The sequence below is a fragment of the Micromonospora sp. CNZ303 genome, from assembly GCF_004345505.1.
Genome location: NZ_SLVT01000012.1, coordinates 171,638 through 219,699, shown reverse-complemented (window position 1 = coordinate 219,699; position 48,062 = coordinate 171,638). Strand labels below are relative to the sequence as shown.

Here is a 48,062-nt window from a genome sequence, read left to right as displayed (position 1 = left end):
GTGGGGGTGTGGCCCGCCGTGCCCGGCTCCGGGCGGTCAGGCTTGATCCCTGCGCCGGGCACGGCGGGCCACACCCCGTCGGTGCCCACTCTCGCTACCGTCCGCCGGACTCCTACCGGGGATCTTGGCAAGCTCTCGCGTCCGCCCGTCGGGCTCCCGGAGATCTTGGCAAGAAACGGCCCCTCCAGGGGCCCTCTGGTACCAAGATCTCCACCGGTGCCTCGGTGCCTCGGTGTCCGGGGCGATTCCGGTGACCCCAGTGACCGAAGTGACTCCAGTGACCCGAGCACCCGGCTCACGGGCTCACCCGCTCACCTGGGCTCAGTCGCGGGCTCACCCGCTCACCTGGCTCAGTCGGGCTCACTCGGCTCACCTGGCTCACCTGGCTCAGTCGGGCTCACTCGGCTCACTCGGCTCACTCGGATGAGCAGCCTGAGCAGGTGAGCCGGGAGTCGGTGAACCCGTGGGCCCGGATGTGACCGGTGTCCGGTTTCGTGGTGCTGTCCGGGGCGGCTTGAGCCCGATGAGTCGTCAGCGGGTCGCGTGACGTGCCGGGTGGGCGGTTTGGGGGTGTGACCGGGGGCATCGTGGGGGCGGAATCGTGGCCGGGGCGGGGTCGTTACACCCTGCGTACGACCGAGCAAGACCACGCCCGCCGAGGTCACGCCGCCCCGACGGATGGCGGGGTCCGGGGCCCGGAATGATGGCGGGCCGGCGGTGGTTACACATGGTCCGGCCGACGCGAGGGCACCCCCCCCCGCCCCGCACAAACAGCCCGGCCCCCTTCGGCCCACCACGGGTTCGGACATCCGGCCGGCACGGCCGAGCTGATCTTCCCTCTGATCTTTCCTCCGGCTTGATCGTCGGAGATTCTCTCCAGTTTTCTGCTGGAGATCCCCCGTGAGTTCGTATGAGCGCCGGACGGTGCTTGCACCCGCGTGAAGCCGATCCCCCCTTTCGGTGTGGGTGCCGACCCCCGAATGGAGCGTTTCTGATGAACACGATCATCCGTAAGAGCGTTCTCGGTATCGCTGGTCTCGCCTTTGCCGGTGGCGTGTTCGCCGGTCCCGCGACCGCGCACGCGGCCCCGTCGGTGGAGTCGACCCCGGTCGCGGTGACGGTGCAGGCTGACAAGCCGGCCGTGGACAAGGGCAAGCTGGTCCCGCACGGTGTGCAGGGCACCCAGTCGCGTATCGACCTCTCGGACGAGCAGGTCGCCAACGTCAAGGCGATCATCGCGGCGACGAAGAAGGCCGGTATGGACGAGCGGGCCGCGGTGGTGTCGATCGCGACGGCGTTGCAGGAGTCGAAGTTGGAGAACCTGGGTCATCTGGGTGACCGCAACGACCACGACTCGCAGGGCCTGTTCCAGCAGCGTCCGTCCTCGGGTTGGGGCACGGTGGAGCAGATCACCGACCCGGAGTACTCGACGACGGCGTTCTTGAAGGGCCTGAAGCAGGTCGACGGGTGGCAGGACATGCCCCTGACCAAGGCCGCCCAGACCGTACAGGTGTCGGCCTACCCCGACCACTACGCCCAGTGGGAGCAGCAGGCCGCCGACCTCGTCGCCGAGCACTGGAACAGCTGACACAGACTTTCCACCACAAGGGGGATCGCTGGCCGGCACCCGAACACGGGGTGCCGGCCAGCGGCACATCCACCGCCGGTGGAACATCGCAGGCCGTCGGCTGGTTGAATGAGGTGTCGGTGTGTCCAGTGTCCCCGGGCCTCACCTAAATTGCCTTCGCGGAATACCGTCCGGCTGGAGCCGCGTCGCGCCACTCGCCGAGAGGCGACCTGCACGCCGACACCGGCGCCGCCCCCGAGCCTCCGGGCCCGGGGGCGGCGCTGTCTTCGCCGCCCCGCAGCCGACATCGAGCCGACCCACCGTGCGGACACCGGTGCAGCCGACATCGAGGCGACCACTGCCCGGACACCGGTCGTGAGCGGCCATGCCCGAAACCAGCATCGCGCCGCCCGCGCCTGCCGCCCGCGCCCGCCTGCCCGCCGCGCCCGCCTGCCGGCCGCGCCCGCGCCCGCCGCCCGCGCCCGCGCCTGCCCGCCGCGCCTGCCGCCAGCGCCGGCCGGGGTACCGCGTGCGACGTTCCGCCCGCCGTCCGCGTACCGCAAGCGACGTCCCGGCCGGCGGGCCCGCAGGCAGGGTCATCCACGAGCCGGTCGCGTACGGCCATGGGCGACGCCGTGGGAAGCGGGCGGTGACCGTCGGGGTGGTGATCCGGCGGCACGGGTCGCGGTCCCGGGCGGCCTGGCCTATGTTCATGTTGGCTGTGTCGGACGGGCCGGGAGAAGGGGGTGTCGCGCGTGGGCCTGCGGACCTTCATTCAGGGCTGGCCGGTATACCGGCAGCTCACCGGCACCGACCCGCTGGGCCGGGGCGCCGCGGCGCAGTCGGGCCGCTCGGCGGAGCTGACCGCCCGCACCGAGACCGCCGACAGCGTGGCGCGGTCGGTCTGTCCCTACTGCGCGGTCGGCTGCGGCCAGCGCGTCTTCGTCACCGACGGCGCGGTCACCCAGATCGAAGGCGACCCGGACAGCCCGATCTCGCGGGGCCGGCTGTGCCCGAAGGGGTCGGCCAGCAAGAGCCTCGTCACCAGCCCCCTGCGGCAGACGAAGGTCCGCTACCGGCGGCCCTACGCCACCGAGTGGGAGGATCTGGAGCTCGACGTCGCGCTCGACATGATCGCCGACCGGATCCTCGCCGCGCGGGCGGAGACCTGGGAGGACGTCGACGCGCAGGGCCGGCCGCTCAACCGCACGCTGGGCATCTCCAGCCTGGGTGGGGCGACGCTGGACAACGAGGAAAATTACCTCATCAAGAAGCTTTTCACGGCGATGGGGGCGCTCCAGATCGAGAACCAGGCGCGCATTTGACACTCCGCCACCGTCCCCGGTCTGGGGGCCAGCTTCGGTCGCGGTGGCGCGACGGACTTCCAGCAGGACGTCGCCAACGCTGACGTCATCGTCATCCAGGGCTCGAACATGGCCGAGGCCCACCCGGTGGGCTTCCAGTGGGTGATGGAGGCCAAGCGGCGTGGCGCCAAGGTGTTCCACGTCGATCCGCGGTTCACCCGCACCAGCGCGGTGGCCGACACGTACCTGCCGATCCGCGCGGGCTCCGACATCGCGCTGCTCGGAGGCGTGGTGCGCCACATCCTGGAGAACGAGCTGGACTTCCGGGAGTACGTGCTGGCCTACACCAACGCCGCGACGATCGTCAGCGAGCGCTTCGTCGACACCGAGGACGGCGACGGCTTCTTCTCCGGCTTCGACCCGGAGACGGGCAGCTACGTCCAGGACTCCTGGCAGTACGCGGGCCACGAGTCCGACTCCGGCAGCGGGCACACCGCGAAGGAGCGGGACACCGCCGCCGGGCTGCGCCACGAGTCGCACGGCGCCGAGGTGGGCGGGCAGGTGGAGCGGGACGAGACGTTGCAGCATCCGCGCTGCGTCTACCAGATCCTCAGGCGGCACTTCGCCCGCTACACCCCGGAGATGGTGGAGCGGGTCTGCGGCATCCCCCGGGAGAGGTTCCTGGAGTTGGCGCAGGCGTGGACGGCCAACTCGGGCCGGGAGCGTACCGGCGTGCTGATCTACTCGGTGGGGTGGACGCAGCACAGCGTCGGCGTGCAGTACATCCGTACCGGCGCGATCATCCAGCTGTTGCTGGGCAACATGGGCCGCCCCGGCGGGGGCATCCTGGCCCTGCGCGGGCACGCCAGCATCCAGGGCTCCACGGACATCCCGACGCTGTTCAACCTGCTTCCCGGCTACCTGCCGATGCCGCACCACGCCGACCACCCCACCTTCGACGAGTGGGTGGACAGCATCCGCCACCCGGGCCAGAAGGGCTTCTGGGGCAACGCCCGCGCCTACGCGGCGAGCCTGCTCAAGGCGTACTGGGGGGACGCGGCGACGCCGGAGAACGACTTCTGCTACGGGTACATGCCCCGGATGACCGGCGACCACGGGACGTACCAGCAGGTGCTGAACATGATCGACGGGAAGGTGCGGGGCTACTTCCTGCTCGGCCAGAATCCGGCGGTCGGCTCGGCGCACGGCCGGGCGCAGCGCCTCGGCATGGCGAACCTGGACTGGCTGGTGGTCCGCGACCTCTTCATGATCGAGAGCGCGACGTTCTGGCGGAACAGCCCCGAGGTCGCCACCGGCGAGATCGTGCCGGAGCAGTGCAGGACGGAGGTGTTCTTCCTGCCGGCCGCCTCGCACGTGGAGAAGGAGGGCACCTTCACCCAGACCCAGCGGCTGCTCCAGTGGCGGGAGAAGGCCGTCGAACCGCCGGGCGACGCCCGCTCCGAGCTGTGGTTCTTCTACCACCTCGGGCGCCGGCTGCGGGAGAAGCTGGCCGGCTCCGACCTGCCGCGCGACCGGGCGTTGCTCGACCTGGCCTGGGACTATCCCACGCACGGTCCGCACGCCGAGCCGAGTGCCGAGGCGGTGCTGCGCGAGATCAACGGGTACGAGGTGGCGACCGGCCGCCCGCTGTCCACGTTCGCCGAGGCCCGCGACGACGGTTCCACCGCCGTGGGCTGCTGGATCTACTCCGGGGTGTACGCCGACGGCGTCAACCAGGCGGCGCGGCGCCGGTCGCGCCACGAGCAGGACTGGGTGGCCGCCGAGTGGGGCTGGGCGTGGCCGGCGAACCGGCGCACCCTCTACAACCGGGCCTCGGCGGACCCGCAGGGCCGGCCGTGGAGCGAGCGCAAGCGCTACGTCTGGTGGGACCCGGACGCCGGGGAGTGGACCGGCTACGACGTGCCGGACTTCGAGCGGACCAAGCCGCCGACGTACCGGCCGCCGGCGGGCGCGTCCGGCCCGGAGGGGATCGCCGGCGACGACCCGTTCGTCATGCAGGGCGACGGCAAGGGCTGGCTGTACGCGCCCAGCGGCGTGTTGGACGGCCCGCTGCCGACGCACTACGAGCCGGCCGAGTCGCCGGTGCGCAACCCGTTCTACCGGCAGCAGGCGAACCCCACCCGCAAGGTGTACGCGCACCCGGTGAACTCGGTGAACCCGAGCCCGCCGCAGGAGCACAGTCAGGTCTTCCCGTACGTGTTCACGGTCAGCCGGCTCACCGAGCACCACACGGCGGGCGGGATGAGCCGTACGGTGCGGCCCCTGGCGGAGCTGCAACCGGAGATGTTCGTCGAGGTGTCCCCGGAGTTGGCCGCGGAGGTGGGCCTGGCGCACCTGGACTGGGCGCACCTGGTCAGCGGGCGGGCGGTCATCGAGGCGAAGGTGCTGGTCACCGACCGGCTCAGCCCGCTGCGCGTGGACGGCCGGGTGATCCACCAGGTGTGGCTGCCGTACCACTTCGGGTTCGAGGGCCTGGTGACGGGCGACTCGGCCAACGACCTGTTCGGGATCACCCTGGACCCGAACGTGCTGATCCAGGAGAGCAAGATCGGTACCTGTGACGTGCGGCCCGGTCGGCGGCCCACCGGCCCGGCCCTGCTGGACCTGGTGGCCGACTACCAGCGGCGGGCGGGCATCGTCCCCGGCCAGCCGGCCCCGACGATCACCCCGGGGGCGCTCGCCCCGCCGGAGTCCGCCGACGGCGCCGGGGAGGGCACCGATGCTTCCTGACCCGCACAGCCTGTCCGGACCGCTGGATCCCGCTCCGGAGGCGGGCTGGACCGACGCCCCGCCCCGGATGGGCTTCTTCACCGACACGAGCGTCTGTATCGGCTGCAAGGCGTGCGAGGTGGCGTGCAAGGAGTGGAACGACGTCCCCGGCTCGGGGCTGGACCTGCTCGGCATGTCGTACGACAACACCGGCGCGCTGACCGCGAACTCGTGGCGGCACGTCGCGTTCGTCGAGCAACCCCGCCCGGCGGGGCACCGCAGCCCGCCGTTCGCCGGCACGCCGACGGGCGGCTCGGTCAGCGCCTCGTCGGCGGCCGTGGCCGCCGGCGTCGGCAACCCGACCGGCACCGAGCCGGGGGTGCCGCCGGGCGCGGCGGACGCGGCCGCGCGGATGGCCGCCGGCACCGGGACCGGCTCCGGCGACGCGACCAGCACCGGCACGAGCACGGCCGGCCGGGCCGGCGGGCCGGAGTTCCTGGGAATGCCCGGGGCGCAGCCGCCGGGGCGCGCCGGGGGCGCGGAGGGGCGCACCGACTTCCGCTGGCTGATGATGTCCGACGTGTGCAAGCACTGCACCCACGCGGCCTGCCTCGACGTCTGCCCGACCGGCTCGCTGTTCCGCACCGAGTTCGGCACGGTGGTGGTGCAGGAGGACATCTGCAACGGCTGCGGCTACTGCATCTCCGCCTGCCCCTACGGCGTCATCGACCAGCGCAAGGGCGACGGCCGGGCGTGGAAGTGCACGCTGTGCTACGACCGGATCGGCGCGGGCAACACTCCGGCCTGCGCGCAGGCGTGCCCGACCGAGTCCATCCAGTACGGCCCCCTCGACGAGCTGCGGGAGCGGGCCGCGGCCCGGGTGGCGACGCTGCACGAGCGGGGCGTGCCCGAGGCGCGGCTCTACGGGCACGACCCGGGCGACGGGGTCGGCGGCGACGGCGCGTTCTTCCTGCTGCTCGACGAGCCCGAGGTCTACGGGCTGCCGCCGGACCCGGTGGTCACCACCCGGGACCTGCCGAAGATGTGGAAGCGCGCCGGCCTGGCCGCGCTGGCGATGGCGGCGGCGGCCGTGGCCGCGTTCGTGGGAGGTTCCTCGTGAGCACGGACGGCCCGGTCGGCGACCGGTTCCGCCGCTTCCGCGACCGCCTCGACGCGGGCACCCCCGCCACCGGCCCGGCCGGGTCGCCCAGGAACGGCAGGGGCGGGCGCAGGCGGCGCGGCGGCGAGGAGCTGAGGGTCCCGGAGGCCGAGTTCACCTCCTACTACGGCCGGCCGATCCTCAAGGCGCCGGTCTGGAAGTGGGACATCGCCGCGTACCTGTTCACCGGCGGGCTGGCCGCCGGCTCGTCGCTGCTCGCGGCGGGTGGGCAGCTCACCGGCCGCCCCGCGCTGCGCCGCGCCGGCCGGGTCGCCTCGCTGGCGGCGGTCACCGCCAGCGCCGTCTTCCTGATCAAGGACCTGGGGCGGCCCGCCCGGTTCCACCACATGCTCCGGGTGGCCAAGCCCACCTCGCCCATGTCCGTGGGCACCTGGATCCTCGGCGCCTTCGGCCCGGCCGCCGGGCTCGCGGCGGTCGCCGAGGGCGCGGCGTGGCTGCCCGAGCGGGGACTGTCCGGCCTCGCCCGCCGGGCGCTGCCGCCGGTGGGGCACGCCGCCGGGCTGGCCGCCGCGGCGACCGCACCGGCGCTGGCGACGTACACGGGGGTGCTGCTGGCCGACACGGCCGTGCCGTCGTGGCACGAGGCGTACCCGGAACTGCCGGTCATCTTCGCGGGCAGCGCCCTGGCCAGCGGCGCGGGCGTCGGGCTGATCGCCGCGCCCTGCGCGCAGGCCGGCCCCGCCCGCCGGATGGCGGTGGCGGGCGCGGCCCTGGAGCTGTACGGCGCGCACCGGGTGGAGACCCGGCTCGGGCTGCTCAGCGAGCCCTACCGCACCGGCCGGCCCGGTCGCCTGCTGCGCGCGGGGCGGGCCCTGACCGCCGTGGGGGTGGCCGGCGCGTTGCTGGGTCGGCGCAGTCGCACGCTCTCCGCGCTGTTCGGGGTGGCGCTGCTGGGCGCCTCGGTGGCGACCCGGTTCGGCATCTTCGAGGGCGGCGTGGCCTCGGCGAAGGACCCGAGGTACACGGTGCTGCCGCAGCGGGAGCGCCTCGAGCGCCGGCGCGCCGCCGAGGGCTGACGCCTCCCCGCGCACGCCCGCCGGGCCTGTGGTTCACTGCTGCGTGGAGGCGTTCAGGCGGCTGGTGCCCCTCCCGGTCTTCAAAACCGGTGTGGTCCGGGATCCGGGCCAGGCGGGTTCGATTCCCGTCCGTCTCCGCCATGCTGCGGAAGTGGGGATCATGGGGGACGTCGCGGCCGATCCGCGCCGGCGGGTGCCGCGCACCGACGCGCTGCTCGCCGACCCCCGGCTGGCCGCCGCGGCGGGCACCCTGGGTCGGGAGCGGGTCAAGGCCGCCGTCCACCGCGCCCAGGAGCGCGCCCGCCGGGGCGAGATCACCCCCGAGGCGGTACGCGACGCCGCGCTGGCCGCCCTGCCGGCGCCGGCGCCCCGGGCGGTGCTCAACGCCACCGGCGTGGTGCTGCACACCAACCTGGGGCGCGCCGCGTTGTCGCCCGCCGCCGTCGCGGCGGTCGCCGCCGCCACCGGGCACACCGACGTCGAGTTGGACCTGCGCACCGGGCGGCGGGCCCGGCGCGGACGCGACGCCCTCGACGCCCTCGCGGCGGCGGTGCCCGACGCGGGCGCGGTGCACGTGGTCAACAACGGCGCCGCCGCCCTGGTGCTCGCCGCGACCGCGCTGGCCGCCGACGCCGAGATCGTCGTCAGCCGGGGCGAGCTGGTGGAGATCGGCGACGGGTTCCGCCTGCCCGACCTGCTGGAGAGCACCGGCGCCCGGCTGCGCGAGGTCGGCACCACCAACCGCAGCACGATCGACGACTACGCCGCCGCCATCGGTCCTCGTACCGGCTTCGTGCTCAAGGTGCACCCGTCGAACTTCCAGGTCACCGGCTTCACCGCCGCGGTGCCCGTACGCGCGCTGGCGACCCTCGGCGTTCCGGTGATCGCCGACATCGGCTCCGGGCTGCTCGCGCCCGATGAGCTGCTGCCCGCCGAGCCGGACGCCGCCAGCACCCTGCGGGCCGGGGCGGCGCTGGTCACCGCCAGCGGCGACAAGCTGCTCGGCGGCCCGCAGGCCGGGCTGCTGCTCGGTGCCGCCGACCTCGTCGAGCGGCTGCGCCGGCACCCCCTGGCCCGGGCGCTGCGGGTGGACAAGCTGACCCTCGCCGCGCTCGCCGCCACCCTCGGCGATCCGGCGACCCCCACCCGGGCCGCGCTGCACGCCGACCCGGGCGCGTTGCGGGCGCGCACCGAGCGGCTGTGCGCCGCGCTCGCCGCCGCCGGGTGCGAGGCGCAGGTGGTGCCCGCCGGGGCGGTCGTCGGCGGCGGTGGCGCCCCCGGCGTCGAGCTGCCCTCCTGGGCGCTCGCCCTGCCCGAGCGGTACGCGTCTCCGCTGCGCCTGGGCGATCCGCCGGTGCTGGGCCGGGTGGTACGCGGGCGGCTGCTGCTGGACCTGCGCTGCGTGCCCGCCGACGCCGACGCGGCGCTGCGCGCCGCCGTGCTGCGCGTGCCCGGGGAGGGCTGAGGCGTGTTCGTGGTGGCCACCGCCGGGCACGTCGACCACGGCAAGTCGACACTGGTCCGGGCGTTGACCGGGATGGAACCCGACCGGTGGGCCGAGGAACGCCGCCGGGGCATGACCATCGACCTCGGCTTCGCCTGGAGCACGCTGCCCTCCGGCGCGACGGTGGCGTTCGTCGACGTGCCGGGGCACGAGCGGTTCGTGCCGAACATGCTCGCCGGCGTTGGCCCGGTGCCCGCCGCGCTGGTGGTCGTCGCCGCCGACGAGGGCTGGATGCCGCAGTCGGCCGAGCACCTGGCGGCACTGGACGCGCTCGGCGTGGCGTACGGCCTGCTGGTGGTGACCCGCGCGGACCTGGCGGATCCGGGGCCGGCGACGGCCCGCGCCCGGGCGGAGCTGGCCGCCACCTCCCTCGGCGCGGTGGACGCGGTGGCGGTGAGCGCGGTGACCGGCGCCGGCCTGCCGCAGCTGCGCGCGGCGCTGGACCGGCTCGCCGCCCGGCTGCCCGCCCCGCGGGCCGACGCCCCGGTGCGGCTGTGGGTGGACCGCGCCTTCACCGTCCGCGGTGCCGGCACGGTGGTGACCGGCACGCTCGGCGCCGGTCGGCTGCGGGTGGGTGACGAGCTGGAGCTGGCCGGCAGCGCGGAGACGGTGCGGGTACGGGCCCTGCACTCCCTTGGCGTGGCGCGGCCCGAGGTCGGCCCGGTCGCCCGGGTGGCGGTGAACCTGCGCGGCACGCCCCGGGACCGCCTGGGGCGCGGCGACGCGCTGCTCACCCCCGGCCGGTTCCACCGCACGGACCTGCTGGACGTGCGGCTGGCCGGCGACCCGACCGGGGAGCTGCCGGCCACCCTGACCCTGCACATCGGCGCGGCGGCGGTGCCGGCCCGGGTCCGGCCGCTCGGCCCGGACACGGCCCGGCTGCGGCTGGCCCGGCCGCTGCCGCTGCTGGTCGGGGACCGGGCGCTGCTGCGCGACCCGGGTCGGCACCACGTCGCGGGCGGGGTGACCGTGCTGGACGTGGCCCCGCCGCCGCTGACCCGTCGGGGCGCGGCGGTCGCCCGCGCGGCGGTGCTGGCGGCGGTCGACGGCCGCCCCGCGCTGGCCGGCGAGCTGCGCCGGCGGCGGCTGGCCCGGGCCGCCGACCTGATCCGCATGGGCGTCGAGGTCACCGGCCGGCCGGTCGCCGGCGACTGGCTGGCCGACCCGGAGCACTGGCGGGGCCTCGGCGTGCGGCTGGTCGAGGAGGTCGCCCGGCACGCCCGGGAGCACCCGCTGGAGGCAGGCGCGCCGGTCGAGCTGCTGCGCCAGCGCCTGGACCTGCCCGAGCGGGCGTTGGTCGAGGCGCTGGTCCGGCCGCCGCTGCGGCTGCGCGCCGGCCGGGTCACCGCGTCGGCGGTCGACGCGCTGCCGGAACCGGTGGCCCGGGCCGTGGCCCGGGTCCGCGCCGAGTACGCCGACCGCCCGTTCCGCGCCCCCGAGGCCGAGCACCTCGCCGACCTGGGGCTGGGTCCCCGGGAGATCGGCGCGGCCGTGCGCGCGGGGGCGCTGCTGCGCCTCGCCGAGAACGTGGTGCTGCTGCCCGGCGCGGCCGACGACGCCGTGCGGGTGCTGGCCGGGCTGCCCCAGCCGTTCACGCTCAGCGCCGCGCGGCGGGCGTTGGACACCACCCGTCGGGTCGCGGTGCCGCTGCTGGAGCTGCTGGACCGTCGCGGCGCCACCCGCCGGCTGCCCGACGACGCGCGGGTCGTGGTGACGGCCCGGTCCTGAAGCCGCCCCGGCGGGGCCGGTGGTCGCCTAGCGTGGCGCCATGGACCCTTCCGCGGTCTGGCGGGACAGGCAGCACAAGTGGCGGATCGAGGCGTACCGGGCGCCGGACCTGCGATTCGCGATCTTCGCCACCAACGGCACCACCGAGTCCGCGCCGCTGTGGCTGTTCGGGATGTCGGCGCTGGCCCGGTGGCTGATGACGCACAAGATCTCCCTCGACGACCTGGAGGTCGACTGACATGGGGGCGCAGCTCGGTCAGCTCGCGCTGGTGGCGGTGCTGGTGCTGGTCAACGCCGCCCTGTCGGGCAGCGAGATGGCGCTGGTGACGCTGCGCGAGGGGCAGGTGCGGCAGTTGGGCCGGCGCAGCCGGTCGGGGGAGCGGCTGGCCCGGCTGGTCCGCGACCCCAACCGGTACCTGGCGACCATCCAGCTGGGCATCACCCTCGCCGGGTTCCTCGCCTCCGCCGCCGCCGCGATCACCCTGGCCGAGCCGCTGGTGGGGCCGCTGGGCTTCCTCGGCGGGGCCGCGCGTGGCGTCGCGGTCGTCCTGGTCACCGTGCTGCTGACGTTCGTCACCCTGGTCGTCGGCGAACTGGCCCCCAAGCGGCTGGCGATGCAGCGCGCGGAACGCTGGGGGCTGGTCAGCGCCGGGCCGCTGGACCTGCTGGCCCGGCTGTCGCGGCCGGCGGTCTGGCTGCTCAGCAAGGCCACCGACGTGGTGGTGCGGCTCGCCGGCGGGGACCCGCGTGCCAGCCGTACGGAGATGACCGAGGACGAGCTGCGGGAGATCCTGGTCAGCCAGCGGGGCCTGTCCGCACAACAGCGGGAGATCCTCACCGGCGCGTTCGACATCGCCGGCCGGACGCTGCGGGACATCCTGGTGCCCCGGCTGGACGTGACGGTGCTCCCCGCGACGATGCCCGCGGCCGACGGGCTGCGCCGGCTCGCCGCCGCCGGCCGCTCCCGCGCCCCGGTCGTCGGGCCGGGTGGGCTCGACGCGGTGCGGGGCGTGGTGCACATCCGCGAACTCGTCGGAGTGGACGCGGCGACGGTCGCCGACCGGGCCCGTCCGCCGCTGCTGCTGCCCGGCACCCTGCCCGTCTCCGAGGCGCTACGCGAGCTGCGGCTGTGCCACCAGCAGCTCGCCCTCGTCGTCGACGAGCACGGCGGGGTCGACGGCATGATCACCATGGAGGACCTGCTGGCGGAGGTCGTCGGGGAGCTGTACGACGAGACAGACCGCGACGTGACCGGGGTGACCCGGGAGCCGGACGGCTCGCTGCTGATGCCCGGCGACTTCCCGCTGCACGACCTGGCCGACGTCGGCGTGCGCCTGCACTTCCGGCCGTCGCGGGAGTACACGACGGTGGCCGGGCTGGTGCTGGCCGGGCTGGGGCACCTGCCGACCGGACCGGGGGAGACCGTGCACCTGCCGGGGCTGACCGTCGAAGTGGTGGAGGTGGCCGGCCGCACGATCCGCCGGGTCCGGCTGCGCGGCTTCTCCGCCGGCCCCGACCCGGTCGGGTGACGGCGGCCGGAACCGCCACGAACGGCGTGGATCCGGACGTACGGTCCGGTACGTGAAGGACCGAGGGATGCGGACGTTCGTCACCGTGCTGGCCGGGCTCGCGGTGATCTACTTCGGCACCACCGGCCGCAGCGAGGAGGACGGCCGAGGCGTCTCCGGCGGCCTCGTCGTGCTCGCGCTGCTGGCGGCGCTGCTGGTGTGGCACCTGACGAAGCCGGGCGACAAGACGGCCAAGTAGCCCGCTCACGCGGCGGCGGCGCGGGTGACCTCCCCGGCGGACTCCTCGCCGAGGGCCACCCGGACCAGCGCCGAGGCGAGCCGGCCGAAGTCGCCCGGGTCGACCAGCCCGGCCAGCCGGTCCGCCGAGCCGGGCAGGCCGAGGCGTTTCGCGCCCGCCAGGGCCCGCCGGTCGGCGTACGGGCGCAGGTCGGCCCAGGCCACCTGCGCCTCGCGCAGGAAGATGTCGGCGCCGGTGGGGCCGATGCCGGGGAACTCGGTCAGCAGCCGGCGCAGCCCGGCCGGTTCACCGCCGCCGTCGCGGTGCAGCCGGCGCAGGTCGCCCCGCCAGCGGTCCAGGCACAGCCGGGCGCCGGTGCCGAGCATCGTCGAGGTCCGCTCGTCGTAGCGGCGATAGTGGCCCCGACCCAGCGCGTCGACCCGGTCCTGCCAGCTCGCCGCCTCCATCGCCTGCGGGGTCCGGTAACCGGCGGCGAAGAGTTCGCGGGCGGCCGCCACGGCCACCCGGGCCCGGATCCGGGTGCTCAGCAGCGTGGCGAGCACCAGCAGCTGGTAGAGCGGGGCGGGCCGGTCGGCGAGCGTGATGCCCGCCTCCTCGGCGTACGTGCGGCCCCGCCGCTCCAGCAGGACCCGCGCCACCCTCCGGTCGTCGCCCATCCTCGGGGTGTACCCGCCCAGTGCCCGGCCACCCCTGCGACCGTCCGCCCCGGCGGGTATGCCGCCGGGGCGGACGGGTAACCGACGTCGGACACGCCCGGACCCCGGAAGGAGAAACCCGTGGTGAATCCGCAGCAGGAGGAGTTCCGCCGCAACAACAAGGGCGCCACCAGCCAGGACAGCAAGGGCCCCAACCCCGCGGGACACCCGCGCAACCGCGGCTCGTCGCACGGCGACGAGGGGCGCCCGGTGCCCCGGGGGCAGGTGTCGCCGTACGGCCCGGCCACGGAGCCGGTCGCCGACGACGAGAGCGCCAGGGGCTAGCAGCTCCGGCCCGCGACGGACGGCCGCAGCCGGTTCCAGGTGGCTGCGGCCGCCACGCCGTATGCGAGGTGCGGCACGAGGTCGGCCAGCCAGTCCGACCGCCGCCAGGTGCGCGGATCGGTCACGCCCAGCACGGTCATCGACCCGTCGGACATCGTCATGACGGTGCCGCCGAGCACCGCGGCGGCCAGCGGCAGCGGCATCCGCCGGCCCCGGGCGAGCAGGGCGTACCCGACGCCCGCCGCCACGCCGATGCCGTAGCCGAGCAGGGGCCCGAGGCCCGAGCGGCGGTTGGCCGCCCGGTCCTCGGGCCCCAGGTCGACGTGCGCCACCTGGGCGACCCGCCCGGCGGTCTCCTCCGGGGTGCTGCTCGCCGGCCGCGCCCTCAGCACCATGTCGAGGTAGCTGACCATGTTCAGGGCGGCGCTACCGACCGCGCCGGCGATCGCCCCGTCGGCCAGGTTCGTCGCCCTCACCTGGGGTCGCCCGGTTCGCGCTCGCCCTTGGGGCCGTAGACCCGCTCGCCGCGGACGACCCCCCGCTGTCCCCGGTCGGACTGCAGGATCCGGTTGGCCACGTCGTTGGCCTTGTCGTCCGGCACCCGTCGTCCCGAATCGTCGATCGCGTTCCGGATGCGTGCCCGCTGCTTGTCGTACGCGTTGCTGCCCGGCCGTGGTCCTGGCATCACTGCCTCCTCCGGTCGTCGTCGCCGTTGGCGTACCGCGCTCGTCTACCCGCCTGCGCGGGGACCAACCCCGCGACCGGTCCGGCGCGGTGCCGGCTCAGCGCGGCGCGCGGACCACCGCGACCGGGCAGTCGGCGTGGTGCAGCAGCGACTGGCTCACCGAGCCCAGCAGCAGCCCGGTCAGCTCGCCGCGTCCCTGCCGGCCGACCACCAGCAGCTGGGCCCGCCGGGACGCCTCGGCGAGCACGGTGGTGGGGCGGCCCCGCGTCGTCTCCCGGCTGACCGGCACGTCCGGCCACCGCTGCGTGAGCCCCGCCAGCGACTCGGCGACCACCCGCTCCTCCTCGGAACGCAGCTCGGCGTCGTCGTACACCAGTGGTCGCATGTCGCCGGGGCCGGTGGAGGTCGGATGCCGGTAGGCGTGCAACGCGACCAGCGCCGCGCCGCGCACCGACGCCTCCTCCATGGCGAACTCCGCGGCGAGCCGGGCCGTCTCGGAGCCGTCCACGCCGACGACGACGGCCCCGTTGGGGTGGTCGGTGCCCCGGGCGACCAGCACGGGACAGTCGGCGTACGCGGCGACCTGCACCGCGACGGACTTCACCACCAGGGCGGAGAAGCCGCCGAGCCCCCGGTCGCCGAGCACGATCATCGCGGCGGCCGGCGACTCGCCGAGCAGCACCGCGGCTGCCTCGCCGTCGATGATCTCGCCGGAGATCCGCAGCCCGGGCACCGTCGCCTCGGCCTCGTCCGTGGCGGCGGCGACGACCTGCTCCGCCTGGTGCCGCAGGCCGGCGCCGGGCGGGCCGGCGGCGGGGGCGTCGACCGGCACGCGCAGCAGGGGCCAGATGAAGGCGTGCACGATCCGCAGTGGCCGGTGCCGGCGGGCCGCCTCGACGGCGGCGAGCCGCACGGCGCGCAGCGACGAGTCCGAGCCGTCCGCGCCGACGACCACCGCCGCGCCGTTCGCCGAGTTCACCGCCCACCTCCCGCCGGTTCCCGGCCAGTATCGCGGCCGGGAGCCCGTCGGCGGGCCGATACCGCGCAGGCCGACGGGTGGGTACGCTGTCCACGCCCACCGGGGAGGGAGCGTCGTCGATGGTTGAGCCGGACCAGCCGAGCACCGCGCGGATGATCGACTTCTGGCTCGGCGGGGAGCACCACTTCCCGGTCGACGTGGCGGCTGCCCGCGACTTCGAGCAGGCGTACGGGCCGTGCGAGCCGGTCTTCCGCGAGCTGCGCGCGTTTCTCGGCCGGGCGGTCCGGGCGATGGCCGCGCGGGGGGTCGACAGCTTCCTCGTCTTCGGCGCCGGGGTGCCCACCATGGGCAACGTGCACGAGGTCGCCCCGGAGGCCACCGTCCTCTACACCGACGTCGACCCGGTCACCATCCGCCTCGGCCAGCGCCTGCTGGCCGGCAGCGACCGGGCCGGCTACGGCTACGGCGACGCCACCGACATCGGCACGGTCGACCGCGCCCAGCTGCACCGGTTCGTGCCGGGGTGGGGGAGGCGACCGGTCGGCGTGGTCTTCCTCGGTCTGGCCGCGTTCCTCGACGACGAGACGCTGGCCCGCACCCTCGACGAGCTCTACGGGGCCACCGCACCGGGCAGCCTGCTCGCCGTCGACTTCGACACGGAGGAACTGGCCGGCTACCCGGCGGCCCTCGCGATGATGGGCCCGGCGTTCCGGATGCGCCCGCCGGCCGCGTTCGTGCCGCTGCTGGGCCGCTGGACGCCCACCGAGGACGGCATCGTCCCGATCACCCGGTGGCGGCCGGACGGCCCGCCCGCGCAGGTGCCCGACGCCTTCCACGGCGGGATCGCCGTCCACTCCCCGGTGTGCTGACGCCTTCGGACGGCGAGGTAGGCATGTGCGGCCTGCCGTCCTGACCGGCCGTCACCGCGGCACCCGGGTCGCCGCCTGGACACCGGCCGCTTGGGCGCCGGTCGCCGCCTGCCGCCGCAGCAACCGGGCAGTCGCCTGTGCGCGCGGCTGCCCCCGAGCAACCTGGTGGCCGCCTGCCCGCCGCTGCCCCCGCTGTACCCGGCTGGCTGCCGCCGGTGCCGCCTGAGGCGGGAAGCCGGGCGCCGCGCCCCGAGCCGGGTGCGGGCGCACGGCGGCGGGCGCCCGCCCGCCCGGAGGGTGGGGGAGAGGGCTCCGTATGATGCTTGCCCTACGGCAAGCTTCCGGAGGATGATCATGTTGGAGGCACCGGGCCAGGTCTCGCGTGCGCTTCGTTCGGCCCCGCCCGACCAGGTGGTGGAGGCGGCGGACCAGGTTATCCGGTCCGCCCTGGGCGCCTCGCGAACGGACGTGTTCATCGCCGACTACCGGATCACCGGGCTCTGGCCGGTGCTCGACGTGGACCTCTCCGGCGGCGGCTTCCTCGCCTGCCATGACGTGGCGCAGCGCTGCTTCAGCAGCCAGCAGCCGGTCACCGACACCGACGAGGGCCGGTGCCGGCTCTACCTGCCGCTGTCGGTGTGGGGGGAGCGGCTGGGCGTGCTCCTGGTCGAGCTGCCCGGCCCGCTCGACCCGGACGTCGTGGAGCGGGCCGCGGACATCGCCGGCGAGCTGGCCGTCGTGCTGCGCGCGGCGGACCGGGAGACCGACCGGTACCGTCGGGTCCGCCGGCGGGAGCGACTCAGCATGGCCGCCGAGATGCAGTGGGAACTGCTGCCTGGTCGCGGCGTGAGCCACGCGGCGTTCGAACTCGCCGGCCAGTTGGAACCGGCGTACACGGTCGGCGGGGACCACTTCGACTGGTCCGTGGACGACGACCGGCTCACCGTGACGGTGCTCAACGGCGCCGGCATCGGACTGTCGGCGTCGCTGCTGACCGCCGTCACCGTCAACGCGCTGCGCAACGCCCGGCGCTCCGGAGGCAGCATCGTGGAGCAGGCCGAGTTGGCCTCCGACACGGTCTTCTACCAGCACCGTGGTCGCCGGTACGTGGCCACGCTGCTCCTCGAACTGGACACCGCCACCGGCCGGGTGCGGGCGGTGGACGCCGGCTCCCCGCACCTGCTGCGGGTACGCGGCGGCACGGTGACGCCCATCGATCTGGAGCAGCAGCTGCCGCTGGGCATGTTCGCCGAGGCCCGCTACGACGTGCAGGAGTTCGCGCTGGAACCGGGAGACCGGCTGTTCGTGGTCAGCGACGGGGTGTGGGCCGCCGACCCCGGTGACCGCGGGGCGTACGGCGAGCGGACGATGGCGCGGGCGATGCGGTCCACGCGGCTGCAACCGCCGGCGGAAGCAGTTGGTACGGTGATGCGCGAACTGCACGCCTGGCACGCGGACGCCGACTTGCGCGACGACGCCGTCGTCGTCTGCCTGGACTGGCGTGGTTCCGCCGGGCGGGGCGACGGGTGAGAGCCGTCGTCGCACCGGCAGGGCACGAGCGGGACGATCGCAGGGGACACCGGGTGGAGCGACCTCCGAATCTCGCCGCGGCGATCGACGCCGCCGCCGAGGCGCTCGTCGGTGTGCTCGACTCGGCGGTGCCCCGGCACCAGATGGCCGTCTCCCCGACGCAGCTGCGCGTGCTGTCGCTGATCAGTGGCCGGCCGGAGACCAACGTCAACGGCCTGGCCGAGTTGCTGGACGTCGTGCCGTCCTCGGCGAGCCGGCTCTGCGACCGGTTGGAGGCCACCGGGCTGCTGCGCCGGGTGCCCGATCCCCGCGACCGGCGGGAGGTGCGGCTGATGCCGACGGCCGCCGCCGAGGCGCTGCTGCGCGAGCTTCAGGAGCGCCGGCACCGGGCGGTGCAGGCCGTGCTGGACCGGATGCCCGGTCGCGCGCAGCACGAGCTGCTGCTGGCGTTGACGGCCTTCGAGCGGGCGGCCACCGCCGCCCCGACCGAGTCCCCGGCGAGCTCCCAGGCCCGCACCGCCTGAGGGTCGCCTGCCTCCGTACACGCCGTCCCAACCCGCTCCACTAGTGTCCTAGGATGCCTTACGGGTGGTGACACATCACACGCGACGACACCACCGTCGACGAAGCCGGCCGCCTGAGGCCGGAGGCGGCGCCAAGGGCCCGATATAGTGGCAGCGCAGCCGGCCCGTGATCGTGACGATCGCGGGCCGATGTCAGGCGAAGGTCCCGTACACGGGACCGCAGGGGACGCCGGCGGCAGCCGGCCCGACAGCGCCCACGTTCTCCGCGCCGCCGGTCCTCGGCCGGGCGGCGGAGCGTGCCGCGGAGGAGGTTCGGTGTCGCGTCCGCCGGCTCGGGAAGAGCACCCGGGGGCCACCGCCGGCACGAGCGGATCGGCCGTCGGCGACCGGATCCTCACGCTGCCGAACGTCATCAGCTTCGTCCGGTTGCTCGGCGTGCCGCTCTTCCTCTACCTGCTGCTCGTCGCGCACGCCGACGTGGCCGCGCTCGTGGTGCTGGCCATCGGCGGCACCACGGACTGGGTGGACGGCTGGGTCGCACGCCGGATGCACCAGGTCAGCCGGCTGGGGGAGTTGCTCGACCCGCTCGCCGACCGGCTCTACATCCTCGCCACCCTGCTCGGCTTCACCGCCCGCGACGTGGTGCCCTGGCAGTTCACCGCGGCGCTGCTGGCCCGGGAGTTGCTCCTGCTCGGCTCGCTGGCGGTGCTGCGCCGGCACGGGTACGGCCCGCCGCCGGTGCACTACGTGGGCAAGACCGCGACCTTCCTGCTGCTGGCCGCCTTCCCGGTCCTGCTGCTCGCCGCGGCGGTGCCGGGTGCGGCGACCGTGGCCGGGGCGATCGGCTGGGGCCTGGCCTGGTGGGGCCTGGTGCTCTACTGGGTGGCCGGCGCGCTCTACGTCGTGCAGGCCGGCCGGCTGGTCAGGGCGGTTCGGGCCGGGGGAGCGCCGGCATGACGGGCACGCCGGGCGACGGCCGGGGCCGTGGCGACCGGGTGTACGCCCCGGACTTCCTCACCGAGCTGTTCCGCAATCCGCTGGACCCCGGCTACGCCGACGCGGCGGCCCGGCGTCGGGAGCGGCAGACGCCGTCGCCGAGGTGGCGGCGGTGGTCGGCGCGTTCCGTCACCGTGGTGGTGGCGCTGCTACTGGGTTTCCTGTTCGCGGTGGCGTACCGGCAGACGCTGGAGGCTGAGCCGGGGCGCAGCCAGGCCAGGTCCGGCCTGGTCGAGCAGATCAAGCAGCGGGAGACCGAGACGGACCGGTTGTCGGTGCGGGCCGACGAGCTGCGGGCGGAGGTGGCGCGGCAGCGGGCGGCGGCGCTGGGCGGCTCGGAGGCGGCGCGGTTGCACAACCTGGAGGCGGGCACCGGCCTGGGGCGGGTACGCGGTGACGGCGTGGTGGTGCGCCTGGCGGACGCGCCGCAGAACCAGGACGCGGTGACGGGCGCGGACGTGGGGCCGTCCCGGGTGATCTACAGCGATCTGCAGGGTGTGGCCAACGACCTGTGGGCGGCGGGGGCTGAGGCGATCGCGATCAACGGTCAGCGGTTGACGGCGATGTCGACGATCCGTTCGGCGGGGCAGGCGATCCTGGTGGACTTCCGGCCGGTGACGGGGCCGTACGAGGTGTCGGCGATCGGTCCGGGGTCGATGCGGGACCGGTACGAGGACAGCCGCAGCGCGTTGACGATGCGGAAGGTGGCCGAGGACACCGGGTTGTCGTTCGGGGTGCGGGAGGCGGAGGACCTCACCCTGCCGGCCGCTCCGGACCCGCGGCTACGCTACGCGCAGCCCTCGGTGAGTCCGACGCCGTCGCCGTCGGGGGCCGACCGTTCCGTCAGTCCTGGGCCGAGCGGTTCGAGGACGTCTCCCAGCCCCTCCGGAGGTGGTCGATGATCGCGGTGCTGGCGTTGCTCGCCGGTGTGGTCCTCGGGGTGTGGCTCGACCCCACGGTTCCCACGGCGTTGCAGCCGTACCTGCCGATCGCGGTGGTGGCCGCGTTGGACGCGGTGTTCGGCGGGGTGCGGGCGAAGCTCGACCGGATCTTCGACGACAAGCAGTTCGTGGTGTCGTTCATTTCGAACGTGCTGGTGGCGGGTCTGATCGTGTATCTGGGTGACCAGTTGGGGGTGGGCGGTCAGCTCTCCACCGGCGTGGTGGTCGTGCTCGGGGTGCGCATCTTCGGAAACGTGGCGGCGATCCGTCGGCACCTGTTCCGGGCGTAGGTTGGTGGCGATGAGCAGCGACGAGCACACCGAGACGGGCACGGGTTGGCCGCAGCCGGCGGGTCCGGGGCGGCCGTCGGGTCCGGCGGGGGCGCCCGATCCCCGGCCGGACGCGCCGGATCCGGACGAGTTGAGCCCGTTGGCGCCGGAGCGGTCGGCGCCGCCGGTGGAGCCGCCTGTGCAGGAGCCGGCGGTGGGGGAGCCCGACGACGGCGTGACGGTGGAGCTGAGCCGGGCCACCGCCGGCGCCACCCCACCCGCGCCGGCGGTGGCCGGGGACGGCGGGAGGCCGCGGCGGCGGGTGAGTTCGGCCGGGGTGATGATCGCGGCGCTGTTGGCGTTGCTGGGGTTCACCCTGGTGGTGCAGTTCAAGTCGACGTCGACGGATCCGACGGTGGCGGCTACGCGGCAGGAGGATCTGGTGCGGATCCTGTACGACCTGAACTCGCGGGAGGTCCGGCTGCGGCAGGACATCGCGACGCTGGAGGAGAGTCAGCGGCAGTTGCGTTCGGGTCAGCAGGGGCGGCAGGCGGCGTTGGAGGAGGCGACGCGGCGGGCCGACGAGTTGGGGATCCTGGCGGGGACGTTGCCGGCGACGGGGCCGGGGTTGTCGGTGCGGTTCGAGGCGGGTGAGAAGCCGATCTCGGCGTCGCGGGTGTTGGACGCGGTGCAGGAGTTGCGGGGCGCGGGCGCGGAGGCGATGCAGATCTCCGGTGGTGACCGGGCGACGGTGCGGATCATCGCGTCGACGTTCTTCCTGGACGGGGAGGGCGGGTCGTTGGTGGTGGACGGGCGTCGGTTGACGGGTCCGTTCACGATCACGGTGATCGGTGATCCGGCGACGATGCGTACGGCCTTGAACATTCCCGGCGGGGTGGTGGCGTCGGTGACGGGTGACGGCGGTAAGTTGATCGTCGAGGATCGTGAGGCTGCCGAGGTTTCGGCGCTGCACGCGCCGATCAAGCTGGAACACGCCCGTCCGGTCTCCTGACCGGCGCGGCCCGCACCGGGTTTCCGGTGCGCCGATGGATGAAGGACGCGTCTGGTGATTCCTGAGGATCTGCGGTATACCGTCGAGCACGAGTGGGTGGCGGGTGACGGCGGCGGCACTGTCCGGGTCGGCATCACGCACTTCGCGCAGGACGCCCTGGGTGACATCGTGTATGTCCAGCTGCCCGATGCGGGTGTGGTGGTGGCGGCCGGTGAGTCGTTGGGTGAGATCGAGTCGACGAAGAGCGTGTCGGAGATCTACGCCCCGCTCAGCGGTACGGTGGCGGCGCGCAACGAGGCGCTCGGCGACACCCCTGAGGTGATCAACACTGATCCGTACGGTGCGGGTTGGTTGTTGGAGATCACCCCGGACGATCCGGCGGCGGTCGATGGTCTGCTGTCCGCGGACGCGTATCGTGAGCTCACCGAGAGCTGAGTGCGTCCCCTTCGGGCGTCGCGGGTGTTCCGCGCGTCCGGTTGCCCTGCATTTCGGCGCTGGCTAGGCTCGCCCAGTCGACCGAGAACCCATAGTTCAGCGTTGCGGAATTGCCTTTCCGGGCACGGGGAGCCAGCCGCCGGGTGTTGCACTGCCCGGCGGCCAGACCCGCCATTACCCGACGCCGACCGAACAGATCCGTGAGGTGGTCCCATGACGCGCCCAGACGACGAGTTCCCCCCACTCGACGTCACTTCGACGCTCAATCTCGGTTCGCTCGACGAAGTGCTGGAGGGGCCGGACACCGATGTGGTGCCGAGCCGGATGTCCGGTTCGTTGCCGCCGGGTATGGCGCTGCTGGTGGTTCGCCGGGGTCCGAATGCGGGTGCCCGGTTCCTGTTGGATCACGATGTGACGACCAGTGGCCGTCACCCGGACAGTGACATCTTCCTCGACGACGTGACGGTGTCGCGGCGGCACGCCGAGTTCCACCGTGACGGTGGGACGTTCACGGTGCGGGACGTGGGGAGCCTGAACGGCACGTACGTGAACCGGGAGCGGGTCGAGGCGGCCACGTTGAGCAATGGTGACGAGGTGCAGATCGGCAAGTTCCGGGTGGTGTTCATCGCCGGTCCGCGTCCCGAGGAGGGGGCCGGCCGGGGGTGAACGAGCCTGCGGCCTCCACGCCGCCCGAGGCGGCCCGTGCGCGCCCGCTGATGAGTATCGGTGAGGTGCTGGGTCAGCTGCGGGTCGATTTCCCGGACGTGACCATCTCGAAGTTGCGGTTCCTCGAGGCCGAGGGCCTGGTGGAGCCGCAGCGGACGGCGGCGGGTTACCGGAAGTACAGCTGGGACGATGTGGCGCGGTTGCGGTTCGTGCTGACCGCGCAGCGGGACCAGTATCTGCCGTTGCGGGTGATCCGTGACCAGTTGGCGCAGTGGGACGCGTCCGGGGAGTCGCCGGGTCGGCAGCGGCCGACGTTGGTGGCGGTGGGTCCGGACGGTGAGGTTCCGGGGCGGGTGCCGGAGGAGCCGGTCGGGTCGCCGCAGGTGCGGCTCGGCCGGCTGGATCTGGTGGCGCGCAGCGGGATCGACGAGTCGACGCTGGGCGAGTTGGAGCGCCTCGGTGTGGTGGTGTCGGATCCGCCGGGTTGGTACGACGACGACGCGTTGATCATTGCGCGGGCGGTGGCGGGTCTGGCGGCGTACGGGTTGGAGCCGCGGCATCTGCGGGCGTTCCGTACGGCGGCGGATCGGGAGGCCGGTCTGTTCGCGCAGTTGTTGACGCCGTTGGCGCGGCAGAGTGATCCGGCGGCGCGGGCGCGGGCGGCGGAGACGGCGCGGGAGTTGGTGGCGCTGTCGCAGCAGCTGCATGCGGCGTTGGTGCGGGTGGGGTTGCGGTCGACGTTGGGTCGGTGATCCGGCGGGGGCCGTGCGGAAAGATCTTCCCCGGGAAGCGTGTCGTAGGCTTGCCGGGGTAACCCCTTTCTGGCGCGGGCGTGTGCGGGTAGCGCATGGGACGGCCGTGTCGCGGTCCGTGTACCGTGCAGGGAAGGGCGCGGTGCGGCGTAGGTGACAACGACACGGAGGCGGCGGTGCGCGAGCTGAGCGTGGTCGGAGTTCGGGTGGAGCTGCCCAGCAACCAGCCGATCGTCCTGCTCAGGGAGGTCGAGGGGGACCGCTATCTGCCGATCTGGATCGGTGCGGTCGAGGCGACGGCGATCGCCTACGAGCAGCAGGGGGTCAAGCCGGCCCGGCCGCTGACCCACGATCTTCTGCGGGACGTGTTGGCGGCGTTGAAGGCGCCGTTGCAGGCGGTGGAGATCACCGAGTTGAAGGAGAACGTCTTCTACGCCGATCTGTTGCTCGGGGACGGGGTGCGGGTGTCGGCCCGGCCGAGTGATTCCATCGCCCTGGCGTTGCGGGTCGGTGCGCCGATTCGTTGTGCGGAGGAGGTCCTCAGCGAGGCGGGGATCGTGATCCCGGACGAGCAGGAGGACGAGGTGGAGAAGTTCCGCGAGTTCCTGGACCAGGTGCGTCCGGAGGACTTCGCCGGCTGAGTCCGGTCTTCTTCGGGATGTCACGTTCGGTGATGTCCCAGTGCTGTGGGTGATCTTCGTTGTCGTGTCGCGGCGTGTCGCGGCGGCTTCTGCGGGGCAATTCTTCAAGGCGGCTATAGGGTTGCCGTGTCGAGGGGTGCACGTCCCGGAAACGACGTGTCACCGCACTGGCGGGGAGGTTGTCCGGATGCACGAGCCGCGAGATCCCGATCCGGGTACGAAGCTGGACGAGCCGGGTGTGGCGCCGCCGGGGTGGGCGACCGAGGGTGACGGTGCCGTGGGCTACCGGGGTGTGACGGCCTGCCATGCGGTGGGGATCAGCTACCGGCAGTTGGACTACTGGGCCCGTACCGGGTTGGTGGTGCCGAGTGTGCGCGACGCTTCGGGTTCGGGCACGCAGCGGTTGTATTCGTTCCGGGACCTGGTGGTCCTGAAGGTGGTGAAGCGGCTGCTGGACGCCGGGGTGTCGTTGCAGAACATCCGCAAGGCGATCGAGGCGCTGCGTTCCCGTGGGGTGGCGGACCTGGCGGGCATCACGTTGATCTCCGACGGCACGACCGTGTATGAGTGCCGGTCGCCGGAGGAGGTGGTCGACCTGTTGCAGGGTGGCCAGGGTGTGTTCGGTATCGCGATCGGTGGGGCGTTCAAGGAGATCCAGGGTTCTCTGTCGCACCTGCCGTCTGAGCCGGCGACGTCGGTGGAGCCGCAGGTGGCGGCGGAGGCGGTGGGTGACGAGTTGGCGGCGCGTCGGGCGCGGCGCCGGGCTGGTTGATCTCCAGAGGCTGACCGGGTTGGCCCTTCGTCGGCGCCCGGGGGATCAGAGGCCGTTGCGGGGATGTCCATTCTGGCCATTTCCAGCGGCAAATGTCCGCAGTGGACGCCTTGGGCATGAGTCGCCTTGTTGACAGTCATTGCGTCACCGTGAATCCTGTGTGCGGCGTTCACGATCTTCTGCGTGCATATCACCCCTGGTGATGTGCCGGGGGCGGTTCGGCGAACCCGTACGGACCACGTAGAAGGCGATGGCGACGCCTGCCCGAGGAACGGATTTGAACGAGAGTGCAGACTGACTATCACGTCGACGCAATGATCTTGGGTGCCGGTGAGCGTGCCGCGGACGGCGACGCGTCGGGCTGTCCGGTGGCTCGTGCCTCCCGGCCGCAGGAGTCCCTGGTGGAGGACGTCGCGGCGGAGGCGGTCGAGTTCTTGCAGCTTTACCACGCGGAGCGACGGCTGCCGGGCGTGATCGGGCGGATCGCGCAGGTCCGGGAGGAGATCGCCCTGACCGGCACCTACCGGCACACCACGGAGGAGTTGACGTACGGGGCGAAGGTCGCGTGGCGGCAGTCGGTGCGTTGCGTGGGGCGGGTCCGGTGGGCAGGGCTGAAGGTCCGGGACCGGCGCGGGGTGACGACGGTGGCGGGCATCGCGCAGGAGTTGGCGCAGCACCTAACGGTCGCGGACAACGGTGGGCGGATCCAGTCGGTGATGACGGTGTTCGCGCCCGACCGGCCGGGGGTGGGCCCGCGGGCGCGGATCTGGAACGACCAGTTGATCCGGTACTGCGGGTATCGGACGGCCGACGGGTCGGTGCGGGGTGATCCGGCGCAGGTGGATATGACCGATGCGGCGCGGCGTCTGGGGTGGCGTCCGCCGGCGGTAGCGGGCCGGTTCGACCTGCTGCCCTGGGTGATCGAGACGGCGTACGAGGATCCGACGGTGGTGGAGGTATCCCGGGACCTCGTTCGGGAGGTGGCCCTGGTGCATCCGGAGTATCCGTGGTTCGAGGATCTGCGGCTGCGCTGGCATGCCCTGCCGGTGATCAGCAACATGCGCTTGCGGATCGGTGGGGTGGACTACGGCTGTGCCCCCTTCAACGGTCACTACTTGAGTGACGAGATCGGTACCCGCAACATGGGTGACCGGGGGCGCTACGACCAGTTGCTGCCGGTGGCCCGGGGGCTGGGGTTGGACACCTCCCGCGAGGACAACCTGTGGCGCGAGCACGCCGTGTTGGTGATCAACCAGGCGGTGTTGCACTCGTTCCGGCTGGCCGGTGTGCGGGTGTCGGATCCGCACACCGAGTCGGAGCAGTTCATGAGGTTCTGCGAGTTCGAGGAGCGGGCGGGTCGGCCGGTGCATGGTGACTGGTCGTGGCTCAACGGCAGTGTGGGGTGGGCGGCGTTGCATGCCGTGCACCACCGCTACTACGACGAGGGGATCCCGAACCCGAACCTGTGGCAGGCGGACCGTGCGTACGGGGCGTCGGGCGTGTCGCAGCCGACCCTGCGGCAGCGTCATGACGCCGCTCGCCGGCAGGAGGGCTGAGGCATGGATGTCGCGGCGTTACGCCAGAGTTGGGCCCAGTTCTGCGTGGCCGGTCCGGAGGCGGCGAAGCACTTCTACGCGACGTTGTTCGTGATCGCGCCCGAGGTCCGCACGATGTTCCCGACCAACATGGAGTACCAGCAGGACAAGTTGCTCGCGGCGTTGGGGCACGTCATCACCCACATCGACGACGAGCGGGTGGTGACGTCGTTCGCGCAGCGGTTGGGCGCTGACCACCGCCGGTTCCGGGGGGAGGACCGGCAGGGTCGGCCGGTGCCAATGGCGGAGTGGCACTACAGCCAGGTCGGGCAGGCGTTGCTGTTGACGTTGGAGCGGTTCCTCGGGCCACGGTGGACGCCGGCGCTGCGCGCGGAGTGGGCCGCGGCGTACGAGTTGGTGGCGCGGTTGATGCTGACCGGTGCGGCGGAGGCGGTGCGGTCGTCGCCGCCGTACTGGGAGGCGGAGGTGCTGAGGGTGCAGAGGCGGCGGTCCGACGTGTGCGTGTTCACGGTCCGCCCGAACTATCTGTGCGAGTACCTGCCGGGGCAGTCGTTGCCGGTGCAGGTGCCGCAGTTGCGGACGTGGCGTTATCTGTCGCCGGCGAACGCGCCACGGCCGGACGGGACGATCGAGTTCCACGTCCGCGCCACGGGACGGTTCTCCACCCACCTGGTGCGCAAGGTCCGTGAGGGCGACCAGTTGCTGTTGGGGTTGCCGGTGGGTGAGGCGTTGGCGTCGTACGACCGGTCGCCGCATCTGCCGCTGCTGCTGGTGGCCGGGGGCACCGGGCTGGCGCCGTTGCGGGCGGTGGTGGAGGCGTTGCAGCGGGGGCCGGGGCGTCCGACGACTCTGGTGGTGGGCGGCAAGACGCCCGACGACCTGTACGACGACCGGGCGTTGCGGGAGTTGGCGGCGATGCCGCCGGCGGGGTCGTGGCAGTCCGGTGAGGTCGGTGGGTGGCTGCGGTACGTACCGACGGTGGAGAGCGGCTGGCAGTGGCAGGGTGCCATCGGTACGGCCGGTCACACCGCGGCGCGGTTGGGTCCGTGGCGGGACACCGAGGTGCTCGTGTGCGGCAGCCCGGAGATGACCCGGGAGACGATCAGCGCCCTGGCGGCGTCGGGGGTGACGCCGGAGCGGATCCTGACCGAAAGTTACGATCACTCCCTCTACCCACCCCTGGCGAGCGCGGCTGCCGCCGCACGGTCCGATTTGACTTGGACCGCTGCGGCTCCCGCCGCACCGCGCGACTTGAGTTGGACAGGTGCGCGATGAGCATCGACCACGGCGACCGGGTGGTCGTCGATCCGCACGGTGAGCTGACCCGGGCCGTGGCCGCGCTGGAGGCGCGCCGGTTCCGGGGCAGCCGGTGGCTGTCGGCCGAAGAGGTCGCCGGCCTGGCCCGGTCGGCGGACGAGCGGGTGGCGTTGCTGGGTGGTGAGGTGGACCGGCTGCGGCGGGAGAACGAGGCCCTGGCGCGGCAGGTGGAGATGTTGCGCCACGGCGCGTTGCCCAGCACCGCCCCGCAGGGCCCGGATCCGATGGTGATCGAGTTGGCGGTGCGGGCGCAGGACGAGGCGAACCGGACGATCGGTGAGGCCAGCGCGGAGGGCGCGGAGATCATCGCGGAGGCGCGGCGGCAGGCCGATGAGATCATCGCCGAGGCGCACGTGCTGGCCGGGGGTGTCGCCGGCCCGTCGGGGGCGGGGGGCGAGGAGCTGCGGCGGCAGGTGCGGGAGCTGGAGGGCCGGCAGGCGGCGTTGGTGGCGGCGGTGGCGGCGGCGCAGCAGCACCTGAGCCGGTGGCAGGCGTACCTGTCGGAGCAGTCGGCGCAGTTGCGCTCCGACGCGGAGGCGGCCGGGGCGGTCGGCGCGCAGCTGCGTGCCGTGCTCGGCGAGTAGCGGCGTCGCCGGCCCGCCGGGAGGCGGGTCAGTGCCGGTCGACGGCGGCGACGGCGTCGGCGATGGGGGTGTTGCCGCCGACGAGTTCCAGGATCGCGCCGGCGCTGTGCGGGTGGTGGAGCAGGGCGACGAGGACGCGGGCGACGTCGGTGCGGGTCACGGCGCCCGAGGGGGCGTGTCGGGCGAGGGTGATCCGCCCGGTGGGCGCGTCGTCGGTGAGCCGGCCGGGTCGCAGGATCGTCCAGTCGAGGTCGCGGCCGGTCAGGTCGTCCTCGGCGGCCTTCTTGGCGCGCAGGTACGCCGCGAACACCTCGTCGGTGCCGGCGGGTGGTTCGCCTTCCACACCCATCGAGGACAGCAGCAGGTAGCGGCGGACGTCGGCGCGTTGCGCGGCGTCGGCGAGCAGGACGGCGCCGGCCCGGTCGACGGTGTCCTTGCGGGCGGCGCCGCTGCCGGGGCCGGCGCCGGCAGCGAAGAGGACGGCGTCGGCGTCGGCGAGGTGGGCGGCGAGTTCGTCGGCGCCGACGTGTTCGAGGTCGGCCACGACGGGCTGGGCGCCGGCGGCACGCAGGGCGGCGGAGTGGTCGGGGTTGCGGATCAGCCCGACGGCGGTGTCGCCGCGTCCGGCGAGTTCGCGGTGGGTCAGCTGGGCGATCTTGCCGTGTCCTCCGGCGATGACGACGCGCATACCGCCAACCTAACCGCCGTCGGGGTGCGGCGCGCCCGGACGGCGCTGCCGGTGCCGGTGGATCGGTGTGCGGGCCGTGTTCGCCGTCGGGTGGTTGCCTGAGGCAGCATGGACGGGTGACGGAGACGGTCGACGCGCTGGCCGGCCTGGTGGCCGGCGGTGGGGTCGTGGTGTTGAGCGGGGCGGGCCTGTCCACCGAGTCGGGCATCCCGGACTACCGGGGGCCCAGCGGCGTGGCGCGGCGGCACACCCCGATGACGTACCAGGCGTTCACGCGCGACGCGCAGGCGCGGCGGCGCTACTGGGCGCGCAGCCATCTGGGGTGGCGGGTGATCGCGCGGGCGGCCCCGAACGAGGGGCACCGGGCGGTGGCGCGGCTGCAGGCCGGCGGGCTGGTTGAGGGGATCATCACGCAGAACGTGGACGGGCTGCACACCGCCGCGGGCAGCCCGCAGGTGGTGGAGTTGCACGGCCGCCTCGACGAGGTGGTGTGCCTGGGCTGCGGTAACCGGACGTCGCGGGAGGAGTTGGACCGGCGGCTGCGGGAGGCGAACCCGGGCTTCGACGCGCGGGCCGCGGCGGTCAACCCGGACGGTGACGTGGATCTCGCCGACGACGAGGTGGCCCGGTTCCGTACGGTCGACTGCACGTTCTGCCGGGGCGGCATGCTGAAGCCGGACGTGGTGTTCTTCGGGGAGACGGTGCCGGCGGCGCGGGTGTCGCGTTGTTTCGAGCTGGTGGCGCGGGCGCGGCTGCTGCTGGTGCTGGGTTCGTCGTTGACGGTGATGTCGGGTCGCCGGTTCGTGGTGCGCGCGGCGAAGCTGGGCATTCCGGTGGTGATCGTCAACCAGGGCCCGACCCGGGGCGACGGGTATGCGGCGTTGACCGTCGACGCGCCGCTGGGGCGGCTGCTGCCGGCGCTGGCCGACCGGACGGCCGGCGACGCAGCGGGGCTGGCGGGCGTCGGCCGGTAGCGGCCCGCCGGGGCGCGGGGCCGGCCGGTCATCGACGGTCGTCGCCGGCGGGGGTACGACCTCCGGTGGGCGGTGCGGCGCTGGTAGCGTTGACCATGCCGGCAGCACCCACGTGGGAGAGACCGCCCAGCAGCATCCCGGGCGGCGCCGAAGGGGCAAATCCTCCCCGGAACCTCTCAGGCAAAAGGACCTCGTGGGCAGGCACTGTGGAGCGCCTCGCGGGCGCGACAGAGGGGGAGGCCGACCTGTCGACCTCGCCCCCCCGGGAGTGCCGCCCATGACCGCAGAGCAGTTCGCCGCCCGCCACATCGGCCCCGATCCGGACGACGAGCGCCGGATGTTGGAGGCCGTCGGCTACGGCTCGGTCGAAGAGCTGATGGACGCGGCGATTCCCGAGGTGATCCGCTGGCACGGCACCCTGGAGCTGCCGGAGCCGGCCAGCGAGCACGACGCTCTCGCGGAGCTGCGGGCCCTGGCGGCCCGCAACACGGTGGCCGTGTCGATGATCGGGTTGGGCTACCACGGCACGCACACCCCGGCGGTGATCCGCCGCAATGTGCTGGAGGACCCGGCCTGGTACACGGCTTACACGCCGTACCAGCCGGAGATCAGTCAGGGGCGGCTGGAGGCGCTGCTGAACTTCCAGACCATGGTCACGGACCTGACGGGGCTGGCCACCGCGAACGCGTCGATGCTCGACGAGGGCACCGCCGCGGCGGAGGCGATGACGCTCGCGCGCCGCGCGTCGAAGAGCAGGAGCCCGGTGTACGTGGTCGACGCCGACACCCTGCCGCAGACCATCGCGGTGATCACCAGCCGGGCCGAGCCCCTCGGCATCGACGTGCGGATCGTCGACACCGGGCGCGACGAGTTGCCGGCGGAGTTCTTCGGGCTGCACCTGCAGTACCCGGGGGCGTCGGGGGCGGTGCGTGACCAGGCGGGGCTGGTCGAGGCGGCGCACGCGGTCGGGGCGTTGGTGACCGTGGCGGCGGACCTGCTGGCCCTGACGCTGCTGCGCGCGCCGGGGGAGATCGGCGCCGACATCGCCGCCGGCACCACCCAGCGTTTCGGCGTGCCGATGGGCTTCGGTGGGCCGCACGCCGGCTACCTGGCGGTGCGGGCGGGGCTGGAGCGGATGCTGCCGGGCCGGCTGGTGGGGGTGTCGCGTGACGCGGACGGCAACCCGGCGTACCGGCTGGCGTTGCAGACCCGGGAGCAGCACATCCGGCGGGAGAAGGCGACCAGCAACATCTGCACCGCGCAGGTGCTGCTGGCGGTGATGGCCGGCATGTACGCCGTCTACCACGGCCCGGACGGGCTGCGGCGCATCGCCCGCCGTACCCATGACATGGCGGTGCGGTTGGCGGCGTCGCTGCGGGGTGTCGACGGCGTCGAGGTGGTGCACGAGGCGTTCTTCGACACCGTCCTGGTGCGGGTGCCCGGCGGCGCCGAGGCGGTGGTCGCCGACGCCGCGGCCCGGGGGGTGAACCTGCGGCTGGTCGACGCCGAGCACGTGGGGGTGTCCTGCGACGAGACGACCACCCCCGCGCACCTGCGGAAGGTGTGCGACGCGTTCGGGGCCGTCGTGGCGGGGCGGCCGGTGGCGGTGGCGGACGCGCCGGTCACCGGCGCGTTGCCGGCGGCGCTGGCCCGTACGTCGGACTTCCTCACCCACGCGGTGTTCCGCAGTCACCACTCGGAGACGGCGATGCTGCGCTACCTGCGGCGGTTGTCGGACTTCGACTACGCCCTGGACCGGGGGATGATCCCGCTCGGGTCGTGCACGATGAAGCTCAACGCCACCACCGAGATGGAGCCGGTGAGCTGGCCGGAGTTCGCGCACGTGCACCCGTTGGCGCCGGACGCGCAGACCACCGGCTACCGGGAGATGATCTCCCAGTTGGAGGGGTGGCTGGCGGAGGTGACCGGCTACGACGCGGTCAGCGTGCAGCCCAACGCCGGTTCGCAGGGTGAGCTGGCGGGGCTGCTGGCGATCCGGGCGTACCACCGCCAGCGGGGTGAGGCGCACCGGGACGTGTGTCTGATTCCGTCGTCGGCGCACGGCACCAACGCCGCCAGCGCGGTGATGGCGGGCATGCGGGTCGTCGTGGTGGGCTGCGACGACGGCGGCAACATCGACCTGGTGGACCTCGACGCGAAGATCGACAAGCATCGGGACGCCCTCGCGGCGATCATGGTGACGTATCCGTCGACGCACGGGGTGTACGAGACGGGCATCGCGTCGCTGTGCGCGAAGGTCCACGACGCCGGCGGTCAGGTGTACGTCGACGGGGCGAACCTCAACGCGCTGGTCGGGTTCGCCAAGCCGGGGAAGTTCGGGGCGGACGTGTCGCACCTGAACCTGCACAAGACGTTCTGCATCCCGCACGGCGGCGGCGGTCCCGGGGTGGGTCCGGTGGCGGTGCGGGCGCACCTGGCGCCGTTCCTGCCGGGCGATCCGCTGGGCGTGCACGTCGACGGCCGGCCGGCGATCTCGGCGGCGCGGTACGGGTCGGCGGGGATCCTGCCGATCCCGTGGGCGTACCTGCGGATGATGGGCGCGGCGGGGCTGGTGCGGGCCACCGGCGTGGCGGTGCTGGCGGCGAACTACGTGGCGGCGCGGCTGCGTGGGCACTTCCCGGTGCTGTACGCGGGCAACAAGGGCCTGGTGGCGCACGAGTGCATCCTGGACCTGCGGCCGCTGACGAAGGCGACCGGGGTGAGCGTGGACGACGTGGCGAAGCGGCTGATCGACTACGGGTTCCACGCGCCGACGATGTCGTTCCCGGTGGCGGGGACGCTGATGGTGGAGCCCACTGAGAGTGAGGACCTGGCCGAGCTGGACCGGTTCTGCGACGCGATGATCGCCATCCGGGCGGAGATCGATCGGGTGGCCTCGGGGGAGTGGCCGGCCGGCGACAACCCCCTGGCCAACGCTCCGCACACGGCGGCGATGGTGTCGGGCGACGAGTGGCCGCACCCGTACCCACGGTCGGTGGGCGCGTATCCGGCCGGGGTGGAGCGGGCCGGGAAGTACTGGCCTCCGGTGCGGCGCGTCGACGGCGCGTACGGCGACCGGAACCTGGTGTGTTCCTGCCCGGCGCCGGAGGCGTTCGAGGACTGACGTCGCGTGACGCCGGGGCGGTCGTGGTGCCGCCCCGGCGGGTGCGTCGACCTGGGCGGGGGGGTGTCCCGACCGGGGGACCGGCTCAGATCGACGAGTGTAAAAGGCGTGACGCAGCGTGACAGGGGTCAGGCGACGAGGGCGTGTCGGGCGGGGCCGCGGTGGGGGGCGATGCTGCTGCCGTCGGGGAGGAGTTCGCCGGTGTCCTCGAAGAGGATGACACCGTTGCAGAGCAGGCTCCAGCCCTGCTCAGGGAAGCAGGCGAGGACTCGGGCGGCGTCCCGGTCGGTCGCTTCGGCGGAGGGGCAGGTGGGTTGGTGCTGGCACATCGGGTTCTCCGGACTGTGGGGGCACTGTGTCATGGTTCACATGACCAGTGACGCACAGTACCAAGCGAAAGTGGCCGGCATCGAGCAGGTATGCGCGTCGTTTTTCCGAAATCCACTGAACGGATGAGGCACAATGGGCCGGACGGCGTGGACACGCTCCCAGGGCTGACGGTCGGCGCGCCGGGAGCGCCGACCGGTTGCCGCCGTACGCTCGTCGAGCGGGCCCGCTGGCAGTGGCGGCCCGCCGACGGCGGCGACCCGGCGGCACGGGCCGAGGAGTTCCTCGCCGCGCACGGCCTGCCGCTGCGCGACCTGGCCCGCCCCGCCGGCCGCCACGACCCGGCCGGGGTGTGCGGGGCCGCTCTCTACGTCTCCGCGGCCGCCGGCGCCGCCCTGGTCGGCGCGCCGGCCGGCGCCGCCAACCCCGTGGCCGGGCTTCCCGAGGTCGTCGTGGTCGTCTACGGCCACGGCCCGGGCACGCCGCCCGGCGCAGACGCCGCCAGCCCCGCCAGCCCCTGGTGGCGCGGCACCTTCGCGGAGAGCTGGACGCCCCGTCAGCACGCCGACGCCGTCAGCGCGGTCCGCGCGGCGATCGGCCGCGGCGACGTCTACCAGGTCAACGTCGTCGGCCACGCCGCCGCCCGCTACACCGGCGACCCCCTGCCGGCCCTGAGCCGGCTGGCCGCGCTGCCCGGCGCCCGCTACGGCGGCACCCTCGCCGGAGCGGGCTGGGCGATCGGCTGCGCCAGCCCCGAGACCCTGGTGGAGCTGACCGACGGGCGCTTGATCACCAGGCCGATCAAGGGCACCCGGCCGGCCACCGCCGCCGGCCGCGCCGAACTGCTCGCCTCCGCCAAGGAGCGCGCCGAGCACGTGATGATCGTCGACCTGGAACGCAACGACCTGGCCCGCCTCGCCCGCACCGGCAGCGTGCGCGTCGACGAGCTGTTCGCCGTACGCCGGTGGTGCGACCTGTGGCAGGCGGAGTCGACGGTCTCCGCGGCGGTCGCCGACGGGCTCGGCCTGGCGGACCTGCTGCGCGCGGTCTGCCCCGGCGGCTCGGTCACCGGTGCTCCGAAGCTCGCCGCCCTCGACCGCATCGCCGCGCTGGAGCCGGTCGGCCGGGGTGCCAGCATGGGCGCGCTCGGCTGGGTGGCCCCGGGCCGCATCGACCTGGGCCTGACCATCCGCACCGCCGCCGTGGACGCCGAGCGGGTGCACGTGTGGGCGGGCGGGGGCATCACGTGGGGCAGCGATCCCGACGCCGAGGTCGCCGAGGCCGCCGCGAAGGCCGCCCCGGTGCGCGCCGCGCTCGCCGGCGGCTGAACGCCCGGTCGATGGGCGCACCCGCCGGGCTGCGCACGTTGGAAGAGGCGCCGCGCCGGCCGCGTCCGGTGAGATGGGCCGTACTCCACGCCACCCGGCCCAGGGGCGTGCGCAGCCGAGGCGGTCCCGATGTACCAGCAACCCCTGCAACCCGTCGGTGGGTCGCTCGCGCTGAGTGCCGCCTGTGCCGCGCTGCCCCTGCTCACCCTGTTCGTGCTGCTCGGAGTCGTGCGTACGCGGGCGTGGGTGGCGGCGTTGGGTGCGCTGGGCGTGGCGGTCGTGCTGGCCTGGTGGCTGTGGGGGATGCCGCTGCCGCAGACGCTGCTGGCCGCCGGTCAGGGCGCCACGTTCGCCCTCTTCCCGCTCGTCTGGACGTTCGGCACGGCGATCTGGATCCACCGCCTGACCGTGCACACGGGGCACTTCGACACGCTGCGGCTGGGCTTCGCCCGGATCAGCGACGACCGCCGCGTGCAGGCCCTGGTGATCGCGTTCTGCTTCGGGTCGCTGCTCGAGGCCCTGGCCGGGCAGGGCACGCCGGTCGCCGTGACCACGGTCATGCTGCTGGCCCTCGGCTTCACCCCGCTGCGGGCGGCCGCCGTGGCGCTGGTCGGCAACACGGTGCCGGCCGCCTTCGGGCCCCTCGGCCTGCCGATCACCACCCTCGCCGGCGTGACCGGGCTGCCCGCCACGGAACTGGGCATGATGGCCGGCCGGCAGGTCCCGGTGGTCGCGGTCGTCGTCCCGCTGGTCCTGCTCGCCGTCGCCGACGGCCGCCGGGGCGTACGCGAGCTGTGGCGTCCGGCGCTGGCGTGCGGCGGCGCGTTCGCGGTGGCGCAGTTCGTCACGGCGAACTGGCTGACGGCCGCCCTCGCCGACATCACCGCCGCGTTCGCGGGCGCGGGCGTCCTGCTGCTCGTCGTCCGCCGTGGCGTGGTGCGGCGGACGGTCCCCGTGCCGGTCGGCGGCGGGCCGCCGGAGCCCGACGCCGGTGGGTTGTCGGAGCCCGACGCCGGTGGGTTGTCGGAGCCCGACGCCGGTGGGTTGTCGGAGCCCGACGCCGGTGGGTTGTCGGAGCCCGACGCGCCGGCAGGGTCGCGCTGGCGGGCGTACGCGCCGTACGCGACGATCGTGGCGGTCTTCGCCGTCTCCCAGGTGCCGGCCGTCAAGCGGCTGCTCGACGCCGGCACGCTCGCGGTCTCCTGGCCCGGACTGCACGTCGTCACCGCCTCCGGTGCCCCGTCACCGCTGACGACGTTCCGGTTCGCCTGGCTCGCGGCCCCCGGATCGCTGCTGCTGGTGGCCGGCCTGATCACCGTGGCGCTGCTGCGGGTGCCGCCGCGCGAGGCCGTCGGGCTCTACGGGCGCACCCTGTTCGAGCTGCGGTGGGCCGTGCTGACGGTGGTCGGGCTGCTGGCGCTGTCGTTCACCATGAACGCCTCCGGGCAGGTCGCCACGCTGGGCGTCTGGATGGCCGGCGCGGGCGGACTCTTCGCCGTGCTGGCGCCGGTGCTCGGCTGGCTCGGCGTCGCCCTGACCGGCTCGGACACGTCGTCCAACTCCCTGTTCGGCGCGCTCCAGGTGGCCGCGGCGCAGCGGGCCGGCCTCGATCCGGTCCTGCTGGCCGCGGCCAACGCCTCCGGCGGCACCCTCGGCAAGATGATCAGCTTGCAGAACCTCACGATCGCCGCCGCGGCGGTCGGCCTCACCGGCCGCGAGGGCGACCTGTTCCGGCGGATGTTCGGCCCGAGCGTGCTGCTGCTCGCCCTGATGTGTGTGCTGGTCGGGTTGCAGGCGACGCCCCTGCTGTCCTGGATGGTGCCGTAGCCGGCGCCGCCGGCGCCTCGCGTCCTGGCAGTGGCGGCTCGTCGGCGGGGGCTTCAGGTGCGCGGTGCTTCGTCAGCGACGCTGGGCGAAGTCGTCCAGCGCCGCCACGACCCGCTCCGCCATGCCGTTGGCGGAGCCGTGCCCGGCGGTCTCCAGCAGTTCCAGCCGGGCGTCGGGCCAGGCCTGGGCCAGCTGCCACGCCACCTCCGGCGGGCTGCTGATGTCGAGCCTGCCGTGCAGCAGCACGCCGGGGATGCCGGCCAGCCGCCCCGCCTCGCGCAGCAGTTGCCCCTCCGGCAGGAAGCATCCGTTACGCCAGTAGTGGGTGACCAGCCGGGCGAGCAGCATCCGGAACACCGGGTCGTCGTAGCGGGGGTCGGGCCGGTGACCGGGGGCGGTGGCGACGTGGGTGTCCTCCCAGTCGCACCACTGCCGCGCCGCCCGTTCGCGCACCGCCGGGTCCGGGTCGGCCAGCAGCCGGGCGTACGCGTCGGCCAGGTCGCCGTCGCGCTCGGCCGGCGGCACGCCGTCGCGGAACCGCGCCCACTCGGCGGGGAAGATCCGCCCCATGTCCCGGGTGAGCCACTCGATCTCCCGTCGGGTGCCGGCGGTCACGCTGAACAGCACCAGCTCGCTGACCTGTCGCGGGTGCCGCTGCGCGTACGCCAGGGCGAGGGAGGCGCCCCAGGAGGAGCCGAGCACCAGCCAGCGGTCCACGCCGAGGTGTCCACGCAGCAGTTCGATGTCGGCGATCAGGTGGTCGGTGGTGTTGGTGGACAGGTCCACGTCCGGGTCGGCGGCGTGCGGGGTGCTGCGGCCGCAGCCGCGCTGGTCGAACAGCACCACCCGGTAGCGGGCCGGGTCGAACAGGGTCCGCCAGCCGGGCGTGCAGCCGGAGCCGGGCCCGCCGTGCAGTACCACGGCGGGCTTGCCGTCCGGGTTGCCGCAGGTCTCCCAGTGCACGCGCTGTCCGTCGCCGACGTCGAGCATCCCGTGCGCGTACGGCTCGATCGGGGGGTACCGCTGCGCCATCGTCGTCCCCTTCGTGATCATGGATACAACAGCGCTGTTACATTAGCGGAGTGACAGCCGTACCTGAACGTGAGGCCCTGGGCACACTGCTTCGGCACGTGCTCGACGTGCTCGACGGCGACGTCGCCACGGTCTACGCCGAGCGGGGCCTGCCCGACTACCGGCCCCGGTTCTCGCCACCGCTGCGGGTGCTGGTCGCCGACGGCCCACTGCCCATCCGCGACCTGGCCCGCCGGGTCGGGGTCACCCACTCGGCGGCCAGCCAGACCGTCGCGCAGATGGCCCGCGCCGGCCTGGTCGAGCTGACCGCGGGGGCGGACGCCCGGCAGCGCATCGTGCACCTCAGCGACCGGGCCCGCGAGCTGCTTCCACTGATCGAGGCGGAGTGGGCGGCGACGACCGCCGCGATCCGCGAACTGGACACGGAACTGACGGTGCCGCTGGCCGACGTGCTGCACGAGGTCCTCGCCGCGGTGCGCCGACGGCCCATGCGCCAACGCATCGCCGACGCGGGCCTGCCGCCCTCCCCGGACCCGGGGCCGCCGCCGGCCGCACCACACCGACGGCGGCCGACCCACCCGCAGGCCCCGCGTGCCGGCTCCGCACCCGATGTCGGCAATTTGTCCTGACGTGCACCGGCCTGCGGTTGCAGACTGTGCCGGTGGCCATCACCCTCACCGTCCGCGTGGTCGACGCCAACCTCGGCGCGGTGCCCGGCGCGCTCGTCGTGCTCGACGGGGGACAGGGGACCACGGACGGGGCCGGGCGCTGGAGCACCGTCGTGTCCCAGCAGCCGACGGTGCCGCAGATCCGGGTCAGCCATCCGGCGTACGTCGCCGAGCGGGTGACCTTCACCGGAGACCTGCGCTCCGCGACGTGGGACAACTCCCTCGCCCGCCGCGCGGTCTCCGGCGACGACGTGACGATGACCGTGACGCTCGGGCGGATGGATCCGTCGCCGGTCGTCACGCTGTCCGATGCCGACGTCGCGCGGATCATGGCCAGCAGGGGGCGCGACCCGAGGGCCGCGCGGGTCGTGGGCTGGCCCAACAACCCGAAGATCCACACGTACGCGGGGCACTACAACAACACGCTGACGTTCCGCCAGGCCAACCGGGAGCTGCTGAAGCCGGCAGCCGCCGCCGAGACCGACGCGGGCTGGGACCGGTTCGGCGAGAAACGTGAGGTCAAGGTCAACATCGCGGCGTTGAGCCGGTTCCACTTCCTGGAGTACGCCGCGACGCAGTCCGAACCGAGGTTCGTCGTCGCCGTGGTGTCGCCGAACCTGCCGGACCCCAGGCCCGTCACGAGTCTGGACTTCGTCGTCTACTGCAGCCCCAGCACCGGCGACTACACCGCCCGGTACCCGTACGGGCTGGTCAACGCGGCGGCGCCACTTCAGGAATACCTGAACCTGGCCCGGAAGTACCTTCTCGACGAGGCCTTCTTCGCCTTCCAGTCGCTGGGCTGGGGCAACCGCTCGGTGCTGGTGATGCCGCTGTTCCCGCAGGGGCAGTGGGGCCCGTTCGCGACCGGCGAGGGGCTGCTGCGGATGCTGCGTGAGGTCGCGGTGTTCCTGCACCGGCAGTGCCGCACCAGCAGCCTCGGGCTACGCAGGCCCGACGCCACCGCGCACGAGTTGGCCGGGCCCAACCTGCGGACGATCTTCCCGCCGCTCTACTCCGCCGACTTCGGCGCGGTGCCCGGCGTCGGGCAGGTGGCGGTCGCCGGCTTCAGCCAGGGCATGGGCGCGGTCAAGGCCCTCATGTCCGACCTCACCTTTCCCGTGGGGCTCAACTCCACGCTCTGGGGCGTGCCGATGGGTGGCGGCACCGACGGCCGGCGGGAGTGGGGCCGCGCGTTTCGCGAGGTGTGGGACCTCGACGGCCACCACAGCGGCACCGGCGGTTGGCGCGCCTACCTCGACCTGCTGCGGGTGTGGTTCAACCACGACCCGGGCCGGGTCGTACGCAGCTACCACTCGGGCGACACCGGCCCGCCCGACCCGCTGACGGACCCCCATCCGGTGTGGAGGGACCTGCGCGGCGGTGGCCTCGACCTCGACCGTCCGACGCCACCGGCACGGGGCACGTTCTGGGCGCGGCTGCTGCAGAACGCCCGCTGGACGGACCTGCGGGTGTCGAACCCGTACGTGGACGGCAGTTCGGGACCGCAGCTGCCGGTGTTCCTCGACCCGCACCACACCATCCCCCGGATCGGGTTCTCGCACGCCCTGTCGATGACCACCCTCGGCCGGGCGACGGCGACGCGTCCCTAGGCCGCCCGCGCGGCGGAACAGGACAGACGGACATCCGATTACGGCAGGATGCGAGCCCGTCACCGGTCGTACGATCCGGGCGTCACCCCCCGCGCATCGGCCGAAGGGGCATCATGGCGATCACCGTCACGTTCAGCGGCAAGGCTGCCGTCGCCGGGGCCGACCCCGGCTACCGGCTCTGGTCCTACACGATCGAGCCCAACCCGCCCGGGGAGATCCCGGCCAACCAGCGGATCGCCCTCGGTCTGCCGCGCGACATGGACGTCCGGGACCCCAGCGAATTCCCGAACACCCCCGCGCTGGCCAACATGTTCCTCATCCGCGAGGCCGGCTCGTCGCGTCAGTACGCCGGCCGGGTCACCAGCTCGGCGGGCACGCAGACCATCTCGTTCGTCGCGCCGGCCGCCGAGGCCACGGCCGAGACGCTGCTGGTCAAGCTGGTCACCGGCCAGTCGCCGACTCCGCTGCCCTTCGCCACCGTCCCCGGCGGCCCGTCGGCTCCGGCGCAGGTGCTGACCGCGCCCGTCAACGGCCCGCCGGTGCACACCGGCCGGCCCCTGACCGCGTTCGCCGGCACCCTGCCGTACGCCAGCGAACTGTTCGGCATCTACCAGCCGCTGGCGGGCTGGTTCGGCATGCAGAACGCGCTGCGCGTCGCCCACGGCGCCACCGACCGCGCCCTGCTGGACCTCGACCACGAGTCGTTCGCCAGGGCCGAGGCCGCGAGCACCCTCGACGACGCGGCGCTCACCTCCCTGGCGGAGCACTTCGACGCCCCGATCCGTGGGGTGCTCTCGCCCGTCGGGCTGGTGAATCTCTTCCGGCAGTACTTCTTCGAGTTCGACACGTTCCTCGGCCCGCCCGCCGGGCACCTGTGGCTCAGCCCCGGCGGCACCGTGGAACTCGTCGAGACCAGCACGCGGCGCACCCTGGTCGAGAAGACCGCCGAGCAGTTCGAGGAGACCACCCGCAAGGTCGAGGAGAGCCTGACGGAGCAGGAGGACATCGCCAACGCGGTCAAGGAGGACAACGCCAACGACACCAAGCTCGGCATCAGCGCCTCCGGCGGCGCCAACGTCGGCGTCTACCACGCGGACGCCAGCGCCAGCTTCAGCCTGAACGCCACGGTGAAGCGGTCCTCGGAGGAGACCCACAAGCACTCCCGTACGCAGAGCGCGAAGGTCACCAGCGAGATCAAGAGGAACTACAAGACGACGTTCAAGACGGTGACCGAGAGCACCGACCTGTCCAGCCGCCGCTACCTCGTGCAGAACACCACCGGCAAGCTGGTGAACTACGAGCTGCGGCGCAAGATGCGCAAGGTCGGTGTGCAGGTGCAGCACATCGGCGGGCGGCTGTGCTGGCAGGTGTACCTGCCCACGCCGGGCCGCAACCTGGGCCTGGGGGATCTCGTGCACCTCGTCGCGGCGCCGGACCTCACCGCCCTGCGGAAGCCGGAGCCGCCACCGCCGCTCGTGGCCAGGACGACCCCGTTCACCGGGACGTTCCCCATCCGCAAGGTGCGGGCCACCCAGGACCCGCCGGAAGCGAACATGGAATTCGTGCACCATTCCCCTCCGGACGCCGAGGGGATCACCGACCACGACAACGCCATCCACGCGGTGGCCCGCATCGACTTCACGCCGTCGCCACCCGAGCGGGGCTACAAGCTGAAGGACGCGCGACTCGTCTCCGTCGCACCGGGCCGCGCGTTCGTGCCCGACCTGATCCGCACCAACCAGGAGCAGACCGGCTTCGCGGTCTTCGCGAAGTTCTTCAACTCGGGCGACCTCAGCCCGATAAGCCTGACCTTCGACGTCACGTGGGACCCACCACAGACCAACGACGCCCACGACCGGTACCACGAGGAGTTGAAGGCCTACCAGGCGCAGGTGGCGGAGCTGCAACGCACGGCGTACGCCTCGGCCGTGCGGGACCGGCTCGGTCTGCTCAGCGCCATGCGCCCACGGCCGTCGCAGGACCTGCGCACCGAGGAACGCCAGGCGATCTACGGCAGCCTGATCCAGAAGCTGAAGCCGTTCGACCTGTTCGCGGACCTGTATCTGGGCTCGGAACTGCTCCGGCAGATCTTCGACGTCGACGAGATGCTGTACTTCGTGGCACCGGACTACTGGCGACCCCGCGAGGTCACCCCGCCGCCCACCACCCCGCCGGGGCCTTCCCCGCCCACCCAGAGCAGCCTCGGCAGGTACCCGGTGCGGGACCCGGGCGTCCTCGCGGACCGGACGGTCGTCACCTGGTACTCCCACACCGACAAGACGAACGCGATGAATCCGGACGGCACGGTCTCCGACGAGTGGCGGGTGAACTACCTCATCACCGAGCAGACCCAGCCGGCCCCCTCGGGAAGCTCACTGGGCTGGTTGATCCAGGCCGACGGCGACGCGCGCCGCAACGAGTTCCTCAACGCCGCCTGGGCCAAGGCGGTCCTGCCGGTACGACCCGGGCGCGAACAGGCGGCGCTGGAGTGGCTCAAGCAGGCCAACGTGGAGGGGCAGGCGGCGCTGGGGCTGGCCTACCCGTTCCAGGAGGGCGATCCCGAGGAGTACCGGAACAAGACGGTCGGGCAGGTCCTGAACATCCTCGCGCTCACGTTGCAGAAGGACAACACGCAGATCGCCAACACCCTCGTGGCCGAGAAGGTCTTCGAGACCGGGTTCGACCCGCTCGACGGCGGCTTCCGCCCGGCGGCCCCGTACGAGATCTTCGACCAGTGGATCGAGGTGCTGCCCACCGACCAGGTGGTGGCGGTCGAGGTGAGCTACGACCCCAGGACCGGCCAGCAGCTGTGACGCCACCGGCTCGGGTGCCCGTCACCGGCCGAGCCCGCGGTACCGGCGTACCGCCAGGGGCCCGAACACGGCCGTCAGCAGCAGCGGCCAGGCCACGGCGAGCGCGACGGCGTGCTGCGCGGCGAACGACTCGCCGCCCCAGCCGGGATTGCCGAACAGTTCCCGGCAGGCCGCGACGGTCGCCGACAGCGGGTTGTACCCGGCCACGGCGGCGAGCCAGCCGGGCATGGTGTCGGGGGAGACGAACGCGTTGGAGGTGAACCCGACCGGCCAGACCAGGATCTGCAGCACCACCACCGACCCGGGTGCGCGCAGCACCAGCGCCAGGTTGATGCCGACCCAGATCAGGGCGAAGCGCAGCAGCAGGAGCAGCCCGACGGCGGCCAGCGCCGCCGGTGCCCCCGCCCGCCACTGCCAGCCGACGGCGACCCCGCAGACCAGCATGACGGCCAGGCCGGCGGCGCAGTGCAGCAGGTCCGCGGCGGCCCGGCCGGTGAGCACCGCCGAGGGCGTCATCGGCAGGGACCGCAACCGGTCGGTGACGCCGCGCGCGGTGTCGGTGGCCACGGCCGCGTACGTGGACTCGATGCCGAAGAGCACCGTCATGGCGAACATGCCGGGCAGCAGGAACTCCCGGTAGTCGCCGCCGCCGGGCACGCTCATCGCACCGCCGAACAGGTAGCCGAACATCAGCACCATCAGCACCGGGAAGAGCAGCCCGACGACGAACTGCCCGGGTTGGCGCCGCCAGTGCGCCAGCGCCCGGCCGGTGAGGGTGACGGTGTCGGCGACGGCCCAGCGCAGGCGCTGCGGCGTGGGGCGCACACCCGTCGTGCTCATGCGCCCACCCTGTCCTCGGCGGGGCGGATGCTGGGGGAGTCGCGGTCGGTGAGCCGCAGGAACACCTCGTCGAGGGTGGGTCGGCGCACCGCGACGTCGGCGGCGGTGAGGCCGGCGTCGTCGAGGGCCCGCAGCACGGCGCCCAGCGCGGCCACCCGCCCGGTGACGGCGACGCTGAGGCGCAGGCCCGCCGCGTCGACGAGCGGGGTCGCGGCGACGGCGGCGCCGACGACGCGTACCGCCCGGTCCAGGTCGTCGGCGCGGGTCAGCACGACGTCGACGCGGTCGCCGCCGAGCGCGGTCTTCAGCTGCTCCGGGGTGCCGTCGGCGACGACCCGCCCGGCGTCGACGACCCGGACGGTGTGCGCGAGCTGGTCGGCCTCCTCCAGATACTGGGTGGTCAGCAGCACGGTGGTGCCGCCGGCGACGAGCCGGCGCACCGCGTCCCACACCTGCGCCCGGGCGCGCGGGTCGAGGCCGGTGGTGGGCTCGTCGAGGAAGAGCACCGGCGGGTCGAGGATCAGGCTCGCCGCGAGGTCGAGGCGACGGCGCATCCCGCCGGAGTACGTGCCGACCGGCCGGTCGGCGGCGTCGGTCAGGTCGAAGCGGGCGAGCAGGTCGGTGGCCCGGGCGCGGGCCCGCGTGCCGCCGAGGTGGTGCAGCCGGCCGAACAGGACCAGGTTCTGCCGGCCGCTGAGCACCTCGTCGAGCGCGGCGTGCTGGCCGACCAGGCCGATGCGGGCGCGGACCCGCTCGGGGTGGCGCAGCACGTCGGCGCCGGCCACCCGCGCCGCACCGGCGTCGGGCCGCAACAGGGTGCTCAACACCCGTACCGCCGTGGTCTTGCCCGCCCCGTTGGGGCCGAGCAGGCCGCACACGGTGCCGGCGGGCACCGTCAGGTCGAGGCCGGCGAGGGCCTGCGTGCCGCCGTAGCGCTTGCGCAGCCCCTCCGCCTCGACGGCCGGTCCGTCGTGGTACATCCGCGCCCTCCATCCACTCGACTCGTACGCCGTACCGTACGGCATACGGTACGGCGGACGATACAGTGCCGGGATGACGACCGAGTACAGCGGCACCGGCGACCCCGCGCGCAGCCTCGCCCTGCTCTGGCGTACCCGCGAACGCACCAGCCGCAAGGGCCGGCCCGACCTGTCGGTGGACCGCATCGTGCGCGCCGCCATCGAGGTGGCCGACGCCGAGGGCCTCGCCGCCCTGTCCATGCGCCGCGTCGCCGAACGCCTCGGCGTCGGCACCATGTCCCTCTACACCTACGTCCCCGGCAAGGGCGAACTGCTCGACGTCATGCTCGACACCGTCTACGGCGAGACCGCCCGCCCCGACACCGTGCCCGGCGGCTGGCGGGAGCGGCTCACCCACGTCGCCCGCGAGACCTGGGCGCTCTACCTGCGCCACCCCTGGCTGCTGCAGGTCGCCACCACCCGCCCCCCGCTGGGCCCCAACGTCATCGCCCGCTACGAGTACGAACTGCGCGCCGTCGACGGCATCGGCCTGACCGACCTGGAGATGGACGCCGTCGTCACCCTCGTCTCCGGCTACGTGCACGGCGCCGTACGCAGCGCCGTGGAGGCCGCCCAGGCCGCCGCGCGCACCGGCATGACCGAGCAGCAGTGGTGGCAGGCCCACGCCCCCTACCTGGAGAAGGCCCTCGACCCGCGCCGCTACCCCCTCGCCGCCCGCGTCGGCACCGCCGCCGGCCAGGAGTACCAGGCCGCCGCCAACCCCCACGGCGCCTTCGAGTTCGGCCTGGCCCGCATCCTCGACGGCATCGAGGTCCTCGTCGCCACCCGCCCGGACGCCGCCGCCAGGACCGGCGAGCGATAACCTGGCCGACATGACGATGCGCCCCATCAGGATCATCGGTGACCCCGTGCTGCGCACCCCCAGCGAGCCCGTCACCAGCTTCGACGCCGAACTGCGCGCCCTGGTCACCGACCTGATGGACACCCTGCTCGGCGCCCCCGGCCGCGCCGGCGTCGCCGCCCCCCAGATCGGCGTCAACGCCCAGGTGTTCGTCTACGACGCCGACGGCCACCGCGGCCACCTGGTCAACCCGACGCTGGAGTTGTCGCAGGAGTTGCAGGACGACGACGAGGGCTGCCTGTCCATCCCCGGCCTCTACTTCCCGACCTCGCGCGCCCTGCACGCCACCGCCCGCGGCTTCGACCAGCACGGCGAGCCGCTGACCATCTCCGGCAGCGGTTTCCTCGCCCGGGCCCTGCAACACGAGACCGACCACCTCGCCGGGCGCCTCTACGTCGACACCCTGCGCGGCGACACCCGCCGCAAGGCGTTGCGGGAGATCCGCGCCGGCCGTTTCGACTCGCCCAGCCGCCGCGGCTGACCCTGTCCCGGCCGGCCGGGGACGTCGCACCCGGCCGGCCGACCGTGGGCGCTCAGCTGTCGTGGGCGCGCAGCGCGTACTCGCCGTAGTCGGCCACCCGGGTGAAGCCCAGCCGCCCGTAGAGCCGCAACGCCGCCGCGTTGTCCGCCTTCACGTTGAGCGTCACGTGCGTGACGTGCTCGCGCAGCCGCCGGCACAGCGCGGCCACCACCGCACCGGCCAGCCCCCGCCCGCGCAGCCGGGGATGGGTGGTCACGTTGCCCAGCGCCGCCACCCGGTACGTGGGGGAGAACACGTGCACCCCGGCGACCGCCACCAGCTCACCGCCGTCGCGCACGCCCACGTACTGGCCGGTGTCGAGCATCCGCGGGTCGAACCAGTTGCCCGGGTAGGCCACCTCGTACAGCCGGCGCAGCGCCGGCAGGTCGCCGGCGCCCAGCACCGATCCCGCCGGGGTCACCGCGTCCAGCCGCGCCGCATCGGTCAGCGCCATCCGGTGGTGCGGGCCGGCCGCGTCCATCCGGAACACCCCGGCCAGGGCCGGCTCCAGGCCGGGGGACAGGTGCGCCCACAGGCGGGCCGGCAGCACCGGCGCCAGCTGGCGCAGCAGCGTCGCCAGCCGGTCCACCCGTGGCGGGGCCGCGAACGCCAGCAACGTGGGCGGGTCCGCGCCGTGGTAGAGCAACGCCACCTCCTCGTCGCGGCGGAACCAGGAGGTGTACGGCCAGAAGAAGTCGTCCAGGTCACCGAGCTGGTACGCGTGCAGCACCGGGTCCCGCCCGAGCAGCGCGGCCAGGACGGTCCGGTCGTGTTCGGCGCGTACCGGCATCCGCCGATGATCACACACCCGGCGCGGGACGCTCCGCCCGGTCGCCGGGCGTGCTCAGCAGCCCGGCGGGGTGGCCGCCGCCGGCTCGGCGGGAAGGTTCTCGTGCGCCCACCGGCCCAACGCGTCGAGCACCGGCAGCAGTGCCGCGCCCGGCCCGGTGAGCTCGTAGCTCACCCCCACCGGGGGGCCCTGCCGGACGCTGCGGCTGACCAGCCCGACCCGCACGAGCTCGCCCAGCCGGTCGGAGAGCACCGACTCGCTGATCCCGGGCAGGGCGCGGGCCAGCTCGGCGAAGCCGGCCGGCCCGTCGGCGAGGGTGCTCAGGAGCATGCCGTTCCACCGCTTGCCGAGAAACGCGAAGGCCCGGGCGACGCCCCCGTCACACGTGCGGGGCGTCTCGCCCACCTGTGGCCTGACCGTCATGACCCCAGGATACGGCGGACACCCCACGAACAAGGGACTAGTAAAAAGCTAGCTGCTACCGTAGCCGAAGCAAACCAGCCGATTCGATGGAGACACCCCGATGACCGACGTCCACTCGCCCCTGATCCACCTGGACCCCGAGGCCCAGGCGCTGCTGTTCACCGACGCCCGCACCGCCAACACCTTCACCGACGAGCCGGTCACCGACGAACAACTCCAGGCGATCTTCGCACTCGCCAAGTTCCCGCCCACCGCCGCCAACACCCAGCCCCTGCGCATCCTCTACGTGCGCCCCGGCGACGCCCGCACCCGCCTGGTCGCGCACATGAGCGAAGGCAACAAGGCCAAGACCGCCAGCGCCCCCATGGTCGCCGTACTCGCCGCCGACACCGACTTCCACGAGTTCATCCCGCAGGTCTTCCCCATCCGGCCCCAGATGCGCGACGACCTCGCCGACAAGCCCGAGGCACGCGAGCGCATGGCCCGCTTCAACGCCACCCTCCAGATCGGCTACTTCCTGCTCGCCGTCCGCGCCGCCGGCCTCGCCGCCGGACCCATGGCCGGCTTCGACGCCGCCGCCGTCGACCGCGAATTCTTCGCCGACAGCACCTGGAAGACCCTGCTCGTGGTCAACATCGGCCGCCCCGGCGAGAACGCCTGGTTCCCCCGCCTGCCCCGCCTCGACTACACCGACGTCGTCCGACACGCCTGACCCGGCGACCAACGGGGGAGACGACCAGTGGGTGGCGACCCGTCAGGCCGCCACCCACTGGTCGAAGCCCAACTTGCCGACCAACGCCAGCACCACCACCAACAACACCACCCGCACGAAACCCGAGCCACGCCGCAACGCCATCCGCGCCCCCAACGCCGCCCCCGCGATGTTGCACACCGCCATCGCCGCCCCCAGCAA

Annotated in this window: 46 protein-coding genes, 1 tRNA gene, 1 pseudogene and 1 riboswitch (1 of these 49 cut by a window edge); of the genes and pseudogenes, 36 read left to right on the top strand and 12 right to left on the bottom strand. The window is 73.7% G+C overall.

What is annotated here, in order from left to right; all coding sequences use genetic code 11:
* Positions 1-994: 994 nt before the first annotated feature.
* The 10 genes and pseudogenes from EV374_RS20500 (at position 995) to EV374_RS32670 (ending at position 12,796) form a co-directional block, all read left to right on the top strand.
* Positions 995-1,588 (top strand): hypothetical protein, encoded by a 594-nt coding sequence (locus tag EV374_RS20500; protein ID WP_132237755.1) that lies wholly within the window; start codon positions 995-997, stop codon positions 1,586-1,588.
* 734 nt (positions 1,589-2,322) lie between these two features.
* Positions 2,323-5,536, top strand: a pseudogene (fdh, locus tag EV374_RS20490) (formate dehydrogenase); the annotation flags it as partial.
* A gap of 75 nt (positions 5,537-5,611) precedes the next feature.
* Entirely contained in the window at positions 5,612-6,721 is a 1,110-nt protein-coding gene (locus tag EV374_RS20485; RefSeq protein ID WP_132237749.1) for a 4Fe-4S dicluster domain-containing protein, read from the top strand.
* Positions 6,718-7,797, top strand: a complete 1,080-nt coding sequence (nrfD, locus tag EV374_RS20480) for an NrfD/PsrC family molybdoenzyme membrane anchor subunit (RefSeq protein ID WP_132237747.1) — start codon at positions 6,718-6,720, stop codon at positions 7,795-7,797. The genes EV374_RS20485 and nrfD overlap by 4 nt, the downstream gene beginning before the upstream one ends.
* 45 nt (positions 7,798-7,842) lie before the next feature.
* Positions 7,843-7,938 (top strand) — tRNA-Sec (locus EV374_RS32675).
* 19 nt (positions 7,939-7,957) lie between these two features.
* Positions 7,958-9,262, top strand: coding sequence for an L-seryl-tRNA(Sec) selenium transferase (gene selA / locus EV374_RS20475; RefSeq protein ID WP_132237745.1), 1,305 nt, complete (start codon positions 7,958-7,960; stop codon positions 9,260-9,262).
* A 3-nt stretch (positions 9,263-9,265) separates the two neighbouring features.
* Positions 9,266-11,029 carry a selenocysteine-specific translation elongation factor gene (gene selB, locus EV374_RS20470; RefSeq protein WP_132237743.1) on the top strand — a complete coding sequence of 588 codons (1,764 nt, stop codon included), beginning with the start codon at positions 9,266-9,268 and terminating at the stop codon, positions 11,027-11,029.
* A 40-nt stretch (positions 11,030-11,069) separates the two neighbouring features.
* Entirely contained in the window at positions 11,070-11,267 is a 198-nt protein-coding gene (locus EV374_RS20465) for a hypothetical protein (RefSeq protein WP_089000292.1), read from the top strand.
* A 1-nt stretch (position 11,268) separates the two neighbouring features.
* Positions 11,269-12,558, top strand: a complete 1,290-nt coding sequence (locus EV374_RS20460; protein WP_132237741.1) for a hemolysin family protein — start codon at positions 11,269-11,271, stop codon at positions 12,556-12,558.
* Between the two features lie 67 nt (positions 12,559-12,625).
* Entirely contained in the window at positions 12,626-12,796 is a 171-nt protein-coding gene (locus tag EV374_RS32670; protein WP_165947846.1) for a hypothetical protein, read from the top strand.
* A 5-nt stretch (positions 12,797-12,801) separates the two neighbouring features.
* On the opposite strand, the gene EV374_RS20455 is transcribed toward EV374_RS32670, so the two are convergent.
* On the bottom strand, positions 12,802-13,452 hold the full coding sequence (locus EV374_RS20455; protein WP_132237739.1) for an HhH-GDP family DNA glycosylase: 651 nt from the start codon (positions 13,450-13,452) through the stop codon (positions 12,802-12,804).
* Positions 13,453-13,572: 120 nt separating this feature from the next.
* Between EV374_RS20455 and EV374_RS20450 the strand changes: the two genes are divergently transcribed.
* The gene (locus tag EV374_RS20450; RefSeq protein WP_132237737.1) at positions 13,573-13,776 is read left to right on the top strand and encodes a hypothetical protein; all 204 of its coding nucleotides are present in this window, start codon (positions 13,573-13,575) and stop codon (positions 13,774-13,776) included.
* Here the strand turns inward: EV374_RS20450 and EV374_RS20445 are convergent.
* From EV374_RS20445 to EV374_RS20435, 3 genes are all read right to left on the bottom strand, one after another.
* Positions 13,773-14,252 (bottom strand): hypothetical protein, encoded by a 480-nt coding sequence (locus EV374_RS20445; protein WP_132237735.1) that lies wholly within the window; start codon positions 14,250-14,252, stop codon positions 13,773-13,775. The two genes, EV374_RS20450 and EV374_RS20445, sit on opposite strands and share 4 nt — an antisense overlap.
* Entirely contained in the window at positions 14,249-14,461 is a 213-nt protein-coding gene (locus EV374_RS20440; protein WP_132237733.1) for a phosphatidylethanolamine-binding protein, read from the bottom strand. Before EV374_RS20440 ends, EV374_RS20445 begins: the two co-directional genes overlap by 4 nt.
* Positions 14,462-14,558: 97 nt before the next feature.
* A complete protein-coding gene (locus tag EV374_RS20435; RefSeq protein WP_132237731.1) occupies positions 14,559-15,440 on the bottom strand; it encodes a universal stress protein in 882 nt (293 codons plus the stop codon).
* Positions 15,441-15,559: 119 nt separating this feature from the next.
* Here EV374_RS20435 and EV374_RS20430 point away from each other — a divergent pair, with 119 nt between their 5' ends.
* The 15 genes from EV374_RS20430 (at position 15,560) to EV374_RS20360 (ending at position 28,304) form a co-directional block, all read left to right on the top strand.
* Positions 15,560-16,309, top strand: coding sequence for an SAM-dependent methyltransferase (locus tag EV374_RS20430; RefSeq protein ID WP_132237729.1), 750 nt, complete (start codon positions 15,560-15,562; stop codon positions 16,307-16,309).
* Between the two features lie 354 nt (positions 16,310-16,663).
* Positions 16,664-17,839 carry a PP2C family protein-serine/threonine phosphatase gene (locus tag EV374_RS20425; RefSeq protein WP_132237727.1) on the top strand — a complete coding sequence of 392 codons (1,176 nt, stop codon included), beginning with the start codon at positions 16,664-16,666 and terminating at the stop codon, positions 17,837-17,839.
* Positions 17,840-17,892: 53 nt separating this feature from the next.
* Positions 17,893-18,363 carry a MarR family transcriptional regulator gene (locus EV374_RS20420; RefSeq protein WP_132237725.1) on the top strand — a complete coding sequence of 157 codons (471 nt, stop codon included), beginning with the start codon at positions 17,893-17,895 and terminating at the stop codon, positions 18,361-18,363.
* Positions 18,364-18,678: 315 nt separating this feature from the next.
* The gene (gene clsA, locus EV374_RS20415) at positions 18,679-19,320 is read left to right on the top strand and encodes a cardiolipin synthase ClsA (RefSeq protein ID WP_132237723.1); all 642 of its coding nucleotides are present in this window, start codon (positions 18,679-18,681) and stop codon (positions 19,318-19,320) included.
* Positions 19,317-20,261, top strand: coding sequence for a DUF881 domain-containing protein (locus EV374_RS20410; RefSeq protein ID WP_132237721.1), 945 nt, complete (start codon positions 19,317-19,319; stop codon positions 20,259-20,261). The genes clsA and EV374_RS20410 overlap by 4 nt, the downstream gene beginning before the upstream one ends.
* Positions 20,258-20,590 carry a small basic family protein gene (locus EV374_RS20405; protein ID WP_089000302.1) on the top strand — a complete coding sequence of 111 codons (333 nt, stop codon included), beginning with the start codon at positions 20,258-20,260 and terminating at the stop codon, positions 20,588-20,590. Before EV374_RS20410 ends, EV374_RS20405 begins: the two co-directional genes overlap by 4 nt.
* Positions 20,591-20,600: 10 nt before the next feature.
* Complete coding sequence (locus EV374_RS20400) at positions 20,601-21,581, top strand: DUF881 domain-containing protein (protein WP_132237719.1); 981 nt, start codon at positions 20,601-20,603, stop codon at positions 21,579-21,581.
* 54 nt (positions 21,582-21,635) lie between these two features.
* The gene (gene gcvH / locus EV374_RS20395; RefSeq protein ID WP_132237717.1) at positions 21,636-22,016 is read left to right on the top strand and encodes a glycine cleavage system protein GcvH; all 381 of its coding nucleotides are present in this window, start codon (positions 21,636-21,638) and stop codon (positions 22,014-22,016) included.
* A gap of 213 nt (positions 22,017-22,229) precedes the next feature.
* Positions 22,230-22,682, top strand: coding sequence for an oxoglutarate dehydrogenase inhibitor Odhl (gene odhI, locus EV374_RS20390; protein ID WP_089000305.1), 453 nt, complete (start codon positions 22,230-22,232; stop codon positions 22,680-22,682).
* A gap of 50 nt (positions 22,683-22,732) precedes the next feature.
* On the top strand, positions 22,733-23,434 hold the full coding sequence (ftsR, locus tag EV374_RS20385; RefSeq protein ID WP_192581391.1) for a transcriptional regulator FtsR: 702 nt from the start codon (positions 22,733-22,735) through the stop codon (positions 23,432-23,434).
* 176 nt (positions 23,435-23,610) lie between these two features.
* Positions 23,611-24,075, top strand: coding sequence for a bifunctional nuclease family protein (locus EV374_RS20380; protein ID WP_132237713.1), 465 nt, complete (start codon positions 23,611-23,613; stop codon positions 24,073-24,075).
* A gap of 187 nt (positions 24,076-24,262) precedes the next feature.
* A complete protein-coding gene (locus EV374_RS20375; protein WP_132237711.1) occupies positions 24,263-24,847 on the top strand; it encodes a MerR family transcriptional regulator in 585 nt (194 codons plus the stop codon).
* A gap of 401 nt (positions 24,848-25,248) precedes the next feature.
* Positions 25,249-26,403: a nitric oxide synthase oxygenase gene (locus EV374_RS20370; protein WP_486485866.1), complete on the top strand. Its 1,155-nt coding sequence runs from the start codon at positions 25,249-25,251 to the stop codon at positions 26,401-26,403.
* A gap of 3 nt (positions 26,404-26,406) precedes the next feature.
* Complete coding sequence (locus tag EV374_RS20365; protein WP_132237707.1) at positions 26,407-27,678, top strand: globin domain-containing protein; 1,272 nt, start codon at positions 26,407-26,409, stop codon at positions 27,676-27,678.
* Positions 27,675-28,304: a hypothetical protein gene (locus EV374_RS20360; protein ID WP_132237705.1), complete on the top strand. Its 630-nt coding sequence runs from the start codon at positions 27,675-27,677 to the stop codon at positions 28,302-28,304. The genes EV374_RS20365 and EV374_RS20360 overlap by 4 nt, the downstream gene beginning before the upstream one ends.
* 28 nt (positions 28,305-28,332) lie before the next feature.
* Here EV374_RS20360 and EV374_RS20355 read toward each other — a convergent pair whose 3' ends face one another.
* Entirely contained in the window at positions 28,333-28,992 is a 660-nt protein-coding gene (locus EV374_RS20355; protein WP_132237703.1) for an NAD(P)H-binding protein, read from the bottom strand.
* Positions 28,993-29,108: 116 nt separating this feature from the next.
* Here EV374_RS20355 and EV374_RS20350 point away from each other — a divergent pair, with 116 nt between their 5' ends.
* Together EV374_RS20350 and gcvP are read left to right on the top strand one after the other, a co-directional pair.
* Positions 29,109-29,966 (top strand): NAD-dependent protein deacetylase, encoded by an 858-nt coding sequence (locus EV374_RS20350; protein ID WP_132237701.1) that lies wholly within the window; start codon positions 29,109-29,111, stop codon positions 29,964-29,966.
* 103 nt (positions 29,967-30,069) lie between these two features.
* Positions 30,070-30,168: riboswitch (glycine riboswitch) on the top strand.
* Between the two features lie 75 nt (positions 30,169-30,243).
* Entirely contained in the window at positions 30,244-33,090 is a 2,847-nt protein-coding gene (gene gcvP / locus EV374_RS20345) for an aminomethyl-transferring glycine dehydrogenase (RefSeq protein ID WP_132237699.1), read from the top strand.
* Between the two features lie 128 nt (positions 33,091-33,218).
* On the opposite strand, the gene EV374_RS20340 is transcribed toward gcvP, so the two are convergent.
* Positions 33,219-33,419: a DUF5999 family protein gene (locus EV374_RS20340; protein WP_132237698.1), complete on the bottom strand. Its 201-nt coding sequence runs from the start codon at positions 33,417-33,419 to the stop codon at positions 33,219-33,221.
* A 123-nt stretch (positions 33,420-33,542) separates the two neighbouring features.
* On the opposite strand from EV374_RS20340, the gene EV374_RS20335 reads away from it, so the two are divergent.
* Positions 33,543-34,745, top strand: a complete 1,203-nt coding sequence (locus EV374_RS20335) for a chorismate-binding protein (RefSeq protein ID WP_486485865.1) — start codon at positions 33,543-33,545, stop codon at positions 34,743-34,745.
* A 129-nt stretch (positions 34,746-34,874) separates the two neighbouring features.
* The gene (locus EV374_RS20330) at positions 34,875-36,572 is read left to right on the top strand and encodes an L-lactate permease (RefSeq protein ID WP_132237694.1); all 1,698 of its coding nucleotides are present in this window, start codon (positions 34,875-34,877) and stop codon (positions 36,570-36,572) included.
* Between the two features lie 72 nt (positions 36,573-36,644).
* On the opposite strand, the gene pip is transcribed toward EV374_RS20330, so the two are convergent.
* Positions 36,645-37,604 carry a prolyl aminopeptidase gene (pip, locus tag EV374_RS20325; protein WP_132237692.1) on the bottom strand — a complete coding sequence of 320 codons (960 nt, stop codon included), beginning with the start codon at positions 37,602-37,604 and terminating at the stop codon, positions 36,645-36,647.
* Between the two features lie 50 nt (positions 37,605-37,654).
* On the opposite strand from pip, the gene EV374_RS20320 reads away from it, so the two are divergent.
* The 3 genes from EV374_RS20320 (at position 37,655) to EV374_RS20310 (ending at position 42,695) form a co-directional block, all read left to right on the top strand.
* Positions 37,655-38,233, top strand: a complete 579-nt coding sequence (locus EV374_RS20320; RefSeq protein WP_132237690.1) for a MarR family transcriptional regulator — start codon at positions 37,655-37,657, stop codon at positions 38,231-38,233.
* Between the two features lie 32 nt (positions 38,234-38,265).
* Entirely contained in the window at positions 38,266-39,882 is a 1,617-nt protein-coding gene (locus EV374_RS20315) for a hypothetical protein (RefSeq protein WP_132237688.1), read from the top strand.
* Between the two features lie 113 nt (positions 39,883-39,995).
* Positions 39,996-42,695: a hypothetical protein gene (locus EV374_RS20310; RefSeq protein ID WP_207914391.1), complete on the top strand. Its 2,700-nt coding sequence runs from the start codon at positions 39,996-39,998 to the stop codon at positions 42,693-42,695.
* 21 nt (positions 42,696-42,716) lie between these two features.
* Here EV374_RS20310 and EV374_RS20305 read toward each other — a convergent pair whose 3' ends face one another.
* On the bottom strand, positions 42,717-43,535 hold the full coding sequence (locus tag EV374_RS20305; RefSeq protein WP_132237686.1) for an ABC transporter permease: 819 nt from the start codon (positions 43,533-43,535) through the stop codon (positions 42,717-42,719).
* Complete coding sequence (locus tag EV374_RS20300) at positions 43,532-44,515, bottom strand: ATP-binding cassette domain-containing protein (protein WP_132237684.1); 984 nt, start codon at positions 44,513-44,515, stop codon at positions 43,532-43,534. The genes EV374_RS20305 and EV374_RS20300 overlap by 4 nt, the downstream gene beginning before the upstream one ends.
* Before the next feature lie 73 nt (positions 44,516-44,588).
* Between EV374_RS20300 and EV374_RS20295 the strand changes: the two genes are divergently transcribed.
* Complete coding sequence (locus EV374_RS20295; protein ID WP_132237682.1) at positions 44,589-45,377, top strand: TetR/AcrR family transcriptional regulator C-terminal domain-containing protein; 789 nt, start codon at positions 44,589-44,591, stop codon at positions 45,375-45,377.
* A gap of 10 nt (positions 45,378-45,387) precedes the next feature.
* Positions 45,388-45,897, top strand: a complete 510-nt coding sequence (gene def / locus EV374_RS20290) for a peptide deformylase (RefSeq protein ID WP_132237680.1) — start codon at positions 45,388-45,390, stop codon at positions 45,895-45,897.
* A gap of 52 nt (positions 45,898-45,949) precedes the next feature.
* Here def and EV374_RS20285 read toward each other — a convergent pair whose 3' ends face one another.
* Positions 45,950-46,726 carry a GNAT family N-acetyltransferase gene (locus EV374_RS20285; protein ID WP_132237678.1) on the bottom strand — a complete coding sequence of 259 codons (777 nt, stop codon included), beginning with the start codon at positions 46,724-46,726 and terminating at the stop codon, positions 45,950-45,952.
* A 54-nt stretch (positions 46,727-46,780) separates the two neighbouring features.
* Entirely contained in the window at positions 46,781-47,149 is a 369-nt protein-coding gene (locus tag EV374_RS20280) for a winged helix-turn-helix transcriptional regulator (protein ID WP_132237676.1), read from the bottom strand.
* A gap of 100 nt (positions 47,150-47,249) precedes the next feature.
* Between EV374_RS20280 and EV374_RS20275 the strand changes: the two genes are divergently transcribed.
* Positions 47,250-47,861 carry a malonic semialdehyde reductase gene (locus EV374_RS20275; RefSeq protein WP_132237674.1) on the top strand — a complete coding sequence of 204 codons (612 nt, stop codon included), beginning with the start codon at positions 47,250-47,252 and terminating at the stop codon, positions 47,859-47,861.
* A gap of 42 nt (positions 47,862-47,903) precedes the next feature.
* Here EV374_RS20275 and EV374_RS20270 read toward each other — a convergent pair whose 3' ends face one another.
* Positions 47,904-48,062: the final stretch of a sulfite exporter TauE/SafE family protein gene (locus tag EV374_RS20270; RefSeq protein ID WP_486485869.1), read on the bottom strand. The gene runs 615 nt beyond the window's last position; only the last 159 of its 774 coding nucleotides appear in the window; its start codon lies off the right edge, out of view — the gene reads right to left on this strand; it ends in the stop codon at positions 47,904-47,906.

Excerpts from the sequence above, each read along its gene's own strand:
- EV374_RS20360 (WP_132237705.1), top strand. The coding sequence starts at position 27,675 with ATGAGCATCGACCACGGCGACCGGGTGGTCGTCGATCCGCACGGTGAG.
- EV374_RS20485 (WP_132237749.1), top strand. The coding sequence starts at position 5,612 with ATGCTTCCTGACCCGCACAGCCTGTCCGGACCGCTGGATCCCGCTCCG.
- EV374_RS32670 (WP_165947846.1), top strand. The coding sequence starts at position 12,626 with ATGCGGACGTTCGTCACCGTGCTGGCCGGGCTCGCGGTGATCTACTTC.
- EV374_RS20410 (WP_132237721.1), top strand. The coding sequence starts at position 19,317 with ATGACGGGCACGCCGGGCGACGGCCGGGGCCGTGGCGACCGGGTGTAC.
- EV374_RS20285 (WP_132237678.1), bottom strand. The coding sequence starts at position 46,726 with ATGCCGGTACGCGCCGAACACGACCGGACCGTCCTGGCCGCGCTGCTC.
- EV374_RS20330 (WP_132237694.1), top strand. The coding sequence starts at position 34,875 with ATGTACCAGCAACCCCTGCAACCCGTCGGTGGGTCGCTCGCGCTGAGT.
- EV374_RS20400 (WP_132237719.1), top strand. The coding sequence starts at position 20,601 with ATGAGCAGCGACGAGCACACCGAGACGGGCACGGGTTGGCCGCAGCCG.
- EV374_RS20355 (WP_132237703.1), bottom strand. The coding sequence starts at position 28,992 with ATGCGCGTCGTCATCGCCGGAGGACACGGCAAGATCGCCCAGCTGACC.
- EV374_RS20300 (WP_132237684.1), bottom strand. The coding sequence starts at position 44,515 with ATGTACCACGACGGACCGGCCGTCGAGGCGGAGGGGCTGCGCAAGCGC.
- EV374_RS20375 (WP_132237711.1), top strand. The coding sequence starts at position 24,263 with ATGCACGAGCCGCGAGATCCCGATCCGGGTACGAAGCTGGACGAGCCG.
- EV374_RS20295 (WP_132237682.1), top strand. The coding sequence starts at position 44,589 with ATGACGACCGAGTACAGCGGCACCGGCGACCCCGCGCGCAGCCTCGCC.
- EV374_RS20280 (WP_132237676.1), bottom strand. The coding sequence starts at position 47,149 with ATGACGGTCAGGCCACAGGTGGGCGAGACGCCCCGCACGTGTGACGGG.
- ftsR (WP_192581391.1), top strand. The coding sequence starts at position 22,733 with ATGAGTATCGGTGAGGTGCTGGGTCAGCTGCGGGTCGATTTCCCGGAC.
- EV374_RS20275 (WP_132237674.1), top strand. The coding sequence starts at position 47,250 with ATGACCGACGTCCACTCGCCCCTGATCCACCTGGACCCCGAGGCCCAG.
- def (WP_132237680.1), top strand. The coding sequence starts at position 45,388 with ATGACGATGCGCCCCATCAGGATCATCGGTGACCCCGTGCTGCGCACC.
- odhI (WP_089000305.1), top strand. The coding sequence starts at position 22,230 with ATGACGCGCCCAGACGACGAGTTCCCCCCACTCGACGTCACTTCGACG.
- EV374_RS20460 (WP_132237741.1), top strand. The coding sequence starts at position 11,269 with ATGGGGGCGCAGCTCGGTCAGCTCGCGCTGGTGGCGGTGCTGGTGCTG.
- EV374_RS20365 (WP_132237707.1), top strand. The coding sequence starts at position 26,407 with ATGGATGTCGCGGCGTTACGCCAGAGTTGGGCCCAGTTCTGCGTGGCC.
- EV374_RS20440 (WP_132237733.1), bottom strand. The coding sequence starts at position 14,461 with ATGCCAGGACCACGGCCGGGCAGCAACGCGTACGACAAGCAGCGGGCA.
- EV374_RS20455 (WP_132237739.1), bottom strand. The coding sequence starts at position 13,452 with ATGGGCGACGACCGGAGGGTGGCGCGGGTCCTGCTGGAGCGGCGGGGC.
- EV374_RS20405 (WP_089000302.1), top strand. The coding sequence starts at position 20,258 with ATGATCGCGGTGCTGGCGTTGCTCGCCGGTGTGGTCCTCGGGGTGTGG.
- EV374_RS20305 (WP_132237686.1), bottom strand. The coding sequence starts at position 43,535 with ATGAGCACGACGGGTGTGCGCCCCACGCCGCAGCGCCTGCGCTGGGCC.
- EV374_RS20340 (WP_132237698.1), bottom strand. The coding sequence starts at position 33,419 with ATGTGCCAGCACCAACCCACCTGCCCCTCCGCCGAAGCGACCGACCGG.
- EV374_RS20310 (WP_207914391.1), top strand. The coding sequence starts at position 39,996 with ATGGCGATCACCGTCACGTTCAGCGGCAAGGCTGCCGTCGCCGGGGCC.
- EV374_RS20335 (WP_486485865.1), top strand. The coding sequence starts at position 33,543 with ATGAGGCACAATGGGCCGGACGGCGTGGACACGCTCCCAGGGCTGACG.
- EV374_RS20430 (WP_132237729.1), top strand. The coding sequence starts at position 15,560 with ATGGTTGAGCCGGACCAGCCGAGCACCGCGCGGATGATCGACTTCTGG.
- EV374_RS20500 (WP_132237755.1), top strand. The coding sequence starts at position 995 with ATGAACACGATCATCCGTAAGAGCGTTCTCGGTATCGCTGGTCTCGCC.
- selA (WP_132237745.1), top strand. The coding sequence starts at position 7,958 with ATGGGGGACGTCGCGGCCGATCCGCGCCGGCGGGTGCCGCGCACCGAC.
- EV374_RS20425 (WP_132237727.1), top strand. The coding sequence starts at position 16,664 with ATGTTGGAGGCACCGGGCCAGGTCTCGCGTGCGCTTCGTTCGGCCCCG.
- pip (WP_132237692.1), bottom strand. The coding sequence starts at position 37,604 with ATGGCGCAGCGGTACCCCCCGATCGAGCCGTACGCGCACGGGATGCTC.
- EV374_RS20465 (WP_089000292.1), top strand. The coding sequence starts at position 11,070 with ATGGACCCTTCCGCGGTCTGGCGGGACAGGCAGCACAAGTGGCGGATC.
- gcvP (WP_132237699.1), top strand. The coding sequence starts at position 30,244 with ATGACCGCAGAGCAGTTCGCCGCCCGCCACATCGGCCCCGATCCGGAC.